The sequence below is a fragment of the Prevotella sp. P5-50 genome, assembly GCF_002251295.1.
Taxonomy (GTDB): domain Bacteria; phylum Bacteroidota; class Bacteroidia; order Bacteroidales; family Bacteroidaceae; genus Prevotella.
In genome coordinates this window covers 1-57,671 of record NZ_NPJA01000024.1, presented here as the reverse complement: position 1 = coordinate 57,671, position 57,671 = coordinate 1, and the positions used below count along the sequence as shown (strand labels likewise).

At 45.7% G+C, this 57,671-nt stretch carries 54 protein-coding genes, 3 tRNA genes and 1 riboswitch (1 of these 58 running past the window's edge); of the genes, 46 read left to right on the top strand and 11 right to left on the bottom strand.

Translation table 11 applies throughout. From position 1 onward, the window contains the following. The 8 genes in view from CIK88_RS06595 to CIK88_RS06560 are tightly spaced (at most 46 nt apart) and all read left to right on the top strand, a layout consistent with a single transcriptional unit that may run on beyond the window. Positions 1-111: the 3' end of a Gfo/Idh/MocA family protein gene (locus CIK88_RS06595; protein ID WP_094435334.1), read on the top strand. Its footprint begins 876 nt before the window's first position; 111 of the gene's 987 nt are visible here — the last part of the coding sequence; its start codon lies off the left edge, out of view; the stop codon is at positions 109-111. A gap of 7 nt (positions 112-118) precedes the next feature. After that, entirely contained in the window at positions 119-1,291 is a 1,173-nt protein-coding gene (locus CIK88_RS06590; protein ID WP_094390797.1) for a DUF4421 domain-containing protein, read from the top strand. Next, positions 1,291-2,136, top strand: a complete 846-nt coding sequence (locus CIK88_RS06585; protein WP_094390796.1) for an N-acetylmuramoyl-L-alanine amidase-like domain-containing protein — start codon at positions 1,291-1,293, stop codon at positions 2,134-2,136. The genes CIK88_RS06590 and CIK88_RS06585 overlap by 1 nt, the downstream gene beginning before the upstream one ends. A gap of 27 nt (positions 2,137-2,163) precedes the next feature. Next, the gene (locus CIK88_RS06580) at positions 2,164-2,556 is read left to right on the top strand and encodes a YkvA family protein (protein ID WP_173815648.1); all 393 of its coding nucleotides are present in this window, start codon (positions 2,164-2,166) and stop codon (positions 2,554-2,556) included. Further along, entirely contained in the window at positions 2,553-4,121 is a 1,569-nt protein-coding gene (locus CIK88_RS06575; protein ID WP_094435330.1) for an NAD(P)/FAD-dependent oxidoreductase, read from the top strand. The genes CIK88_RS06580 and CIK88_RS06575 overlap by 4 nt, the downstream gene beginning before the upstream one ends. 46 nt (positions 4,122-4,167) lie before the next feature. Then, complete coding sequence (pheT, locus tag CIK88_RS06570; RefSeq protein ID WP_094435328.1) at positions 4,168-6,618, top strand: phenylalanine--tRNA ligase subunit beta; 2,451 nt, start codon at positions 4,168-4,170, stop codon at positions 6,616-6,618. A 33-nt stretch (positions 6,619-6,651) separates the two neighbouring features. Next, complete coding sequence (locus CIK88_RS06565; RefSeq protein WP_094390792.1) at positions 6,652-7,389, top strand: YebC/PmpR family DNA-binding transcriptional regulator; 738 nt, start codon at positions 6,652-6,654, stop codon at positions 7,387-7,389. 13 nt (positions 7,390-7,402) lie between these two features. Beyond that, positions 7,403-7,675 (top strand): TIGR03905 family TSCPD domain-containing protein, encoded by a 273-nt coding sequence (locus CIK88_RS06560; RefSeq protein ID WP_094435326.1) that lies wholly within the window; start codon positions 7,403-7,405, stop codon positions 7,673-7,675. Between the two features lie 94 nt (positions 7,676-7,769). On the opposite strand, the gene CIK88_RS06555 is transcribed toward CIK88_RS06560, so the two are convergent. From CIK88_RS06555 to CIK88_RS12290, 4 genes are all read right to left on the bottom strand, one after another. Further along, positions 7,770-9,770, bottom strand: coding sequence for a glycoside hydrolase family 97 protein (locus tag CIK88_RS06555; RefSeq protein ID WP_094435324.1), 2,001 nt, complete (start codon positions 9,768-9,770; stop codon positions 7,770-7,772). Between the two features lie 307 nt (positions 9,771-10,077). Beyond that, on the bottom strand, positions 10,078-10,176 hold the full coding sequence (locus CIK88_RS12385) for a smalltalk protein (RefSeq protein ID WP_158214619.1): 99 nt from the start codon (positions 10,174-10,176) through the stop codon (positions 10,078-10,080). Then, positions 10,173-10,361, bottom strand: a complete 189-nt coding sequence (locus CIK88_RS06550; protein WP_094390789.1) for a hypothetical protein — start codon at positions 10,359-10,361, stop codon at positions 10,173-10,175. The genes CIK88_RS12385 and CIK88_RS06550 overlap by 4 nt, the downstream gene beginning before the upstream one ends. A gap of 57 nt (positions 10,362-10,418) precedes the next feature. Beyond that, entirely contained in the window at positions 10,419-11,000 is a 582-nt protein-coding gene (locus CIK88_RS12290; RefSeq protein ID WP_144269588.1) for a hypothetical protein, read from the bottom strand. A gap of 535 nt (positions 11,001-11,535) precedes the next feature. Here CIK88_RS12290 and CIK88_RS12380 point away from each other — a divergent pair. The 11 genes from CIK88_RS12380 to CIK88_RS06495 all read left to right on the top strand — a co-directional run bounded on the left by CIK88_RS12380 (position 11,536) and on the right by CIK88_RS06495 (position 20,962). Continuing rightward, the gene (locus tag CIK88_RS12380) at positions 11,536-11,679 is read left to right on the top strand and encodes a hypothetical protein (protein ID WP_158214653.1); all 144 of its coding nucleotides are present in this window, start codon (positions 11,536-11,538) and stop codon (positions 11,677-11,679) included. 21 nt (positions 11,680-11,700) lie between these two features. Continuing rightward, the gene (locus CIK88_RS06540) at positions 11,701-12,078 is read left to right on the top strand and encodes a hypothetical protein (RefSeq protein WP_094390787.1); all 378 of its coding nucleotides are present in this window, start codon (positions 11,701-11,703) and stop codon (positions 12,076-12,078) included. Positions 12,079-12,118: 40 nt separating this feature from the next. Next, on the top strand, positions 12,119-13,450 hold the full coding sequence (dcm, locus tag CIK88_RS06535; protein ID WP_094390786.1) for a DNA (cytosine-5-)-methyltransferase: 1,332 nt from the start codon (positions 12,119-12,121) through the stop codon (positions 13,448-13,450). Beyond that, positions 13,434-14,630 (top strand): type II restriction endonuclease, encoded by a 1,197-nt coding sequence (locus CIK88_RS06530; protein ID WP_094390785.1) that lies wholly within the window; start codon positions 13,434-13,436, stop codon positions 14,628-14,630. The genes dcm and CIK88_RS06530 overlap by 17 nt, the downstream gene beginning before the upstream one ends. A gap of 122 nt (positions 14,631-14,752) precedes the next feature. Continuing rightward, positions 14,753-15,742 (top strand): hypothetical protein, encoded by a 990-nt coding sequence (locus tag CIK88_RS06525; RefSeq protein WP_094390784.1) that lies wholly within the window; start codon positions 14,753-14,755, stop codon positions 15,740-15,742. Continuing rightward, positions 15,739-16,500 (top strand): hypothetical protein, encoded by a 762-nt coding sequence (locus CIK88_RS06520; protein WP_144007377.1) that lies wholly within the window; start codon positions 15,739-15,741, stop codon positions 16,498-16,500. Before CIK88_RS06525 ends, CIK88_RS06520 begins: the two co-directional genes overlap by 4 nt. Positions 16,501-16,505: 5 nt before the next feature. Then, on the top strand, positions 16,506-17,036 hold the full coding sequence (locus CIK88_RS06515; RefSeq protein WP_094390782.1) for a hypothetical protein: 531 nt from the start codon (positions 16,506-16,508) through the stop codon (positions 17,034-17,036). Between the two features lie 154 nt (positions 17,037-17,190). Next, positions 17,191-17,472 carry a DUF3127 domain-containing protein gene (locus tag CIK88_RS06510; protein ID WP_094390830.1) on the top strand — a complete coding sequence of 94 codons (282 nt, stop codon included), beginning with the start codon at positions 17,191-17,193 and terminating at the stop codon, positions 17,470-17,472. Between the two features lie 88 nt (positions 17,473-17,560). Next, the gene (locus CIK88_RS06505) at positions 17,561-17,998 is read left to right on the top strand and encodes a hypothetical protein (protein ID WP_094390781.1); all 438 of its coding nucleotides are present in this window, start codon (positions 17,561-17,563) and stop codon (positions 17,996-17,998) included. Beyond that, complete coding sequence (locus CIK88_RS12590) at positions 17,983-20,451, top strand: hypothetical protein (protein WP_254046860.1); 2,469 nt, start codon at positions 17,983-17,985, stop codon at positions 20,449-20,451. The genes CIK88_RS06505 and CIK88_RS12590 overlap by 16 nt, the downstream gene beginning before the upstream one ends. Positions 20,452-20,503: 52 nt before the next feature. Then, the gene (locus CIK88_RS06495; protein WP_094435322.1) at positions 20,504-20,962 is read left to right on the top strand and encodes a DUF5675 family protein; all 459 of its coding nucleotides are present in this window, start codon (positions 20,504-20,506) and stop codon (positions 20,960-20,962) included. 61 nt (positions 20,963-21,023) lie between these two features. Here the strand turns inward: CIK88_RS06495 and CIK88_RS06490 are convergent, their stop codons facing one another. From CIK88_RS06490 to CIK88_RS06475, 4 genes are all read right to left on the bottom strand, one after another. After that, complete coding sequence (locus tag CIK88_RS06490; RefSeq protein WP_144007616.1) at positions 21,024-21,419, bottom strand: hypothetical protein; 396 nt, start codon at positions 21,417-21,419, stop codon at positions 21,024-21,026. A gap of 43 nt (positions 21,420-21,462) precedes the next feature. Then, on the bottom strand, positions 21,463-22,080 hold the full coding sequence (locus tag CIK88_RS06485; RefSeq protein WP_094390778.1) for a formate/nitrite transporter family protein: 618 nt from the start codon (positions 22,078-22,080) through the stop codon (positions 21,463-21,465). A gap of 62 nt (positions 22,081-22,142) precedes the next feature. Beyond that, complete coding sequence (locus tag CIK88_RS06480; RefSeq protein ID WP_094435318.1) at positions 22,143-23,036, bottom strand: AraC family transcriptional regulator; 894 nt, start codon at positions 23,034-23,036, stop codon at positions 22,143-22,145. A 4-nt stretch (positions 23,037-23,040) separates the two neighbouring features. Continuing rightward, entirely contained in the window at positions 23,041-23,664 is a 624-nt protein-coding gene (locus tag CIK88_RS06475; protein ID WP_094435316.1) for a flavodoxin family protein, read from the bottom strand. Between the two features lie 189 nt (positions 23,665-23,853). Here CIK88_RS06475 and CIK88_RS06470 point away from each other — a divergent pair, with 189 nt between their 5' ends. The 7 genes from CIK88_RS06470 (at position 23,854) to CIK88_RS06440 (ending at position 33,155) form a co-directional block, all read left to right on the top strand. Further along, positions 23,854-24,915: a UDP-N-acetyl glucosamine 2-epimerase gene (locus tag CIK88_RS06470; RefSeq protein ID WP_094435314.1), complete on the top strand. Its 1,062-nt coding sequence runs from the start codon at positions 23,854-23,856 to the stop codon at positions 24,913-24,915. A gap of 15 nt (positions 24,916-24,930) precedes the next feature. Continuing rightward, the gene (gene cbiB / locus CIK88_RS06465; RefSeq protein ID WP_094435312.1) at positions 24,931-25,872 is read left to right on the top strand and encodes an adenosylcobinamide-phosphate synthase CbiB; all 942 of its coding nucleotides are present in this window, start codon (positions 24,931-24,933) and stop codon (positions 25,870-25,872) included. Positions 25,873-25,929: 57 nt separating this feature from the next. Continuing rightward, positions 25,930-27,450 (top strand): cobyric acid synthase, encoded by a 1,521-nt coding sequence (locus CIK88_RS06460; protein ID WP_094435310.1) that lies wholly within the window; start codon positions 25,930-25,932, stop codon positions 27,448-27,450. A 69-nt stretch (positions 27,451-27,519) separates the two neighbouring features. Next, positions 27,520-27,710, top strand: a riboswitch (cobalamin riboswitch). A gap of 42 nt (positions 27,711-27,752) precedes the next feature. Then, positions 27,753-29,771 (top strand): TonB-dependent receptor, encoded by a 2,019-nt coding sequence (locus CIK88_RS06455; RefSeq protein WP_094435369.1) that lies wholly within the window; start codon positions 27,753-27,755, stop codon positions 29,769-29,771. Positions 29,772-29,810: 39 nt separating this feature from the next. Further along, positions 29,811-31,001, top strand: coding sequence for a YncE family protein (locus tag CIK88_RS06450; protein WP_094435308.1), 1,191 nt, complete (start codon positions 29,811-29,813; stop codon positions 30,999-31,001). A 10-nt stretch (positions 31,002-31,011) separates the two neighbouring features. Further along, on the top strand, positions 31,012-32,148 hold the full coding sequence (locus CIK88_RS06445; protein WP_094435306.1) for an ABC transporter substrate-binding protein: 1,137 nt from the start codon (positions 31,012-31,014) through the stop codon (positions 32,146-32,148). Beyond that, positions 32,145-33,155, top strand: coding sequence for an iron ABC transporter permease (locus CIK88_RS06440; RefSeq protein ID WP_094390770.1), 1,011 nt, complete (start codon positions 32,145-32,147; stop codon positions 33,153-33,155). Before CIK88_RS06445 ends, CIK88_RS06440 begins: the two co-directional genes overlap by 4 nt. A 103-nt stretch (positions 33,156-33,258) precedes the next feature. Here the strand turns inward: CIK88_RS06440 and CIK88_RS06435 are convergent, their stop codons facing one another. Next, on the bottom strand, positions 33,259-34,698 hold the full coding sequence (locus CIK88_RS06435) for a tagaturonate reductase (protein ID WP_094435304.1): 1,440 nt from the start codon (positions 34,696-34,698) through the stop codon (positions 33,259-33,261). A 386-nt stretch (positions 34,699-35,084) separates the two neighbouring features. On the opposite strand from CIK88_RS06435, the gene feoB reads away from it, so the two are divergent. Both feoB and CIK88_RS06425 read left to right on the top strand, forming a co-directional pair. Then, the gene (feoB, locus tag CIK88_RS06430; RefSeq protein ID WP_094435302.1) at positions 35,085-37,466 is read left to right on the top strand and encodes a ferrous iron transport protein B; all 2,382 of its coding nucleotides are present in this window, start codon (positions 35,085-35,087) and stop codon (positions 37,464-37,466) included. 18 nt (positions 37,467-37,484) lie between these two features. Continuing rightward, on the top strand, positions 37,485-38,204 hold the full coding sequence (locus CIK88_RS06425; protein ID WP_094390767.1) for a DUF5715 family protein: 720 nt from the start codon (positions 37,485-37,487) through the stop codon (positions 38,202-38,204). A gap of 480 nt (positions 38,205-38,684) precedes the next feature. On the opposite strand, the gene CIK88_RS06420 is transcribed toward CIK88_RS06425, so the two are convergent. Further along, a tRNA-Arg gene (locus CIK88_RS06420) sits at positions 38,685-38,759 on the bottom strand. Between the two features lie 720 nt (positions 38,760-39,479). Between CIK88_RS06420 and CIK88_RS06415 the strand changes: the two genes are divergently transcribed. The 12 genes from CIK88_RS06415 to CIK88_RS06360 all read left to right on the top strand — a co-directional run bounded on the left by CIK88_RS06415 (position 39,480) and on the right by CIK88_RS06360 (position 50,394). Continuing rightward, a complete protein-coding gene (locus CIK88_RS06415) occupies positions 39,480-41,807 on the top strand; it encodes a TonB-dependent receptor (RefSeq protein WP_254046859.1) in 2,328 nt (775 codons plus the stop codon). Between the two features lie 176 nt (positions 41,808-41,983). Then, positions 41,984-43,540, top strand: a complete 1,557-nt coding sequence (locus tag CIK88_RS06410) for a sensor histidine kinase KdpD (protein ID WP_094390765.1) — start codon at positions 41,984-41,986, stop codon at positions 43,538-43,540. A 47-nt stretch (positions 43,541-43,587) separates the two neighbouring features. Continuing rightward, the gene (locus CIK88_RS06405) at positions 43,588-44,286 is read left to right on the top strand and encodes a response regulator transcription factor (protein ID WP_094435367.1); all 699 of its coding nucleotides are present in this window, start codon (positions 43,588-43,590) and stop codon (positions 44,284-44,286) included. Positions 44,287-44,387: 101 nt separating this feature from the next. Next, positions 44,388-44,990: a ribosome biogenesis GTP-binding protein YihA/YsxC gene (gene yihA, locus CIK88_RS06400; protein WP_094390764.1), complete on the top strand. Its 603-nt coding sequence runs from the start codon at positions 44,388-44,390 to the stop codon at positions 44,988-44,990. Between the two features lies 1 nt (position 44,991). Beyond that, on the top strand, positions 44,992-46,785 hold the full coding sequence (locus tag CIK88_RS06395) for an ABC-F family ATP-binding cassette domain-containing protein (RefSeq protein ID WP_094435298.1): 1,794 nt from the start codon (positions 44,992-44,994) through the stop codon (positions 46,783-46,785). Positions 46,786-46,812: 27 nt separating this feature from the next. Further along, positions 46,813-47,430 (top strand): recombination mediator RecR, encoded by a 618-nt coding sequence (gene recR / locus CIK88_RS06390; protein ID WP_173815116.1) that lies wholly within the window; start codon positions 46,813-46,815, stop codon positions 47,428-47,430. Positions 47,431-47,508: 78 nt separating this feature from the next. Further along, entirely contained in the window at positions 47,509-47,943 is a 435-nt protein-coding gene (locus tag CIK88_RS06385; RefSeq protein ID WP_094390762.1) for a hypothetical protein, read from the top strand. Beyond that, positions 47,940-48,848: a glycosyltransferase family 2 protein gene (locus CIK88_RS06380; protein WP_094390761.1), complete on the top strand. Its 909-nt coding sequence runs from the start codon at positions 47,940-47,942 to the stop codon at positions 48,846-48,848. The genes CIK88_RS06385 and CIK88_RS06380 overlap by 4 nt, the downstream gene beginning before the upstream one ends. Beyond that, positions 48,845-49,357 carry a GNAT family N-acetyltransferase gene (locus CIK88_RS06375; RefSeq protein ID WP_094390760.1) on the top strand — a complete coding sequence of 171 codons (513 nt, stop codon included), beginning with the start codon at positions 48,845-48,847 and terminating at the stop codon, positions 49,355-49,357. Before CIK88_RS06380 ends, CIK88_RS06375 begins: the two co-directional genes overlap by 4 nt. Positions 49,358-49,428: 71 nt before the next feature. Continuing rightward, a tRNA-Asp gene (locus CIK88_RS06370) sits at positions 49,429-49,505 on the top strand. A gap of 21 nt (positions 49,506-49,526) precedes the next feature. Further along, a tRNA-Asp gene (locus tag CIK88_RS06365) sits at positions 49,527-49,600 on the top strand. 104 nt (positions 49,601-49,704) lie between these two features. Further along, positions 49,705-50,394, top strand: a complete 690-nt coding sequence (locus tag CIK88_RS06360) for an SGNH/GDSL hydrolase family protein (RefSeq protein ID WP_094390759.1) — start codon at positions 49,705-49,707, stop codon at positions 50,392-50,394. Here CIK88_RS06360 and CIK88_RS12375 read toward each other — a convergent pair. Beyond that, positions 50,388-50,564 (bottom strand): hypothetical protein, encoded by a 177-nt coding sequence (locus tag CIK88_RS12375; RefSeq protein WP_158214652.1) that lies wholly within the window; start codon positions 50,562-50,564, stop codon positions 50,388-50,390. The two genes, CIK88_RS06360 and CIK88_RS12375, sit on opposite strands and share 7 nt — an antisense overlap. A 146-nt stretch (positions 50,565-50,710) precedes the next feature. Between CIK88_RS12375 and rpsF the strand changes: the two genes are divergently transcribed. From rpsF to CIK88_RS06330, 6 genes are all read left to right on the top strand, one after another. Next, positions 50,711-51,055 (top strand): 30S ribosomal protein S6, encoded by a 345-nt coding sequence (rpsF, locus tag CIK88_RS06355; RefSeq protein ID WP_094390758.1) that lies wholly within the window; start codon positions 50,711-50,713, stop codon positions 51,053-51,055. 3 nt (positions 51,056-51,058) lie between these two features. Beyond that, the gene (gene rpsR / locus CIK88_RS06350; RefSeq protein ID WP_094390757.1) at positions 51,059-51,325 is read left to right on the top strand and encodes a 30S ribosomal protein S18; all 267 of its coding nucleotides are present in this window, start codon (positions 51,059-51,061) and stop codon (positions 51,323-51,325) included. 20 nt (positions 51,326-51,345) lie between these two features. Beyond that, positions 51,346-51,879: a 50S ribosomal protein L9 gene (gene rplI, locus CIK88_RS06345; RefSeq protein ID WP_094390756.1), complete on the top strand. Its 534-nt coding sequence runs from the start codon at positions 51,346-51,348 to the stop codon at positions 51,877-51,879. A gap of 217 nt (positions 51,880-52,096) precedes the next feature. After that, a complete protein-coding gene (locus CIK88_RS06340) occupies positions 52,097-52,384 on the top strand; it encodes a hypothetical protein (protein ID WP_094390755.1) in 288 nt (95 codons plus the stop codon). Positions 52,385-52,962: 578 nt separating this feature from the next. After that, on the top strand, positions 52,963-53,241 hold the full coding sequence (locus CIK88_RS06335) for a hypothetical protein (protein ID WP_094391827.1): 279 nt from the start codon (positions 52,963-52,965) through the stop codon (positions 53,239-53,241). Positions 53,242-53,253: 12 nt separating this feature from the next. After that, entirely contained in the window at positions 53,254-57,279 is a 4,026-nt protein-coding gene (locus CIK88_RS06330) for a non-ribosomal peptide synthetase (protein ID WP_094435294.1), read from the top strand. The last annotated feature ends 392 nt before the right edge of the window (positions 57,280-57,671 follow it).

Here is a 57,671-nt window from a genome sequence, read left to right as displayed (position 1 = left end):
ATTATTAAGAATGTGATAGAACATTTGAGAGGTATTGGCGTTTGTGAGTGTACAAGTATATCGGCAACTCCAGTTAATTGGGTGCTCGATCGTATTCTTGGTAAGTTCTAAAAAAAAGATGATGACGGTGGAATACTTAAGAATGGTATTGATTGTTCTTGTGTTGGCATTGGCTACGACGATGAAAGGCCATGCTACTCAAGTTCTGCCGTCTGTTAACTATCCTGTAAAAGCGGAAACTGATACACAAAAAGTACCAACGGAAGTTTCTGTACCTCCCAAGCGCAAATTGAGTTGGTTGCGGCGTACTATACGCGGATTCAGTTATATTGATACAAATTATGTAGAACCGCAACATTATAACTGGGCAGTTATGCTACAAGCTACCCAAAGTTACGACATCTATCAATTACGTACGTCAGAGAAGAATGGGCAGTCTTTGACATTTTCTCCGAATCCGACCGTAAAAATCGGACCGTATTTTGGATGGAGGTGGGTATTTCTTGGTTATACTTTCGATGTAAAGCACTTTGGATTCAACCAAGAAAAAGCCAAACAAGGTTGGGATTTTAGTATCTATGCTGCTCAGGTCGGTCTTGACATTTTTTATCGTAAGACAGGAAGCGATTACAAAATAAGTAGGGTGAGACTATCTGACAAAAGCTCTGAGCAGCTGTTGAAAGGCCACTCATTTGATGGACTCAAGGTTGGAACTACAGGTTTCAATCTCTATTATATTTTCAACCACCAACGTTTCTCTTATCCTGCTGCTTTTGCACAAAGTACATGTCAGAAAATCAGTTGTGGTTCATGGATGGCTGGTATAGGATATTCGCACAATAGTCTTTCGTTTGACCATGAACGGTTACAAGATCTTATAGATAAAAACGAAGGAATGCATGGTGAACAACTCGATAGTGCACTAATGTTCAATAAAGTGAAATACTACAACTATAATGCTTCCGTGGGCTATGCTTATAATTGGGTTTTTGCACCTAATTTTCTGTTCTGCGCCAGTACATCGTTGGCTCTTGCCTATAAAAAAACGAAGGGAGAAATGAAAGAACCTGCAGCACATGGATTTGATATAAACAATGTTAATATTGATGGAATAGGACGATTCGGGCTTGTCTTCAATAATACCCGTTTTTTTGCAGGACTGAGTGCTATCGTCTATTGGAACAACTATAAGAAATCTCGTTTTTCCGCAAGTAATATATATGGTACAGTAAATGCCTATGTAGGTTATAATTTCGGTAAACGTGGAAGATATAAAAACAGAAAACAGTGATGAAAAAATATATTCTGATGCTCATTATGGGCATTTCGCTGCAAATTCACGCACAACGTTGTGTTTATCAAAAGGTGGATAGTGTAAAAATTGTGACTATGCTGCAAAAGGCGGTTGATAATCATAAGAACAAGACGCCGCTATTCTTTGCCCATCAATTGATAGGACGGCCTTATGTGGCTCATACACTTGAAGGTCAACCGACAGAACGACTTGTGGTTAATACCCGACAGCTTGACTGTACCACCCTTGTGGAAACGGTGACCGCACTTACCATCTGTGCAAAAAACAAGCAAACCTCGTTCGATGCTTATTGTAGCATGTTGGAAAAATTACGTTACCATCATCACAAAATCAATGGATATACGTCCAGATTGCATTATTTTACAGACTGGATACTGTCTAATGGAAAAGCCGGATGGGTTAAGGAAATTCAAAGCAACAATACCCCATTTACTGCGGTACAAAACGTCCGTGTAGGCTATATGAGTGCTCATCCGCTATCCTATGTGGCCTTGAAGAACAATCCTAAGGATGTCAAAGTGATAGCTGCACAAGAACGGAAACTTACAGGACAGACATTCAGTTATATTCCCAATAAACAGATTACAAATAGCAAGATTCTTCGACAGACGATACATGATGGCGATATTTTAGCTATTGTAACCAATAAGAAAGGGCTCGATATTTCACATGTCGGATTTGCAGAATGGAAGAGTGATGGATTGCATTTACTCAATGCGTCTATGATACATAAAAAAGTGGTGCTCGAACCTATGACACTTGCTCAGTATATGAAGAAGCATCCATCATTTCTTGGAATTCGCGTTATTAGAATAAAATAGTATAAAACAAATTTAAAACTGAAAAATATGGAATTACCTGATTTCATGACTTATGCCAACAAGTTCTCTCAGTCAGACTTCGTTGAAAAGATTTCACGCATCGCTAAACGTGCCGGTGCGAAGTTGGTCTATGCGGCCCTTATCCTGTACTATACGTTACAAAGCGACAAAGTAAGTACAGCCAATAAAGCGCTGATTATTGGAGCGCTGGGATATATGATTAGTCCCTTGGATGTTATTCCTGATGCAATTCCCATTGTGGGATTGACCGATGACCTTGCAGTATTGCTCTATGTACTGAAAAAAGTATGGGGCGATGTGGCACCTGAAATACAGGAAAAAGCAAAACAACGCTTAAGCAAATGGTTTGACGAGGACGAAATAGAAGAAGCAAACGATCTCTTCGGTAAGTCAGAATGATCCGAGAATACGACGTTAGAGTAATACCGCAAGTGGCTGCCTGCGAACAGAATCTTGTGGCGTTTTTGGCAGATGAGTACGGCTTTGACAGACGTACGGTGAAAAGTGTACGTGTCTTGCGGCGGAGTATTGACGCAAGACAACGTAGGGTGGTGGTAAACCTCAAGGTGCGATTATACATCAACGAACTGCCCACAGACGAGGCCTACGAACAGACAATTTATGGCGATGTGTCAGACAAACCTGCCGTTGTGGTAGTAGGCGAGGGGCCTGGCGGACTTTTTTCCGCTTTACGCCTTGTGGAGCTCGGACTTCGTCCTATCGTGTTGGAACGCGGTAAGGATGTTCGCGAAAGAAAGCGTGATCTTTCGTTGATAACCAAAAATCAACGTGTTGATGGCGAAAGCAACTATTGCTACGGAGAAGGTGGGGCAGGTGCCTATTCAGATGGAAAACTCTATACACGTAGCAAAAAAAGAGGAAACACTACCAAAATACTCAATGTGTTCTGTCAGCATGGTGCTTCAACCGCTATATTGGCAGACGCACATCCTCATATTGGTACCGATAAGTTGCCACGTGTGATAGAAAATATGCGCCACACCATTTTACAATGTGGAGGTGAAGTGCATTTTCAAACGAAGATGACACGACTCATGTTGAAAGACGATGTGGTGGTAGGTGTAGAGGCTGTCTATTTACCCACAGGAGAACAGCAAGTTTTCAAGGGCCCCGTGATTCTCGCAACAGGACATTCTGCACGTGATGTCTATCGTTATCTCGCAGATGCGCATATTGAGTTGGAAGCCAAAGGAATTGCTGTTGGTGTGCGCCTGGAGCATCCTTCTGCTCTGATAGACCAAATTCAGTATCATTCTAAACAGGGACGTGGACGTTATCTTCCTGCCGCAGAATATTCTTTTGTGACGCAGGTTGAAGGACGTGGTGTATATTCGTTTTGTATGTGTCCGGGAGGTTTCGTAATACCTGCCGCAACAGATCAGCAACAGATTGTTGTTAACGGAATGTCACCTAGCAACCGAGGTGGACAATGGAGTAATAGCGGTATGGTAGTAGAAATCAGACCAGAAGACGTGGAAGGAGATGATCCACTTTGCATGATGCGTTTCCAACAACAGATGGAGTATGACTGTTGGTTGCAAGGCAATAGGAAACAAACCGCTCCAGCACAACGTATGGCAGATTTCGTAAATGGTAGACTCAGTGCCGACCTACCGCGGTCATCGTATGCACCAGGGCTCATATCTTCACCGCTTCACTTTTGGTTGCCACCAGCTGTAAGCAATCGGTTAAAAGCAGGATTTTTACAGTTTGGAAAGTCATCACATGGCTTTTTAACCAACGAAGCATTGATGATAGGCGTTGAAACTCGTACCTCTTCGCCAGTACGTATTGTACGCGACCGTGACACTTTAATGCACGTTCGCATTAGAGGCCTTTTTCCTTGTGGTGAGGGCGCAGGCTATGCGGGAGGAATTGTTTCAGCAGGCGTCGATGGAGAACGTTGTGCCGAAATGTGTGCTAAATATTTGGGTGTTTGCTGATTTTTTAGTAATTTTGCGCGGAAATTGAAACAATAAATTCATTGCAATGAATATTTCTTATAAATGGTTAAAAGAATATGTTGACTTCGACCTGACGCCACAGGAAGTGTGTGACGCCTTGACATCTACTGGTCTCGAAGTTGACGCACTTGAAGAAGTTCAGAGTATTAAAGGTGGTCTTAAAGGTCTGTATGTTGGCAAAGTAGTCACCTGTGAAATGCATCCTAATTCAGATCATCTGCATGTGACAACTGTTGACCTCGGTCGTGAGTCACTATCGCAGATCGTATGTGGAGCGCCAAATGTTGCTGAAGGACAGAAAGTCATAGTGGCAGATTTGGGCTGTGTCCTGTATGATGGCGATAAGGAGTTTGTTATTAAGAAATCAAAACTGCGAGGTGTAGAATCTTGTGGTATGATTTGTGCAGAAGACGAGATAGGTGTTGGTAATTCACATGATGGAATTATCGTATTGCCTGAAGATGCAAAGGTCGGAATGACTGCCGCAGAATATTACCATTTGGAGAGCGATTGGCTCATCGAGGTTGATATTACTGCCAATCGTGCTGATGCACTTTCACATTGGGGAGTGGCTCGCGACCTTTATGCTTGGCTCAAGCAAAATGGTTATAAAACACAACTTCACAAGCCTTCAACGGCAGATTTTAAGGTAGATAACCACGACTTACCCATTGAAGTGGTTATTGAGAACCAGGAAGCTTGCAAGCGTTATGCATGTGTTAGTGTTACAGACTGTGAAGTGAAAGAATCCCCTGATTGGCTGAAAAATAAACTTTCTACCATCGGTCTGAGACCAATCAATAACATCGTTGATATTACCAACTATGTGATGATGGCACTGGGTCAACCTTTGCATTGCTTTGACGCAGATATGGTAACAGGACGAAAGATTGTAGTGAAAACCATGCCAGAGGGAACTCCATTCCAAACTCTTGATGGAGTAGATCATAAACTTTCAGAACGTGACCTCGCCATTTGTAATGCAGAATCACCTATGTGTATTGCAGGTGTATTCGGTGGAAAGGGTAGTGGTACGTATGAAAGCACTCGTAATGTGGTTCTTGAGAGTGCTTATTTCCATCCTACCTGGATAAGAAAGTCTGCACGTCGCCACGGTCTGTCAACCGATGCTTCATTTAGATTTGAGCGTGGTGTAGATCCGAATGGTACAGTAGAGGCTTTGAAATATGCAGCAATGCTTTGTAAGCAGTTGGCAGGTGGTAAGGTTTCTATGGAAATCTGTGATGTATATCCAAAACCTATTAAAGATGCAGTGGTTGACCTGAAGTTTGACTATGTAAACTCACTCATTGGAAAAAACATCGATGTGGTTACATTGAAGTCAATCTGTCTATCGCTCGAAATGGAAATCATTGAAGAAAACGAACTTGGCTTAACACTTAAAGTTCCAGCCTATCGTGTAGATGTACAACGTCCTTGTGATGTGGTTGAAGATATTTTACGCATCTATGGTTACAATAATGTGGAAATTCCAACACAGTTGAAGAGTTCACTCGTTATAAAAGGTGAGGAAGACCATAAACACAAAATGGCCAATCTCGTCAGCGAACAACTTGTTGGCATGGGCTTCAATGAAATTCTAAATAATTCGCTGACAAAAGCCGCTTATTATGGTGAACGTCAGGATACGTTGGTGAAAATCATGAATCCGCTTTCATCTGACTTGAACGTCATGCGACAATCATTGCTTTATGGAGGATTGGAAAGTATTGAACACAATGCCAATAGAAGAAATGGAAACTGCCGTTTCTTCGAATTTGGAAATGTTTATTATTTTGATCCGAATAAGACAAATGAAGAAAATCCAATGCAAGCCTATACAGAACAGTATCACCTCGGTATTTGGCTCACTGGTAAACGAATCACAGGATCTTGGGCGCATCCTGACGAAGATTTCTCATTTGCAGAACTGCGCGCTTACGTTGAAAACATCCTTACTCGAATCGGATTACAGTCTGGTATGGTTGTGCGCAAAAAATCAACAAATGAGATTTTTAGTGCTGGACTGACATACGAAAATCGTGGTGGTAAGGTTTTGTTGGAGATGGGCGTTCTGTCAAAGAAGGAACAGAAAGCTGCAGGTATTGACACACCTGTATATTATGCAGAACTGAATTGGACAGCTTTGATGAAAGCTGTACGCAAACAAAAGGTTCTTTACACCGAGATTGCAAAATATCCTATAGTAAGCCGTGATCTTGCATTGCTTATTGATCAACAGGTTGAATTTGCTCAGATTGAGGAGGTTGCCCGTCAGACAGAAAAGAAACTCTTGAAGAAAGTGGAACTCTTTGACGTCTATGAAGGAAAGAACCTTCCAGAAGGTAAGAAAAGCTATGCAGTAAATTTCATTCTCCAGGATACTGAGAAAACGATGGGAGATAAACAGATTGATGCTATCATGCAGAAGCTCATCAATAACCTTAAGCAGAAACTTGGTGCCGAACTTCGTTAATTCAAAGAAATAATAATAAAAAAATACAATAAAATGGGAAGAGCATTTGAATATCGTAAAGCTGCAAAGCTGAAAAGATGGGGCCACATGGCCAAAACATTCACAAAAATTGGTAAACAAATAGCAATTGCCGTTAAGGCTGGTGGACCAGACCCTGACATGAACCCTGCTTTGCGTGCCATTATTGCCAATGCAAAGCGCGAAAACATGCCGAAGGATAACATCGAGCGTGCTATCAAAAACGCCATGGGTAAAGATCAGAGTGATTATAAGGAAGTGACTTATGAAGGATATGGTCCTCATGGAATTGCCATCTTCGTAGATACACTGACCGACAATACCACCCGTACTGTGGGAGACGTACGCTCGGTATTCAACAAGTTCAACGGAAACTTGGGTACTCAAGGATCACTCTCTTTCCTTTTCGACCATAAGGCCGTGTTCACTTTCAAAAAGAAAGATGGATTGGATATGGATGAGATGATTCTTGACCTCATTGATTACGGAGTAGAAGATGAATTCGACGAAGATGAGGAAGAAAACAGCATCACCATCTATGGTGATCCGCAGTCTTTTGGCGCAATTCAGAAGCATTTGGAAGAAAACGGATTTGAAGTAACAGGCGCTGAGTTTACTCGTATTCCTAACGACCTCAAAGATGTTACTCCAGAAGAGCGTGAGACTATCGACAAAATGGTTGAAAAGCTTGAGGACTTCGATGACGTTCAGACAGTTTATACAAACATGAAGCCTGAAATCGTAGAAGAATAATAAGTAGGTCTCTATGGCAACAAAGCATATTTCTTACGAAACGCATGGTACGTGTTCTAGAATGATTGATGTAACTTGCGATGAAAATAATATTATTCAGCAGGTCTTTTTTCTTGGAGGTTGCAACGGCAATCTTCAAGGAATTAGCCAACTGGTGAAAGGACAGCATATTGATGATGTGATCCACAAAATTAATGGAATCCGTTGTGGAACCAAAAACACCAGTTGTCCTGACCAACTTTGTAGAGCTTTGGAAATACTTAAAGAAAAAGCGGTTGATGATTAATTCATCAACCGTTTTTACTTCGTATGCTCAGCATGAACATTGTTTAACCCCAAAAACGTTTTCACGTAGGCAATCGAAGCCTTAAACATAAAGTTTATTCGATGATGATACCGCCATTAGGCTGAATCACAACCTTTGCCTTACCATCCTTTCCAACCTTCAAGGTCTTCTTGACAGAAGTGAAGAACTTCTCGCCCTTCTTCTTGGGTTGGTCGGTGATATAAGTAACGGTCTTACCCGCAAACATCGGCAAATCCAAGGTCAGGACAAGAGGCTTGTCGGTTGCATTCAAACCACCCACAAACCATCTGCCAGCTGTAAGCGCTGCACCCGAACCATTCTCTACACTCGACTTGCGGGCCACTACCGCATACTTGGTTGGATAACCGGCAATATACTTGATATCCTCCCAAGCTGTAGGTACATTTTTGAGCCAATCCAACTCCCACTGTGGCACATCCTGCAAGTTGTTAGGATAGAGACAGATGCAGTTCACGCTGCTTTGGTTGGTAATGGCAGTAGCCATCTCAAACACATCGCTGGTATAACGCTGATGACGGCTCTTGTTGTCCTTGGAGAAATACTTGTTCATCATCACGCCACCCCAGTCGAAACTAGCTACGGCATTTCTTGCAAACGGATGCATCGTCATCTCGAAAGCCTCCTTCTTGGCATGATAATCCGTGAAAAATACATTCTCTGAAGCCAGGGCAGCCTCACTCGAAACATAGTTAGGATACATACGCTCCCAGCCACGAGGCATGGTGCAGCCATGGAAGATAACCTCCAAGCCATAATCGTTGGCATCGCTGAGGATATCCTCGTAAAGCTTCATCGTCTCCTGCTTGTCGCCACCGAAGAAATCCACCTTGATGCCTACTACACCAATCTTCTTCATCCAAGCCATCTCCTTCTTGCGGGCGATGGAATTGTTCATGATCTGACGAGGAGTCTGGGGTGCATCATTCTCGAAACCGTTGGAATTGTACCAGAGCATCAGCCTTACCTTCTTGCTCTGTGCATACTTACTCAACTCTTCGATGCGCTTTCTGCCTATCTGCTTGTCCCACCAGTTATCTACCAGAACAGCCTCGTAACCCTGGGCTGCAGCCACATCCACCATTTTCACCTGGTCATCATAGTTGATGGAACCATCCTGCCAGATGAGCCAGCTCCAGGTATAGCGTGATGGCTTGTAAGTCTGGGATGCCTCATACAAAGGCTCCACCACATCGTAAGGGATAGTGGTCTCTACGACAGGAGCCAGCGAAGAACCCACGGTGATGGTACGCCAAGGAGTCTCGCCCGGCAATGGGATACCGGCATATTCAGAACCAATGCCATTGTTCTCACCCTTCTGAGGAAAGGCGATGGTATAGCCCTTGCCCGGCTCGTAATCTGAAAGACGGCAGCCAGGATAAGCACTCGACACACCGGTTTCGCTGACCAATACCCATCCGTCACTGCCCACCTTGAAGAGACATGGGAAAGTATAGCCAACCCCGAACTGTGACTTCACGTTCATAGGAGCATCAGGAGTATATTCCTCCTCATAAGATGGCTTGGTGCGCTCCCAACCGGTCATCGGAGTAATCTGAGGACAGAGGAAGGTAGTGGTCTTCTCCGGGAAATTGAATCCGCTCACCTCATTATATATAATCACCGACTTAGGATTATCCTTCTCAGGACGGCTCATCTCATACCTGTAGGCGATGTCGTTGTTGCTTACATGAAGATGGAGGGTCATGGAATCCTTCTTACTGTTGAGGAAACCGATGGTAGCATCCACCACATCCTTCCTGATATCACTCTTCTTGATGCGGCTCATCTTGTAAGAAAGCGGCTTCACTTCACCACCATTCAGGATGCCCATGGTGAGATCCTTTGAGAAATCACCGTAATTGGCAACCAATCCGAGCGCCGAAGTTCCCAGCATCTGCTTGCCATTGTAATCTACCGTGTAGGAAGCCTTGCCTCCCTCACAAGCAACATTCACCACCAATTTACCGTCTGGCGACTTCACCGTATAATTGTTAGCCTGCATACCCAAAGCAGCAAGCAACAAAATACCAGCGATACTCATTTTTTGCTTCATATTATTTCCTTTTTAGGTTTGATTTATTTTTAAGGCTTGTTTTTATGCTTGCAAAGATAAGCAAAATCTTGAAGAAAGAGGTGGAAGAATCATTCAAAAAAAACAGGAGGACAAAAAAACAGGGTGACAGGTTCCCGTTTCACTCTTGACGCAGAAACATGAAACATGAAACATGAAACCTTAACCCTTAACCGTGAACCCTTAACCCTTAACCGAAAATAACCCTTAACCGAAAATAACCCTTAACCCTAAAAAAAACACCCACGAACCACACTGTGCGGTTCATGGGTTTGCCAGAGGGAGCAAGTCATCCGATGGTGAAACCAAGAGCCGAGAGAACGGCAGTGATGGTGGTCAAAGCAATGTTGATGATGACGCTCCACTTGTTTTTAGAATCTTGAGTCATGATAGTTTTCTGTTAATGATGTCACGATAGTCTTTAATGCCGAGAAAGGTGGCACATAGTATCAAGAGCTGGGCAACGAGGATGAGTACCGATCCCGAAATCTCACCTTGCGGAGGCATCATCATGCCAGCTGCAGCAAAGAGGATGGCACAGACGAAACTGGCCAATGAGAGTATTCGTTTCATACGCTAACTGTGTGGGGGTTAAAGCGTCCCGCGGACGTTCCGCAGGGACGCTGTGGTTCATCCTTCCAGGCCGCCACCGCTGGCGCTTCCACCGCTGGTGCTTCCACCGCTGGTGCTTCCACCGCTGGCGCTTCCACCGCTGGCGCTTCCACCGCTGGCGCTTCCACCGCTGGTGCTTCCACCGCTGGTGCTGCTGCCGTTAGCATCCTCAGTGCCCTTCAGGAGCGAGTCGATGTTGATGAACTCGGCCTTCTTCAGGAACTCGCGGCTGGAGATGTTCAGCTCCGTGGCCTGCTCGGGCAGGAAGCGGATGTGCAGGGCTTTGAGGTGCTTCCCGACGTTAAAGTCCTCCTTCTTCTGCGCACCGCCTGGTTGGTTCTCCAGCGTACAGTAGAACGTGCCGAGGCCGTCAATCTTCACCTTTTTCGACTCCAGCAGCATCTCAACGAGGCACGCGCGAAACCTCTCCAGCACGCCGTACACCACGTCGGGCGTGTAGATAGAGCCGTGCTCCGAGATGTGCTGCGCCAGCCGGCGCGTGTTCAGCGTTTCGAGGTTCTTCACCTTCGCGAAGTGCTTGCCGTAAGCAGCCGACTTCGTGTTCTTGTTCTCTTTCACTTCATAGATAATCTTTGCCATAGTTGTGTGTTTTCATGGTATTAGAATCCTTTGCGGCCAACTGCATCGGGTGGCCGCCTCCCGCTTTCGTGTCTCTCATGATTGACTCTGCAAGTGAAGTGCAAGGCGAACGCAGAGCTGAGCTCGCTCGATGCATCTCAAATGCATCGGCAAAGGTACTACATTTCTCGCCTCGTTCCAAATTTCAGCCCTCCAATTGGGGCGATTTTCAGCACCAATTCACGCCGTTTTTGACGAGCCGTAATTTTCGAGGCATAAATCCGCAATATACGGCCATCGTGTTTTACTTCTCGTCGATGGCGGGCAAGGTGCACCGATTTCTTACACCTTACAATCTTACAATTATAAATTTTCGTGTGCTTATAGTTATAGTAGTATATATATTATATAATATATATACTACTATCTCTTTTTCATTCTCATTTTCATCAATTGTAAGATTGTAAGACTGTAAGATGTAAGGCGTAAGACGGTCAGAGGCAAATTGCCAATAATTACTAAAGATGTCGGCAAAGTGTGATAAGTATCAGAAAAAATGTGTAACTTTGCAGACATATTGACTGAACATATGTACGGCATAGACATCAAAGAGGACGAACTGTTGGCGATGGGCGGCGGCATTGGACGCGCATGGCCTACAAAGGCACACTCGGCTATGAGCGGCAGGGCGACAATATAGAAACGAAAGAATTGATAAACGATGAATACAGAAGTGCTGCTTGATGAATGGTACGGAACAAGGAAAGAGCTGTTCGACTTGGAAGAATGGCTTGACATTGATGCGTTCGATGACGTTGACGATGACGGCAACGTTTTCCATGTAGCAGAGCATGATATATACAAGAAGCAATACGAAATCATCGTCAGCGCAATGGGAACGATGAATGCTGACTCCGTGTTCTATGATTGGAGCAACTTCAACTTTGAAATTGTATCTGATGACGGATTTACGCAGGTTCTGTCAAGTGTACCGCAAGCATACATGCGAAAAAGCATCCGCAAGGCGTACAACAATTTTCTTGAAAGATTCAAATTGGGTAGCTCCGAAATGAACAATTGGGAATGGAACGTATCGTAGTTAACAATACAGAAAAACTACAATCAAACGACAACCAACAATGGCAAAGAAGAAGCAAATACAAGATATAAGATTGGCCGACTTCCCTGAAGAAGAGGGTGAGCAGAACGGCATGAACGTACGGATATATGGCGAGACGAGCTATGAGAACCAGATGGCGGTGCTGAGCCACTATCTGCATAACGGAGGCATCGAGGGCAACGACATTGAGGCACGCGAACAGCGAGAGGAAGTCGTGGCCGCAATACTTGAATTCTTGGAGCGTAAGAAGAGCCAGCAACCAAACCTCGATTTTGAGCCGACGGAGGAATTGGCTTGGATGGCGGCAGAAAATCCCGCAGAATACAACCTGTTTGCAGATTTCTTTCAAGTACCATTTCCTGACCCAGAACAGCCGCGTTTTACGTTCATAGATTTGTTCGCTGGCATGGGAGGCTTCCGCTTGGCGATGCAAGCGCAGGGAGGCAAGTGCGTGTTTTCATCTGAGTGGAACAAGTACGCCCAAAAGACCTATCTTGCCAACTTTGGCGAGATGCCGTTTGGCGACATCACTAAAGAGGCAACAAAGAATTATATCCCTCAGCAATTCGATATTCTATGCGCGGGCTTCCCGTGTCAGCCATTCTCTATCGCTGGCGTATCGAAGAAAAAGAGTCTTGGACGCGAGACGGGCTTCAAAGATAAGACACAAGGAACTTTGTTCTTCGATGTGGCCGACATCATCAACCGCCATCGCCCCAAGGCTTTCTTTCTGGAGAACGTCAAGAACCTCACCTCGCATGACAAAGGAAAAACGTTCCGCGTAATCCGTGAGACGCTGGAGGAATTGAACTACTCCGTCCACTATCAGGTGATGGATGGTCAGACCTATGTACCACAGCATCGCGAGCGTATCATGATTGTCGGCTTCGACCGCAATCATTTCCACGGAGAGGAACAGTTCACGTTCCCTGAACAGCATGAGGCGACAAGGGCAATACAAGAGATACTTGACCCGAACATTGATCCGAAATACACTTTGAGCGATAAACTCTGGTTGTACCTCCAGACATACGCAGAGAAGCACAAGGCAAAGGGCAATGGCTTCGGTTTCGGCCTCGTAGACCTCAACGGAATCAGCCGCACGCTCAGCGCACGCTATTACAAGGACGGTTCGGAAATCCTTATTCCGCAAGGCGAGGGCGTGAATCCTCGCAAACTCTCCCCAAGGGAATGTGCCCGACTGATGGGCTATCCCGATAACTATAGGCTCGACCAAGTTTCCGATGTTCAGGCATACCGCCAGTGCGGAAACTCCGTCATCGTGCCGCTTATCACCGCAGTTTCAGAACAAATCATAAGAACTATCAACGAATATGAGCGAAATATCTAACGCAGCGATTCAGAGCGTGCGGCAGTCGCGAGCCGCCTGGTGTCGATTCATCACAGGCAATGACACTGGCACTACAGGGAGCCATCAGGCAGGTTTCTACATTCCCAAGTGCGCATCGGCTTTGCTTTTCGACGAGCCAGGACGCAAGGGCGAGAACAAGGAAAAGACTGTGCAGATAAAGTGGCAGGACGATTTCACGACTGAAAGCTGCATGAAGTATTATGGGCAGCGAACACGCAACGAATACCGCATCACACGCTTTGGTCGCAACTTCCCATTCTTGCAGGATGAAAACGTGGGCGACCTGCTCATCATCGCTAAGTTCACCGAAGAGGATTATGCTGGCTATGTGCTGAGTTCCGATGAGGACATTGACGAGTTCTTTGCCTATTTCAATCTTGCCCCAGACGAGACCAACCAACTCATAGACATCGATGGAAGCGTAAAACCCGACGAGAAGATAGCTCAACTTTTGCAGAGTTTCGTCGCACAGTTCAACAACTTTCCAGAAACCCGACAGATGGCACAAGGGGCCAGAGATTGTTACAACAATGCTTATGGCATCGCTGAAAACGCTCTTCGCAACAAACCTGACGAAGTGCTGCTGAATTGGGTGGACACAGAATACCGCCTCTTCAAGTGCATGGAAGAAAAGGTCTATGCCGACGTTATCAGCAAGCCATTCGGCAGTATCGAGGCTTTCGTGCAGACTGCCAACGAAGTACTGAACCGCCGGAAATCTCGTGCAGGAAAGTCGCTCGAACACCATTTAGCCGACATTTTTACACATAACGAGCTTGTGTTTGAGGAGCAAGCCATCACAGAAGACAACAAGAAACCTGACTTCCTGTTTCCCAACGGCGAGTGCTATCACAATATGCAATTCCCAGCTGACGATTTGATAGTGCTTGGCGCAAAGACCACCTGCAAAGACCGATGGCGGCAGGTATTGACCGAGGCCGACCGTGTGGATGTGAAATATCTCTTCACGCTCCAGCAAGGAATCTCCAAAAACCAACTGAAAGAGATGCATGACTCTCGCCTGACGCTCGTCGTTCCCCACAAGTACATTGCCAGTTTCCCGCAGGAATATCAGAGCGAAATCAGCGACCTCAAGAGATTCATCAGTCTTGTCAGACAAAAGCAGGAACACCTGCCCAAACACTATATATTGTTTTGACGGCATGCAGCAAAACATCCACTATACATATTCCGTCGAAATGGTTCACTGGCGGTTGCTCCAACCTGTTTGGCCCATTCAGAAAAGAAATGTTGAGGGTATGATTAAACAAATGTAAAAATATGTCTCGCTTCGCACAATATTACATCAAGTACAAGCATGATGCCGGCTGCTATGAATGGGAAGAACGGCAGAAGCATCTCGGATTGCTCTTCGAGCGTGATGAGGGCATCGAGTTCTTTCTGGGTGAAGGTACTGACCGCAAGGTGTATAAGCACCGTGTGTATCACCTCACCACAGCACATGACATCACGGTGATGCGCTTTGCCAACGATATCGACATACCCGTGGAGCGCGACTTTGAACCAGCGATGGCCAAGGACGAGCCATCATGCTTTGTCATCATCGACAATCGGGAGAATCTGCGCACCGTGGCCATCCAGAAACGAAAACGGGCATTCAGCAATACGCACAAGGTGGCCAAGATCATGAGCTTCTGCATCGACCAGCAGTTGTTCAAGGAGCATTGCTACGGCTTTGAGGTTGTGCCCGACTACTATCCGAAAGACCTGTTCGAGGTATGGGAGCGTCAGCAGGAGCACGCCCAGCAGATGCGCTTCGGAGTGCCAGAAATGGAGCGTGACGAGATTCTTAGGAAGGTGCAGGCTCTAAAGGACAAGAAGCGCGACTACTACGATGATACGCTGATGGGCTCGCTGCTGGAGGTGCTGTATGCCCAAAAGCAAGCGAAGTACAAGGGGCACTACACGGTGATGCCTGAGCAGAAGAAAGCTGCACTCTATGTCGACAAGAGCAGTGTTTTCATGCGCAACCTGCTGACATTTGCCGAGGCTGTGGACGAGCCTATAGAACTGGTGACAAACGATGGCGGCACATTCCGCTGCTTCATTGACAGTGATGATGAAAACACGGACAAGATTGTGAGTCATGAGTTTAACGAAGCGTATCTGGAGATGCTGTTCAATCAGACGCGCAAGGATGGCAGCAAGATAGAGCCTGAAGACCGCCTAAGGGCTGAAGAGCAGATTGTGGAGCTGATGAACTCGATGAAGCACGAGGCAACAGGCGAAGGGGAGGAACAGGCAGCATGATAGTGACACTCGACAGACAGCAACAGAGCCTAGCTCGGCGGCAACTACTCACGGATGTAGTGTACATCCTGAGCCATGAGGCTTTGCGCCAGATGAAACGTGACGGGGAAACTGGGTTGTCGGCAGTAGAGGTGTTCCTCGCCGCCCAGAATTTCTGTGAGTCATTGTTTGCCCTGCCTGATGCAGCAGAGGGACTGGATGAGGAGATTGACGATTTGGAGGATGAAGCGCAGGATGAGAATGATGCAGCCATCATATTGGCTGTGGCCACGGCTCAGCTACAGGCACGAGCAAAGCAAACTGTTGGCATCGACATCAGGGGAATCATCTTCCGCATCTTTGAGCGCCTTGACGGAAACGCCCTCCTTTGGCCTCTCGTTGAGCAGATGACCGCCAAGGAGGATGCCAGATGGATGGAGGGGAAGAAAACGGACTTGCTGAACTATGAGTTGAAGGAAATAGAACGAATGGGTGGCGGCTCAGAGAAAATCAGGCAGCTGTTTGCCGACTTCGTGAACTATTCCGACCAGATGGACAAGGATGCCATCAAGGGGCAACTGCTCTTTTTGGCTCGCTACAACATTGACCACGGCCATGCCTACGACAAGGAGCTGATAGCGCTGTTCGACAAACTGGGCATCAAGACCACCACACTTCTGGACGTAAAAGAGTATGTGGCTGTGAAGCACGTGGAGAGCGAAATACAGAACGTCGAGAGAGGCGGCATTGGCGTAAACAAGGAATATCAAAATAGGTAATAAGTATGGACATAGATGTGAAGGAACTGATAAAGGCTGCTGTCGAAGGCTTCGACCTGAGCAATTTCAAAGGCGATGTTGTAGGCGTGAAAGTTGTTGAGAACGAGATTGGCAACGTGGAGCAGGGCGGCATCGGCATTCAGATAAACAACGGCGCGAAAACTGCTCCACAGACACAGTCGGACAAGAATATAAAGGCTGCCGTTGAGGAATTGCTGAAAGCCAAGGAGGGGGATGGCCTCGTGTTTTCAAATAAAAAGCAATGGTGGGCAGTGTATAAAGTGCTGAAGGAATTCTGCAATTATCCTGCACAGATGACCTCCTTTGTTACCAAGATGACCGAACTTGAGCTTGGCAGTGTAGATGATAAACGTCGGCTAACCTATGACTCATTGAGTGCGGCATCAAAGGAGGTTCCGCTCATAGCAACCTGTTCACCGTCGGTTTGGGTTACGCAGAAAGACAAGAGCGATAACTATAGGCAACAGTATGTGGTGGCGGAGTTCCTGATGCTGAAACTCGGCATTAAGAGCTGAGGGCAGTTCCAATAACAATTCCAAAATTCCAATAACAATTCCCGACTCGGATTTTTTCTGAGTCGGGATTTTTTATGTCTGTATCTTTGCAATGTCAATCCGACGAAGATGTCTCATGGTGAGGCTTCGGGCAGCGGATGGCAGCAAAAGACAAATGGAAACAAAAATTATGAGAGTGGTGAAGTGCGGTGAGCAGTTCACGGTGAAGAGCGAGAAGTCCGAAAACGGACAGATGGCCAAGCGCAACCTGGTGCTTCAGGAGGTGGGCGGCAAGTACGAGAACCAGTATGTTGTGGCGGCTTTGGGAAATCTGGCTGTGTGCCAGTTCTATGAGAACGACATCGTGATAGCCACGATGCGATTCACAACACGGGAGTATAACGGACAGATGTTTCAAGACATCGTGGTGACGGACTTAATCAAAGTCAACAGATAAACATTATTAACCTGAGTTGAAGTGAGGAGGATGTTCCCGGGTAAATGCGCAAAGAATCTGACCTTCTTCTCGCAAACAACTCACAACAATGACACAGAAGAATTTTAAGCAGAACATTTTGCAGAACGTCCAGATGGACACACAGACAAGTTTTATGGCCAACGGCGACATCAATATCTATCCATGCTCGTGGGAGGACTCGAAGGCTCCCGTGACGGCTGACGGCAAAGGCCTTGTCCGATACCGTGGCGGCATTGAGGTGGACGAGGATGGTCGCACGAGAGTGAAGCGATTCCGAGACGGCATGAACGGGCCGAAGTACGAGACGCTGTTTCAGACGGCTCATGCCGACGTGAAGCGGACACGAGAGATGAACCACGGACAGCGAGGATGTTTGAAGGTGGAGTTCAGATTTCCACGCCGTTATGGGCTGGCACTGATGAAGAGCCTCTTCTATCAGGAGAGCGAGGAGGTGATGGCTTACCTTAACAGCAGAAAGGAGGTGACGGTATGGGACAACGACTAAACAACGCTAACGATAACCTTAGCGACAACCTTAACGATAACACGATGAAGGTGATAGCAGCAAATGCACAGCCGCGACTGAAAGGGCGCGGCTATGCAGAGACACAAACCTCGGAGCAGCTTGACAAGCTGCTCTCCGAGGGATGGCTGAAGGAGATGGTGGAGGCTATTCGTCAGGGTGACGAGAAGAAGAAAGACCAGTTGCCTTATATCTGTCCGCACTACACTCAGTTCAAGGATAACCATCGGGCGCAGAGCGCGATTATTCCAGAGGCTTTTACGTTTATGACTTGCGTTGATGTGGATGATGCTACGAAGGTGCGTGAGGCTTTCGAGAAAGCTCTTGCTGTGAACAAGGATGAGGATAGCGAGTGGCAGGACATGGTGCTGCGCATCGAGTATTCGGCTCGGAAGAAAGGGCATATCTACATCCGCATTCCAAAGGGCATGACGATTGAGGAGGCGCAACGTGGCTTCTGCGAAGAACTGGGTATGCCTGAACTGTATGACCCCAGTTGCATTACACCCGAAAGGTTCATCTATGTGACGGGTATCGACGAAGAGGTGTATCGCTCTGAGCATTGGCTGGAGGCTCTTTCTAAGGAAGAGTTAGAGGAGCGCAGGGAGGCGTATCTGCAAAGAGGGCTGGATGTTGACGGACGAAAGTTAGTTGGTACGCAGTCGGCCTCGGTTGCGGCTGCCACAGATACCAACTCCAAGGCCGCATCCGAGACGTCCCTAAAGGGATCACCTTGCGGAAGTGATGCGCACCCAGCCGATGCTGGTACGCTGTTCGTGTTTGATGCTTGCATGAAAGAGGCGGAACTGACACCCGATGTGCTCGTGGAGGGCAGTAATAAGCGACACCTAGCTCTGAAAAGCATCCTGTCTGTTGGGGCTACGCAGTTACTGACGAAGGAAGAATTGCTGGGTGTGCTGCAAGTGCGCATGGCCGACTTTGTGAACGAGAACGACTGTCGGCAGTTGGTTGAGGACTTCTACACGAAGTATTATGACCCGAATCAGAAGTTGAGTGCTTTTCAGCGCAAGACCTTGGCGAAGAGGCTAAAGATGGCAAAGGATGCAGGAAGCGCATTGCAGAGTACACAACCGGCTTCGGTTGCAGCAAGTGCACAGGTTGCAGGCGAGCCGCCTGCGTACCCCACAACACCGCCCAAGATGCCCACGAAGTTGCCGAAGGTCGTTGCCTTATTGTTGAGCAAGACCCCCGATGTCTATAAACCCGCAGTGGCTCACGCTATCTTCCCTGCATTGGGCGCACACCTCTGGAAAGTCCGTTTCCCTTACATAGACAATGTGAAGCACGAGGCCACGTTCATGAACGTGCTGATGGCCGGAACGGGTGCTGGTAAGGACTGTGTCTCGCAGCCTATCAACCACATCATGAAGGACATTCGCGCTCGCGATGCCGAGAACCTGAAGCGTGAAGCCGAATGGAAGAAAGAGGTGAACTCGAAAGGAGCGAACAAGGACAAGCGGCAGCGTCCTGAAGGTCTGGTGATTCAGGAGGTTGACCCCGATATGACCAACCCTGCCTTTGTGATGCGCATGGCCGAAGCCGACGATCATTTCCTCTACACGAAGATGAACGAGATTGACCAGTTTGATGCCCTGCGCGGCAGTGGTCGCGGACAGCAGCAGTTCCAGATAATGTGCTTGGCTTTCGACCCAGACAACCGATATGGACAGACGCGAGTAGGCACGCAGTCGGTGACGGAGAAAGTCACGATTCGCTTCAACTGGAACGCGGCCACGACCATCCAGAAAGGGCAGAAGTATTTCAGCCGAGTGCTGACCGATGGCCCAATCAGCCGCATCAACTTCTGCACTATCCCTGAGCGTGAGATTGGAGCCGACATGCCCGTGTATGGCACATACGATGCTGCCTTTGATGAAGAGTTGAGACCATTCATCGACCGCTTGACAAGAGCCGCTGGCACGATTGACTGCCCACAGGCATTCAAGCTGGCCAAGAAGATGAGCGAGGAGAATGCCGAGTTCGCCCGCCTCTCGCAGTCACGAGTGTATGAGAACCTGTCTTTCCGCGCCAACGTGATAGCCTACTTGAAGGCTTGCGTGCTCTACATCATGAACGACTACAAGTGGGCGAAGGAAATCGAGGAGTTCGTGCGCTGGAGCTTGAAGTACGATATGTGGTGCAAGATGGAGTTCTTTGGCGCAGCCATTCAGCAGGCTAACGAGGAGGGTGAGCGAGTGGTGCGCCCAGGTGCCCGCAACCTGCTGGAGCTGCTGCCAGACGAGTTCACCCAGCACGATGCAGAAATCATACGGCAGTCGCAGGGCATGCCGATCGATGGCACTGCCAACATGCTCTACCAATGGGTCTATCGCAAGTACGTCTTACGCCTTACACCTTACAATTATCGTAAACTCAAATTTCTAAGCGACGAGAGCAAAGCCAAGCTTGCCTGAGTTTTGCCGAGGAGCGACAGAAATTCAACAAAGTTAAATTCTTGTCTGACAAATGGAACTAATATTGACACGTATAGCAAAGCGCAAGACCTACACGATAGGTAGGCTCTGCATCCGCAAGCAGGTAGCGGACGAATACCTGACAGGCACAGCCGACGAGTACTTTTGTGATACCTTAGAGCCGACATGGCGCGACTACAAGAACGGCGCATACAAAATCAAGGGCAAGAGTGCCATCCCTGAAGGGCGGTATGCCGTGGTTATCTCGTTCTCACCCAAGTTCAAGCAATGGCTGCCCATTCTGCTGGGCGACGAGACATTCAAGAAGCAGTGGAGCGGCATCCGCATCCACGCTGGCAACACAGCCAAGGACACCGAGGGCTGCATCCTCGTGGGCATGAACCGCGAGGTGGGCAAGGTGCTGGATAGCCGCAAGTGGCTCTACAAGTTGAAAAAGCGAATTGTGGAGGCCAAGGACAGGGGCGAAGCCGTGTGGCTTACCATCAGATAGCCCTCTGCCGTCATCAAGACAATCCCCAAAGCCGCCGATGGCCTTGGGGATTGTTTGGGCGTTATTTTTGATAGTCTTTTGCCTTATATACCACGTCAAGAAGTTTCTGTCCTTGATGCTTTCGTGAATAATACACGTAGCGAAAGCTGTAGCCAGCCTCTTTATAAATTTTTAGCGATGTGGCATTTCTTAAGTCCATCAGCATTTGCTGTTTTAGTTCAGACTTGTTCACTATTGCAGAGTCATCCAGTACACCACCTAAGGTGTAAGCATAACACAATGTGTGGGATTGTTTGTCGAATGTCAGACTGTCTATTGTTACATCTTTGGCAATAAGTGCAGGACAGTTTTTCTCTGTATATGCTTGGGCTTCGCGCTGGCAACGTTGCTCTAAGGTCTCTTGACAAGCTGAAAACATTGCAATAGCAATTATCGTGTATATACCGATGTGTTTCATTCTATTTATCTTATTATTTTCTATTCACTTGTTGATTTGATAGTTATTTTACCCTTACTTGCTCCGGTGTCATCCATCGATAGAGATTGCAACCGATAAAGTTGCCAATAACCTCAGAGACATAAATCAACGCAACGATAGGTTGACAAACCACATCCCAAGGTGCGGCAAGAAAATAAAATGCATCGGCAATACTATGGGTGAATCCACAGAGAATGAAAACTGGCACACCGAGTAAGAGTGCTAACATTTTACCCTGTCGTGCAAATTGAACAGCAGTCGTCATAATAAAACCACATCCGATGGCCAACAAGCCGCATGCAAATGGACCTTTGGTAATACGCCCTGTCAATATATCTCCTGCTTTGTCTATACAATCAGGATGAGCATATCTGATGGCAAGGGCAGTTAACAGACAACCAATAATGTTTCCGATGAGTACTATAACGAGCATCGACCAGTCGCCATGTCGGCGTATAAAACCTGCAGTTCCTGTGTATAATTTCAATCCATAATACACTACGGTTGTTAAGCCAAAAGCGAAGAGTACTGCACCAGCTATTCCTCCTACTTTGAGATTGACTGTTCCACCAATTGCAATGCAGATACCAGCCAAAATAGCCAACGGAAAATGTGTGTTGAATGTTTCTTTTAGGTTCATATTTATATTATTTAATTTGAATTCAATGATCTATGACATGTACTGTGACTCTCTTGTTTCTTTTAACGTTCCATCTCTCTGAATTCTGAAGGTAGATAACCAGTATGGCGCTTGAAGTGTTTTACAAAATATGAAGGATCGTCATACCCTAACATGTAAGCAATTTCTTTAATCATCAAATCAGAATAAAGAACAAGACGTTTGGCCTCCAATATGATGCGGTTATTAATGAAAATCAATGGAGATTTTCCAGAACACTCGTTGACGCTATTGCTGAGTGAACGGACGGACACATTTAAACGATTAGCATATTCTTGAACAGTATGCAGTTGTTTGTATTCCTGTTCAAGTAACTGTCTGAAACGGATAAAAAGTAGGTGGGAAGGTTTACGATAATCAACAGTTTGTTCTGCCTCATGTTTGCCGTATCGTTCTATTTTTGCAAGAAAGATGGTTAGTAGTGATTTTAAGATGTCTATATTACCCAATTCACCATTTCTCTCCGCTTCTAACTCCATTTCGTGTATTAACGGTTGAAGTAACTTTGATGTTGGCTCGTCTATAATATAATATGGTGTTCCTTCGTAGGTATGAAACGCGTTGTATTCAAGGAATAAACGACTGATATTGGTGGAAGAATTTGAGACTTTTATCAAATCAGTACACATTTTTATAGCAACACCCCGATAGTTGTCTTTACAATCGAAATGGTGAATCTGTCCAGGAGACAGAAAAAATATGGTGCCTGGAACAACCTTGTAATCAACGAAGTCCACCGTGTGTATTCCTTCACCATCCTGAAACCATAGAATTTCATAGAATGAGTGGACATGTGCCATACAGTCGTCAATGTCACTTGTGGCAAAGAGTTCGGGCATGTGCTCTACTCGAAATCCATTTCCACCAGGTGCATTACAGACGGTTTGGTAAATATGACTCAGATTTATTTCTGACATAGTATTATCTAATAAAATTCATGGGTGTCCATGCTTCGCGTTCTGGAAGGTCTGAAGAATCATTGTTGTTTAGTTTTTTCAACATCCATGCCATGTTGTTGGCCAATGTACGCATGGTTTGCATACCTTCAATATCTTGTGCGGCTTCGCCCTCGACTCTTCCATAAGCCAGATTCCAATATTGGGAAGTCACAATCGGCATGTTCATCATTTGGAAAGGCATGAGTAATGTTTGATATACTGCAGAAGCACCGCCACGACGACAAACTGCTACGGCAGCTGCTGGCTTTCCAATGAAGTATGCCCCTCCTGCATAAAGCATACGCTGTTGAAGGCAAAGTAACTGACCTGATGGTTGACCGTAATAGACGGGAGAGCCTATGATGACTCCATCGCAATGAGAGATGCTTTCGATGACGGAGTTTGTTATGTCATCAGAAAACACACATTGTCCGTTGCCGTTCTCTTTGCATTTATTGCAGGCGATGCAACCGCGAACAGGTTTCTTACCAATCCATAGGATGGTACTTTCTATTCCGTGGATACTAAGTTGTTTTGATATCTCCGTTAAGGCAGTATAAGTATTACCTTCCTTTCGTGGACTTCCATTAATGAGTAGAACTTTCATAACAATTTGTTGAAGAGTCTTGTTGTAAATCGTACACTAAGTTTATTTTGAAGGCAAATTTACTAATTTCTACTGAATTGAGCAACGTCTTTTGATTCAAAGTGCGAATAACATAGAAGAAAAAGTGAAAAACTCTTTGTAATTAGTGCAAAATATAGTAAATTCGCAGTCGAAATAGAAAAAAAACTTATGCAGAACGTATGTGTTTTTACAGGAGCAAGACCGAACTTTGTAAAGGTCGCTCCAATTGTGAGGGCCATCATTAAGACAGAAGGTATTGCCTATCAGTTGGTATATGCAGGACGTCAAGATGATCCTACCCTTGAAGCATCATTGTTTGATGATCTTCAGATGCCAAAACCAGATATTTATCTCGGTGTTGATTGTGAAAATCTTAATGAACTGACAGGAAGAGTGATGGCTGAGTTTGAAAATTATCTTAATCATCATTCTACAGATATTGTTATCGTCGTTGATGACCTTGCTTCTACCATGGCAGCTGCCATAGTAACAAAGAAACGAGGTGTAAAATTGGCTCATCTTGTTGCTGGTACTCGTTCCTTTGATATCAATATGCCGAAGGAAATCAATCGCTTGGTCATTGATGGATTGAGTGATTTGTTGTTTACGGCAGGTGTTAGTAATAATAGTATTGTTACTCGTGAAGGTGCTGATATGCAAAAAATTTACATGGTTGGCAATATCCTGATGGACTCATTGCGTGCTAATCATGACAGATGGACGAGACCTCAATGTCTTGAAAATGTGTCAGACGGTCAGTATATTGTCTTGACTCTTAATCGCAAAGTACTCTTGGCAGATACAGATAAACTCCAACACCTCCTTGCTACTATAATCGATGTGTGCACTGGATGTGAAATTATTGCGCCATTACGTGGAGTAGCAAGAGAAGCTGTGGATAAAATGTCGCTACCTATAACCCTTGTTCCAACATTGTCATATTTGGAATTTGGTTACCTTGCTGCACATGCTAAAGGTGTGATAACGGATTCTGGTAATGTGGCAGAAGAAGCCACATTCAATCATGTACCATGTATCACTCTTAATAGTTATACAGAACATATTGAAACGGTGAAAGTAGGTACTAATGTGTTAGTAGGTGAGGATTGCCAAAAATTGCATGATGCCTTGAAATTACTGATGGCTGGCAATTGGAAACATGGTGATTTGCCTGACCGTTGGGATGGACGTTCGGCAGAGCGTATTGTACAGACGCTTCTTGACTTGTAATACTAAGAATAGCAAATGCTTTCAATCTTGGCCATTTCCATTTTGCCAATTCTTGTAGCTTGGCTGTTGGATAAGATATTAGGTGACCCGATGTGGTTACCGCATCCTGTTGTGCTGTTTGGTAAAATCATACATAAGTGCGAAACAATATTAAACAAAGGCCATTGGAAACGGACAAAGGGAGCGATAATGGCTGTTGTGCTTATTATAATGACTTTTGTCTTGACCGATTACCTTTTGAAAATAGCGTTGGATGTGTCTGTTTATCTATGGATGACCGTGACAACCATACTTGTGTTTTACTGTTTGGCAGGAACAACACTGATTCGTGAAGTTAGACAAGTTTTCTACGCTCTTGATATTTCATTACACAAAGGACGTGAGCGTGTAGCTCGCATAGTAGGGCGAGACACAGCCAATCTTACAGCTCAGGAGGTACGTTCGGCAGCATTAGAAACCATGTCAGAAAACCTAAGCGATGGTGTCGTGGCGCCACTCTTTTGGTTGGTACTACTGGGCGTGCCGGGAATGATGGCATATAAAATGGTCAATACTCTCGATTCTATGATAGGTTACCATAATGAACGCTATCTTCGTTTTGGAACTTGGGCAGCACGCATTGATGATGTAGCCAACTACATACCAGCTCGATTGACAGCATTGATGATGATATTGACTTCAAGTTTTTATCGTTGGTGGAGCAGGTTACGTTTTGTAGCAAAATATGGCAGAATGCATGCAAGTCCTAATAGCGGCTATCCAGAAGCTGCATTAGCATCTATTCTTGATTGTCGTTTTGGTGGATCTCATGATTATTTTGGTCAACGTTTTTATAAACCATATATCGGAGACTGTGATCGCCAACTAAGTACGAAAGATATGATCATTGCCATTGGTGTTAACCAAAGAGTCGAGATTGTTATGATGGTAATTGTATGTGCATCGATTTTGTTTTGAGTACAGAAAAAAATGATATTTCTTTGTTTTTGAGATGTAAACTATAATATTTATCAAATGGCTATAAGTTCACAATCGAATCATAGGAAAAAACTTAATCCACTAATGTTTGTGGGAACAGGAAGTGATGTTGGAAAGAGTGTTGTAGCAGCTGCGTTTTGTAGAATATTTCGGCAAGACGGATATCGCCCAGCTCCATTTAAAGCACAAAACATGTCGCTCAACTCGTATGCCACTCCCGATGGATTAGAATTAGGACGCGCTCAGGCTGTACAAGCTGAAGCGGCAGGAATCCCTTGTGAGGCCGATATGAATCCCATCTTGCTGAAACCGCAGTCTGACCATACATCGCAAGTAGTCTTGTTGGGACGTCCTGACAGCAATCAGTCTGCTGGAAGCTATTTTCGAAAGGAAGGACGAGATCGCTTTCGTAATGTTGCTCATGAAGCATTTAATCGTTTGGCATCCCGTTTCAATCCTATTGTGATGGAAGGGGCAGGAAGTGTTTCTGAAATCAATTTGCGCGAGGTAGATATTGTCAATATGCCTATGGCTCTTTATGCCCATGCAAATGTAATTCTTGTTGCAGATATTGACCGCGGTGGCGTTTTTGCTAGTATTTATGGCAGTATTATGTTGATGACACCTGAAGAACGAAGTCACATTAAAGGTATTATTATCAATAAATTCCGTGGAGACATCAGTCTCTTCGAATCAGGCGCGAAAATGATAGAGCAACTATGTGGAATACCAGTTCTCGGTATCCTGCCTTATTTTCGTGATATTCATATTGAAGAAGAGGATAGTGTCTCGCTGCAGGTTAAGTCGAGACAGGCTGTAAAAGGCAAGGTAAATGTTGCAGTAGTATTGTTGCGCCACATGAGCAATTTTACAGACTTTGATGCATTAGAACAAGATTCACGACTGCATCTTTATTATACCAACAATCCTGCTGATCTTGAAGATGCAAATATCATCATCGTTCCTGGATCCAAATCTACGATAGATGATCTTTGTCTGTTACGTCAGAATGGAATGGCAAAAGCTGTTGTAGAAGCACGAAAACGTGGCGTTACGGTGCTAGGCATATGTGGCGGCTATCAGATCTTGGGAAAGGAAGTACGAGACCCGAATCATGTCGAGGGTGAAATCGAGCGATTGCCAGGGTTGGGACTTTTGCCTGTCGTGACAGTTATTGGTGGTGAAAAAACTACTCGACAAGTTACATTCCAATGTCCTACGCTGGTAAAAGATGAAAATGTCAAGCTTCGCGGTTATGAAATTCACATGGGAACGACAACACTTGATGACAATGCTCAGTCGATGAATCTATTTAATAACCAAACAACTGATGGATGTTTCGTTGATGATCGCTGCATGGGCACCTACATTCATGGAATACTTGATAATGCACCTATTGTTGATGTTTTATTGTCACCATATCTGAAAGATGCTCAACAGCAGTCTGTCTTTGACTATGAAACCTATAAAAACCAACAATATGATTTGTTGGCAGATCATGTTAGACAACATGTTGACATGGAACGCATTTATCACATTCTTACTACGTCTGATTAGCTTTAACTGACAGATAAAGCAGATGTCGCATTTGTGGCAAAAGAAAGAAAAACATAATTCTTCTTTGTTTTTCGCTTACAAATTCGTAATTTTGCAAACGCATTGAGAATAGAAGGGAATGAGGTGAAAATCCTCGACTGTCCGGCAGCTGTAAACAACCCTATATCGACGTGAACAACAAAGTCACTGGTTTGTTACCGGGAAGGCGTTCGCGATCAGGTTGACAAGTCAGAATACCAATTCCAAGCAAAAACAAAATTTTTCATCGTACTCTTGGGCTAGGCGATGAGATGTTTATAAATATGAAGAAATTCAATTTGTCGATAATTGCAATGCTTGTCTCTGTAAGCGCAATGGCGCAGACAGACACCATAACAAGCCGTGTTCATCAATTGAAAGAAGTGACTGTGACTAAGAGTCAGCGCAAGCGAATGCTCACAAGTACAGCACCTTTGCAAATGATGGACCGAAAAGACATGCTTACTATGGGAGTAACAGATATGGCAGACGCACTTCATCGAATGTCGGGCGTTACGCTACGCGACTATGGCGGTGCAGGAGGCATGAAGACCGTGGCTGTGCGTGGTTTTGGAGCAAAGCATACCGGTGTAAGTTATGACGGTGTTATGCTTAGTGATTGCCAGAGCGGCGAAATAGACCTTTCTCGTTATTCGCTTGATAATGTCGCCAAGTTATCGTTGGTAATTGGTGATAATGATGATATTTTCATTCCTGCACGTCAGGCGGCATCATCAGCAGTTCTCAACATACAGACATTGCCTTTACCTTCTGATGAAAGAAAACCGCATTTAACTTCTCAGTTGAAGATGGGGTCATTCGGATATGTTAGTCCCTATTTGCGATATGAACAGAGTTTTTCTAAGGCCTTTGCCGTGTCTGCTGTAGCTGAATATATTTATGCCGAGAATGATTATCCTTATGAGATTAAAAATGTAAAGACTGTGACGAAAGATCGTCGTACTAACAGTCTCATGAGTAGCGGACATGGCGAGTTAAACTTTTCATGGCAACCTCATGCAACAAATCGATTGACAGGTAAGATTTACTATTATGACAATTCACGTCAGTTGCCTGGTATCGTCCATTATTATACTAACGTAAGTGGGGAGACTCTTCATGACCGCAACTTCTTTGTACAGGCGGGGTACCAAAAACGTTGGGGAGATACGTGGGCGTTGAAAACCATTGCCAAAGTAAATTGGTACGAATCTATCTATCGCGACAAACTAATGCCTGGCGCTGTTAACGATGCAAGTTATTGGCAACGGGAATATTATGCTTCTGCTGCCCTGCTGTTTGTCCCAACGAAACATTGGGCAATGGATTATTCTGCAGATTATTCTTTTAACAATCTGAATGGCAGTTCATGGCGCGCCATTATTGGACATCCGTTTCGCCATAGTATTCTTCAGTCCGTTACTGTAAAATATCAAACTGGTCGTTTGGTCATGACGGGAAAACTGTTGCATTCGCTTTTTATCAACCGGCAGAAGAACGTCGAACAGACAGATCGTACCGATGTGCAAATAAATTCTGCACGAAATATGCGTCGTCTCTCACCATCGCTGTCGTTGTCATACAAACTGCTTGAAGATGAGGAACTCTTTCTGCGTGCCAGTTACAAAAATATTTTTCGTTCTCCCACCTTTAATGAGAGTTACTACTATCATTATGGCAGTACCGAATTGAATCCCGAATTAACTGACCAGTGGAATATAGGTGTGACATACTCACCTCATCTCTCACGTTACACTACTGCAACGCTTATGTTTGACAGTTATATCAATAAGGTGAAAGACATGATAGTAGCAGTACCATATAATATGTTTGTTTGGACGTGTATCAATGTCGGTAACGTGCGCAGTATAGGCATCGACGCAACAATGCAGGTTGAACACCAGTTCAATAAAGCTCATGGGTTGATGCTCTCTGGAAGTTATAGTTTGCAAAAGGTGCAAAACCGAACTAATCCTGAGTCGCCCAACTACAATAAGCAGATTGCCTATATGCCTCAACATACAGCAAGTGGTTCTGTTGCTTATGAGAATCCTTGGATAAACTTAATACTGCATGCGACAGGTATGAGTAGCCGTTGGCCTAACAACGAGCATTATCCTTCAACAATGGTAGAAGGCTATGTTGATTTTGGCTTGACAGCATATAAACAAATCCATTTTGGAAACCATCATGTAGAAATTCGTGGAGATATTAAAAATCTCTTTAATAAACAATACTGTATCGTGGCTCATTATCCGATGCCCGGCAGAAGTTGGATGATATCAATCAATTACAAATTATAATTAAATTATTTATTCAAAATGAAAAAACATTTATTAAGTATGGCAGTACTGCTCATGGGAGCAGCTATGTTTACCGCGTGTGATGACAACGACAATGAACAGCATGAATACATTGTTCCTGTAACAAAAGGTGCATTCCTTGTATGTAGTGGAAACATGAGCAGCAACATCGATGGTAGCGTTTCATACCTCGATTATACCTCTAATCAGGTTGCCAACAAGCAGTTCCAAGCACAGAATGGTCGTTCCTTAGGTGGTACTCCTAATGATGCTTTGGTTTATGGTAGTAAGATGTATATTGCCGTAACTGGTGAGAATACTCTTGAAGTGGTTGATGCCAAGACATTGAAGTCTCTCAGACAGATCAAGACCAATGTGACTTTTGGTGAGGGTTGTCTCAAACCTCGTCACCTTACAGCTTCAGGCGACAAGGTGTATATTTCATTCTACGGCAAGTCTGAATCTTCGTATGATGAGAATTGGAACGCTACAACTAAAGGTAATGGATATGTAGTTGCAATTGACACCACAACATTCACTCGACAAGGTATCTATGAGGCTGGTTCTTTCCCAGAGGGCATCAGCGTGGCAGATAAAAAACTGTATGTCTGCAATTCTGATTATGCAGCATGTACCAAACCTTCTATTTCTATTATCGACCTGACTACAGGTTCTGGAAGTCTGATTAAGAATGATAATATTGTCAATCCACAGAAGATTGTCTTGACTGCTGCTGGCGATATGTATGTACTTGATTTTGGAAACTATGGCGATAAGAAGTCTGGTGTATATAAGATTTCTGCCAAAAATAACGAGGTGACACGTCTGATGGATGCCAACGACATGGATTGCATTGGTAGCAATATCTTTGGTTATTATACTGAGTTCGATGCTTCTTACAAACCAGTCAAGACTACTTATCAGGTCTATAATCTTTTAAGCCAGGGAACATCTACTTTCTACACAGATACTAATAACGAGATTATCCCTGCATGTATTGGTGTTGATCCGGTTGTCGGTACCGTGTTCATTGCTTCTAACGTGAAGAATGCTGATACTGGCAAAACTGATTATAAGGCAAATAGCAAGATCTTCATGTTCAACGTTGAATATTCACAACATGGCGTTTTTGTATCCGCTTCAAAGAATGCTAATGTGTGGGGCGCTACTGCAGGTGTAGGTCCTTGCGCTTTTGCTTTCAACGTTACCACTAATGTGATCAAATATTAAATAGACAGAGATGCGTCAGTTCATCCTGTTTGGAATGATGACCGTGTTGCTGTCATCCTGCGGAGGCCGAATGGCCGAAGTGCAGGATGGTGGCGACACGCTTCATTTAAAATATTCCTCTTTGTTGACTATTGTGCGTCATGAGGGATATACGATGGCTCAAATCCGTAATCCTTGGAAATCAGGGAAGACTCTTCATACCTATGTATTGGTTCCGAAAGACGAACAGTTACCAGATCAAGCATTACTGCCTGCACAGGCTACCATTATCCGTACACCCGTAGAGCATTCTGCTGTATTTACCACAGTTCATTGTTCTTTACTCGGTATGCTTGGAGCACAGGACAAGATAGTGGCTGTTGCTGATTTGAAATATATCAAACTGCCATTTGTCCAACAAGGGGTAAAAGCTGGTAAAATAGCAGATTGCGGTAGTGGAATGCAACCCATGGTAGAGAAGATTATGGATGTGAAGCCCGATATAATCATGCTTTCTCCTTTTGAAAACAGCGGTGGCTATGGAAAGGTTGAGGAAATCAATATTCCTATTGTAGAATGTGCAGAGTATATGGAAAACTCTCCGTTGGCACGTGCAGAATGGATGCGATTCTATGGATTGCTTCTTGGACGTGAACAGGAGGCAGACAGCCTTTTCGCTTGTGTAGATAGCTGTTACCACATGCTTCAACAACAAGCTTCAAAGGCTCGTCATGGAGGACATCGCCGTACTGTGCTTTTCGACAAGATGACAGGTTCTGTATGGCATGTTCCCGGTGGACGCAGCACCATTGGGCAGATGGTTAAAGATGCGGGTGGTGACTACCCTTGGGAGAACGATACCCATGGAGGAAGTCTGGCTCTGCCCTTTGAGAATGTTTTAGAACGAGCTGGCGAAGCTGACGTCTGGCTGTTCCGTTATAGTAGTGACCATACCTATACGAAGGCAGATCTATTAGGGGAGCGCGACGGTTATAAGATGCTGAAAGCATTTCGTCAGAATGAAGTTTATGGATGTAATGTAGAGAAGACATCTTTTTATGAAGAAACTCCATTTCGTCCTGACCTATTGCTTTCTGACATCATCCAGATACTTCATCCGAATTTGATCCAATCAAAACACTTACGCTATTTCGAAAATACAAAATGAACAAAGGCTACATTTCATGCATCATGCTTGGCATCATGGTGCTCTTGTTTTTTGTGGTGAGCCTATTGATTGGTTCTGTCTCGATTCCTGTGAGCGAAACATTTCGCATTCTGATTGGAGAAGAGTCCGTCAAGCCCAGTTGGCAGTATATCGTGATTGAATCGCGCCTCCCTCAGGCTGTTACTGCCATGCTTTGTGGTGCTTCTTTAGCTGTTTGCGGACTTATCTTGCAAACGGCGTTTCGTAATCCGTTGGCAGGTCCCAGCATTTTTGGTGTTAATAGTGGTGCAGGCCTTGGTGTAGCCTTGGTGATGTTGTTTTTCGGTGGAAGCGTTTCGGCTGGAACTGTCAGCATTGGCGGTTTCATGGCTGTTCTTCTTGCTGCATTTGCAGGAGCTATGGGTGTCATGGCGTTGATCTTTTTCTTTTCTACATTGGTGCGAAGTCATGTGATGTTGCTGATTGTTGGCATAATGATAGGATATATGGCTGGTTCTGCCATTTCCTTGCTCAATTTTTTTGCAACAGATGAAGGGGTGAAATCGTATATGGTATGGGGAATGGGATCTTTTGGAGGTGTTTCGCTGAAAATGCTTCCTACTTTTAGTGTGATAACTTTGATAACCTTGGCTGTTTCTTTAGCTCTTGTCAAGCCTCTCAATGCCTTGGTCTTGGGAGATCGCTATGCTGAAAACCTTGGCGTAAACATTATACGTGTACGCAACTGGCTGTTGCTGGTTACAGGTGTCCTTACTGCTGTAATCACGGCTTTTTGCGGTCCCGTGGCATTTATCGGTTTGGCAGTACCGCATATTGCGAGATTGGTGTTGGGAACAGACAATCATCGGGTCCTTCTTCCTGCTACAATTCTGACAGGAAGTGCTGTGGCTTTGCTTTGCAATATATTGACGGTATTACCTGGTGAGGGTGGGATAATACCTCTTAATGCCATTACGCCCTTGATAGGAGCACCTGTTGTCATCTACGTTATTCTTTCAAGGCGATAAGCGTGCTATAAAAATTTTCCGAATAAGAAAGGGCTACACCCAAACAGGTGTAGCCTTTTAGTTATGAAAACATATCTTTTTTCCTTTGAGAATTCCTTATGTCTTAAAGAATAGTTTTAACAGCCTCGAGCATACCCTTGTCTTGAATCAGGTCAAGGAAGAGTTTAACCATTCCGTTGAGATTGCTGATCTTGTTGAGGTCTTCTCCCCAGATGAACTCGGCACCGAGTACTCCGTCTGCAACCTTCTGGGTGTCACCAGTTGCCCACAGATCCTTGAGCAAATCCATAATCTTCTGGTCGTCGTTAGGAACGATTTCTGCACCGTCAGCACGCTTGCCACCTTTGTAGTAGGTGATGATGGCAGCCAAACCGAATACCAATCCCTTAGGCAGTTCGCCCTTGCGCTCGAGATAGGTCTTTACTCCGGGCAGATCGCGTGCACAGAATTTGGGGAATGAGTTGAGCATGATGCTGGTCACCTGATGGTCAACGTATGGATTGTCGAAACGCTCCAAAACATCGCTTGCAAACTTCTCAAGCTCTTCAATAGGCAAATCGAGTGTTTGCATCAGTTCGTCAAACTGCACTTTGTGGATGTATTTACCGATGACCTCATGGTTGCAAGCATCGCGTACAATATTAACGCCGCTGAGGTATGCCACAGGAGAGAGTACGGTGTGTGGGCCGTTGAGCAATGTCACCTTGCGCTTGTGGTAAGGTTCCTCCGAAGGAACGAAGAGCACATGGAGACCAGCTTTGTCTGCGGGGAACTCATTAGCTACTTCCTTAGGAGCTTCAATCACCCAGAGGTGGAATGTCTCTGCCTGTACAACAAGGTTGTCGCGGTAAGAAATCTTTTCCTGAATCTCAGCAATTTCCTTGCGTGGGAATCCTGGAACGATACGATCCACGAGAGTGGCATAAACGCCACAAGCTTCTTCAAACCATTTCTTGAAAGCATCACCCAACTGCCACAGTTCGATGTATTTATAGATGCAATCCTTCAGTACGTGTCCGTTGAGGAAAATCAATTCACAAGGGAAGATGATAAGTCCTTTAGTGGGATCTCCGTTGAAAGTCTGATAACGGCGATAAAGCAACTGTACGAGTTTGCCAGGATATGAAGATGCAGGTTTATCATCCAACTTGCAAGCAGGGTCAAAAGCAATACCGGCTTCTGTGGTGTTGCTAATGACGAAACGCATCTCAGGCTGGTCTGCCAATGCCATGAATGCATCGTTCTGTGAATAAGGATTCAAAGCGCGACTGATCACATCGATTCGCTCAAGCGTATTGACGGGCTTTCCGTTTTCACGACCCTGAAGATTAACGTGGTAAAGACCGTCTTGTCCGTTAAGCCAGTCTGCCATACCTCTTTCTATAGGCTGTACAACAACTACGCTACCATTGAAATCGGTTTTCTGGTCCATGTTCCAGATAATCCAATCAACAAAAGCACGAAGGAAGTTTCCTTCACCAAACTGAATCACCTTTTCAGGCATCACACTCTTAGGTGCGAAATGTTTGTTTAACGGTTTCATTTCTTAATATTTTATAGATTGTTTTTAAATGTAGGGCAAAGTTACGAACTAATTGCGAAACTGCAAAAAAAAGATTAATTTATGTCCCATTTTTCTGCGTAAAGGTTTGCGGAGAAAAAAGTGCTTGTTTCTCATTCATAAGTTGAAAAGAATAGGAGTTGATGACTCGTTCTCGGCTTCGGGATGTCTTCGGGATGACTTCGAGGTTTTTCCTTTCGTGGACTATCCCCACGACATGTATTTATGAGTTTGGTATCTATTCCCTTGTAAAAACTTTAGAATCCATTTCATTTAGGAATACCTATTTTTGATGATTTATAGTATGGTTTTTGCCTTATTTGCAGATAATTTACTAATTTTGCACTCGTATTTTTAAAGTATAGCAAATGAAACTATCCGATCTGAAAACGGGGCAACATGCCACGATAGTGACGGTACAAGGCCATGGCAGCTTCCGAAAACGCATCGTAGAGATGGGATTTGTCAGAGGAAAAGATGTAGAGGTTTTGCTTAATGCACCATTGCAGGACCCTGTCAAATATAAGGTAATGGGCTATGAAATCAGTCTGCGTAGGCAAGAGGCTGAGATGATTGTGGTGGATACTGACCCATCCCATCAGCAACCCGTTGTGAATCATGGAACCATGACAGATACAGTTCAAGACACTTGCGACCAATCTTTGCCAGCACATGTTGGCAATACCATCAATGTGGCTCTGATAGGTAATCCGAACTGTGGTAAGACGTCGCTTTTCAATTTCGCCAGTGGTGCTCACGGGCATGTGGGTAATTACAGTGGTGTGACGGTTGATGCCAGCGAGGCTCGTGCGACGTGCGACGGGTTTGTCTTTAATCTTACGGATCTTCCCGGCACCTATTCGCTCTCCTGTTACAGTCCGGAGGAACTCTACGTGCGTGAGCATCTGATGAAACGTCATCCCGATGTTGTCATCAACGTGATAGACTCTTCCAATCTCGAGCGTAATCTTTATCTGACAACTCAACTTGTTGACATGAACGTCAGAATGGTTTGCGCACTCAATATGTATGATGAGTTTGAACGCCGAGGAGACACGTTAGACACTCAAACGCTGTCAACGCTTTTTGGTGTGCCTTTTGTTTGTACGTCATTCAAATCGGGTCGGGGAGTCCAGGAGCTGTTTCGTGAGGTCATCAGCGTATTTGAAGACTGCAACGCGTCTGTTCGCCATATTCACATCAACCATGGTCACGAGATAGAGTCCGGTATTGCCCATATCCAACAGTACCTGAAGTGCAACGTGGTGGTTCGCACGCTTTTTTCAACTCGCTATATGGCCATCAAACTTCTTGAGCATGATGACCGGGCAGAGGCTTATGTGGCGAAGATGGAGAATGCCAAAGAGATTATGGCAGCGCGTGACGCAGCAGAACTTCGTGTGAAAGAGGAGAAAAAGACTGACTCTGAAACTGCCATTATGGATGCGAAGTATGGCTTTATTCATGGCGCTCTGACAGAAGCGGGCTTTCGGCAAGGCACCAAGGAAGATACTTACCGCATGACGCATTTTATAGATGATGTGCTTTCCAATAAATATCTGGGCTTTCCCATCTTCTTTTTGATTCTCTATGTGATGTTCCAGACCACTTTCTCGTTGGGCCAGTATCCGATGGACTGGATAGAGTCTGCCGTTTCATGGTTGGGCGAACAGGCTTCTGCGCTGATGCCCGAAGGTCCCTTGCGTTCCATGCTTGTTGATGGCGTGATTGGTGGAGTAGGAGCAGTTATTGTTTTCTTGCCTCAGATATTGATTCTCTATTTTTTCATCTCGCTGATGGAAGATAGCGGCTATATGGCACGTGCAGCTTTTATTATGGATAAGTTGATGCATAAGATGGGGCTGCATGGTAAATCGTTCATCCCTCTTATCATGGGATTTGGTTGTAATGTTCCTGCCATCATGGCTACGCGCACCATAGAGAGTCGGCGCTCTCGTCTTATCACGATGCTTATCTTGCCTTTCATGTCGTGCTCGGCGCGCCTACCTATTTATATTATGATCATAGGAACGTTTTTTGCTGCCCAATACCGTTCATGGGTGATGATCATGCTGTATGTCATTGGTGTGATTGTGGCAATCATAGTCAGCAAGGTGTTCTCGTCATTTGTTGTCAAGGGCGAAGATACTCCTTTTGTGATGGAATTGCCTCCTTACCGCTGGCCAACTCCCAAAGCCATTGGCAGACATACGTGGGAGAAAGGTAAAGAGTATCTCAAGAAGATGGGTGGTATCATTCTCGTGGCTTCCATCGTCGTCTGGGCGTTAGGTTATTTCCCCCACGATGAATCATTATCACCTGTCCAACAAAAGGAGCAATCCTATATTGGCAGTATAGGTAAGGCCGTAGAACCGGTTTTCGAGCTGCAAGGTTTCAACTGGAAACTCGATGTCAGCCTCATTGCCGGTGTGGGTGCAAAGGAAATCGTGGCTTCTACAATAGGTGTTATTTACAGTGGCGACGACTCGTTTGGCGATGATGACTCGTTCAGCGACGATACTGCCAAATATAGCCGCTTGCGCTATCAGATGCTTGCCGATGGCATCACACCGCTTGCTGCCTTCAGCTATCTGCTGTTTGTATTATTGTATTTCCCCTGTATAGCTACGGTCATTGCCATACGCAACGAAACAGGATCGTGGTCTTGGGCTGCTTTCTCTGCCTTCTACACCACGGCAATAGCATGGATTGTCAGCATGTTAGTCTATCAAATTGGGAGTTTGTTTTAGAAACGGTAACTCATAAAAATGAAAATATCAAAAAGAAAATATGTCACCGTCTTCTATGCCGTTGTAGTGGCATTGGCCGTGATTAAAGAGCCTTTGTTGGGCTGTTGTGATTCTACTGAAACCAACGAGGCTGTCGTGACAGATACTGTTCAGAATGTTCCGGCTGTCGTGGCGGAGATAGGAGAAAAACCTCACAAGATTGGTTATGTGCCTCCTTACAAGACGACCTTTCCCGATAGCCAGCAAGTGCAACTTGCCGCTGCTGAGCGCCTGGGTGTTCGTCCTGTTGCCAATCGTGCTGATGCGGAAGCACGTAAAAAGGAGTTGGTTTATATTGCCTCAAGTCCTTATTATCATGTAGATCATCTCCGGAGTTCCCTGCCTTATCTTGTGCCTCGTGCGGCAGTATTGCTGCAAGACATAGGTCAGGCTTTCTATGATAGTCTTTATGTCAAGGGAATACCCATCAATCAACTGATTGTAACCAGCGTATTGCGTAGTGAGGAAGATGTTGATAAATTGCGTCGCCGTAATGGCAATGCCACCGAGCGCAGCTGCCATCTTTTCGGCACTACGTTCGATGTTTGTTACAACCGTTATCATCCCGTGATGCGTCCTGTTCGCAACGATACTTTGAAATGGGTCTTAACACAAGTGCTTCGCGATATACGTGAACAAGACCGGTGTTACATCAAATACGAAGTGAAACAGGGTTGTTTTCACATGACAGTCCGTTAATACAGATCATAAAAAGAAGACAATGATATTGCTATTGGCACAAAAACATCTGTTATACATATATAAAAACAATATTCCTTAAATTAGCAGAGAAAGTCTTTCCGTATATTCTTTCTCAAATCCGCAACCAATAGGGTTTAGTGTGATTTTGCTTGTAAAACGACAAAAATTCTTTTATTGTACATATTCCTTGCATAATAGAAACTTTTTAAACACAAAATCCCCTTACCCCATAAAGCGACTTGAGGTAATACGCCGGTTTAACCAGAAAAGCATGGCCTTTAACCAAAGTCTGTCTTGAACAGGTTGGCATAAGCATTGTTGTCTGAGTAAATGTTCAATACGTGCCTACGTGGCGTCTTAATGATTCTAATTTTAGTTTGATTTTATTGACAGCTTAGAAGGTGTACTGTATTTGTATGTTTTTTACTACCTATTAAATACAAAAAAGAGAACCATTGCTGATTCTCTTTTTTGAAGTGATTCCGTAGGGATTCGAACCCTAGACCCACGCCTTAGAAGGGCGTTGCTCTAATCCAACTGAGCTACGGAACCAACTTTTCGGCTGCAAAGGTACAAAGAAGTAAGTGAAAAACCAAAGAAAAATGATAATTTCTTCTTGTTTTCTGAGTGAAAGCGATTCTGACTCCGATTATCGAGCCGAATTTACTAATAAAACCGCTTGTAATAGGGGGGAAAGGAAACCAAATGACAGGTGGAAAGTTATATGATGATGGCGGAATGTGTGGAAAAAAACACAGAAATTTCCGATGACTTTCGTAATTTATAAAAATTCGTCAAAAAAATAAAAACGTTGTTCTGAATAAATGTTGTAATTTTGCAACGGAAATCCTGAACGGGAGATGTGAAGTCTATATAATTACATCAAACGAAATAAACTTAAAACAATAACTTATTAAGAATATTGTATAGGTTGGAAACTAAAAATACGGTCCAGTTTGAAGTTATTGAGCGTAAAGTTACGTTTTTTTCTTGAATTATGTGCTGTTTTTGAGGAAAATCTTAGCTGTCACTTGGCCGAAGAAACGAAGTTCTTTGTCGTTGGCATCCAAACTGCTTGATAGCATAGAAATCTGAGTGGAAACGCCTCTGCCCGACACTGTAGAAAGTGAATGCAGAAGCGGAAAATGCAATTTTCCATATAAATGTGGATAGGACAGGCAGAGAAAATAACGTAACTTTGCAGCCGTTATGAGAAACAAATCGTTATTTATTATTTTATTGCTATGGCCTGCAGTAAGCAAGGCTGAGTCTTTGAATATACCATCCGACTCTTCGCGCGTTTATGACCTTGACGAAGTCGTTGTGGTTTCGCAGCCCAAAGATACCTATCGGTTGCGCCAGCGGCCTTTGGCTTCAACGGTAATAGGTCGCGACCAACTTGTTGACCATGGAATGGGAGATATTCGAGACGTCTCTGCTTTTGTTCCTTCGCTTGCCATGCCTGCGTATGGTTCACGTTTTACATCCTCTATTTACGTGCGTGGCATCGGCTCCCGCGTCAACAGTCCGTCAATGGGTGTGTATGTTGACAACATCCCTCTGTCCAACAAAACAGCGTTCAACACCCATCTTTACCAGACCGACCGCGTTGACGTGTTGCGTGGTCCCCAGGGTACGCTCTATGGAATGAATGCAGAAGGCGGACTGGTAAGAATCTACTCTAAATCACCTTTTAGCCATCAGGGTACGGCATTGAAACTGGGATTGGGAACCGCCTTCTATCGTAATGTGGAAGTGGCACACTCCCAACAGTTAAGCTCCAAAGCAGCTTTCTCGTTGGCAGGGTTCTATCAAGGCACAAACGGATTCTATCGTAACACGCAGACCGACCGTTCTGCCGATAAGATGGATGAGGCTGGCGGTCGTTTCCGCCTGATGCTTCGTCCGTCAGCGCATTGGAACATTGATTTCATTAGTGACTACCAGTATGTTCGCCAGAACGCCAACCCTTATGGCGTGCTCCATCTGGACAACAACCGCGTAGATGATCCTAGTCAGAACGAGCAAAGTTGCTATCAGCGCAATCTGTTGACCAACGGACTCCATATCCAATACTCAGGAGCAGGATTCATCATGCAAAGCACCACTTCCTGGCAGTTCTTGCGCGACCGTCTGCTGATGGATGCCGACTATTCGCCTTCCGACTTCTTCAAGGTCGATCAGCGTCAGTTGAGCAATTCGCTCAGTCAGGAGTTTACCATAAAGAGCGCCAATAAGAGCCGTTGGCACTGGACTAATGGTATGTTTCTTGCCCATGAATGGTTGAAGACCACAGCCCCCAACACCTTCGGACAGGCATTCAGTCAGCAGATGGGCAGTAGAATCGGCAACATGATTTACGGACAGATCTTCCGTTCGCTGGCTGACCGCATGGGCGAAACGGCTGCTGCCGCCATGATTGAGCGATTAGGAGGTGTCCGTGTAAACATGGGATTGTGGGTGCCGAGTTCTTTCCATACTCCACAGTCCAATATCGGCATTTTCCATGAGTCGAATATTGAAATAGCCGAACACCTCACCGCTACCGTCGGTTTGCGATACGATTACAGCCGCAACAGTATTTCCTATGATACGAGCGGACAGGCCAACATGGACTTCAGTATCATGGGTTCGGCAGCGAAAGTCAAGATGGTTTCTCCATTTGTCAATCAGGAACATTCCTCGTTTCAACAGCTGTTGCCTAAGTTCGGACTGCTCTATCGATGGTCTAACGGAAGTAATATATATACCACTGTGACAAAAGGTTATCGTAGTGGAGGATTTAATATCCAACTCTTTAGCGACATTATTCAGACCGATGTGCAGAACAATCTGCGCGTTGCTTTGCAACAAGCCATGGAGGCACGCAAGGATATTGAGGTCAATATCAGCCATACTGATGAGGAATATGCCACGTTGCTCGAAGGCATCCGCTTCAAACCAGAGGAGAGTTGGAACTACGAGGCAGGTGCCCACCTCAATCTCTTTGGTAACACCGTTCAGGCTGATTTAGCTGCATACTACATGCAGATTCGCAACCAACAACTCTCTGTGTTTAGCAGCGATTATGGCTATGGACGAAAAATGGTCAATGCAGGACGCAGTTACAGTTGTGGACTCGAACTGGCAGTACGCGGTCAGGCGCTGTCCGACCATTTGTCTTGGGCTGCCACTTATGCCTATACCCATGCCGCGTTCAAAGATTACACCACCAATGATAATGCGACAGGCGAAGCTGTTGACTATTGCGGCAAACGCGTGCCTTTTGTTCCCGAACATTCCTTCTCATTGCTTGCAGACTATCGTGTTGACCTTCATCACGACAATTTTAAGGCCATCATCTTCGGAGCCGACCTCAACGGACTCGGCAGCATCTATTGGGATGAAATGAATACTTACCAACAGCAAGTCTATGCGCTGCTGGGGGCTCATATCGGCGTGCAACTGGAATGCTGTCATGTCAATCTTTGGGCTCGCAATCTCACCAATACCCATTACAATACCTTCGCATTCCAAAGCAAAGCGACGGGAGAATCGCTGTATTTTGCACAGCGCGGTAACCCCTTCCAACTCGGAATCGATTTCGGTTGGAACTTTTAATCTCAATCGGTCCTTAGGGAAAAAGGTGATTAAACACACCGATGACCTAAGGACTGATTGTGCTTAGTTGCAAATGTGATACTAAAAATCGGTATTTATGTTAATATTGTTAAAATTAACGAAGATAATTAACGAATAAGTACCCCCATGTTTGTAATATCGCTAACTTTGCAGACATGAAGAAATCCACAATCTGGGCAATAGCCATTATCATGGGACTCTCGTTCCTGGTGCTGCTCTTCCTTCAGTTCTCTTATGCAGAAGAGATGATCAAGATGAAGAAGGAGCAGTTTGACGAGAGTGTGAACCGAAGTCTCTACCAAGCCTCGCGCAACTTAGAGATGAACGAGACGCTGAGGTATTTGGAAAAGGATGTCAACGAGACCGAGCGCCGGGCATTCCGACAGGATTCGGTGATGGTCGATGGACTGGACGGAACCATCAAGCACTCACATCAGTTCTCGGTAGCTACCGACGACGGAACAGTCTATTCTTCCTTCCAGATGAAATCGTTTGAGATGAAACCCGCTAGCGTACCCAAAGGCATGATCATCCGCAAAGACAAGAGTTCCATCTCCGAAGCTGCCAAATCCATGCAGGAGATTGTGCGCAAGCGCTATGTTTATCAGAAAGCACTGTTGGACGAGGTGGTCTATAATATCCTTTATACCGCCAGCGACAAATCCCTCAAGGAACGTGTGAATTTCAAGATGCTCGACCAGGACATCCGTGCCGAGCTCCTCAACAACGGAGTGAATATTCCCTATCATTTCACCGTCTCTACCACCGACGGCCGTGAGGTCTATCGCTGTCCTGACTATACTGACGAGGGAGAAGAGTACAACTATTCGCAGTTGCTCTTCCGCAACGACCCGCAGTCGAAGATGGGCCTGGTGAGAATCCACTTCCCTGAGATGAACAGCTACATCTTTTCATCGGTGCGCTTCATGATCCCGTCCATCATCTTTACCATCGTATTGCTCATCACCTTTATCTTTACCGTGGTGGTGATCTTCCGACAGAAACGCTATACTGAAATCAAAAACGATTTCATCAACAATATGACCCATGAGTTGAAGACACCTATTGCTTCCATCTCACTGGCTGCGCAGATGATGAACGACAATACCGTGACCAAGACAGAAGCCATGACCAAACATCTCGGTGGGGTGATTGCCGATGAGTCGAAACGCTTGCGTTTTTTGGTAGAAAAAGTATTGCAGATGTCGATGTTCGACAAGAAGAGCATCGTGTTCAAGAAGAAAGAACTCGACCTCAACGAGATGGTTGAGAATATCGCCTCTACCTTCTCATTGCGAGTGGAACATACAGGAGGAAAGATATTTACCGAGATAGAAGCGGTGGATTCAGCCATCTATGTGGATGAACTGCATTTCCAGAATGCCATTACCAACCTGATGGATAATGCCGTGAAATACCGCAAACCCGAAGAGCCGATCAATATCTTCATCCGCACATGGAACGATAACGACCGTCTGTACCTCTCCATACGCGACAACGGACAGGGCATCAAGCGCGAGAATATCAAAAAAGTTTTTGAGAAGTTCTACCGCGTGCATACGGGCAACAAACACGATGTGAAAGGCTTCGGTTTGGGACTGGCGTATGTCAAGAAGGTCATCGACCTGCATCAAGGCGAAATCAAATGTGAGAGCGAACTGGGCAAGGGTACTAAGTTTACCATCTCCCTCCCCGTGCTCCACGAACAATAAACAAGAATAAACAAAAATAGAATAATAACATCTAAACATTCATGATTATGGACGACAAACTGAAAATTCTTCTTTGCGAAGACGATGAAAACCTCGGAATGCTTTTGCGTGAGTATCTGGCAGCTAAAGGTTACCAGGCAGAACTCTGCCCCGATGGAGAGGTAGGCTACAAAGCTTTCCTTAAGACCAAATTCGATATTTGTGTACTCGATGTCATGATGCCGAAGAAAGACGGTTTTACTTTGGCACAGGAAATCCGTAGTGCCAACGCAGAGATCCCCATCATCTTCCTTACTGCAAAGACCCTCAAAGAGGACATCCTGCAAGGTTTCAAAATCGGTGCAGACGATTATATTACCAAGCCTTTCTCCATGGAGGAACTCGTTTCACGTATCGAGGCCATCCTGCGCCGTGTACGTGGCAAGAAAAACAAGGAGAGTTCGGTCTATCACATCGGTAAGTTTGTGTTCGACACCCAGAAGCAGACCTTGACCATCGGCGACAAGGTGTCTAAGCTGACTACGAAGGAGAACGATCTTCTGGGCTTGCTTTGCAGCCATGCCAACGAGATTCTGCAGCGTGATTTCGCATTGAAGACCATCTGGATTGACGACAACTATTTCAATGCACGCTCTATGGACGTTTATATCACCAAGTTGCGTAAACACTTGAAAGACGATCCGCAGATAGAAATCATCAACATTCACGGCAAGGGTTATAAGTTGATTTCTCCAGAAGAAGACTAAACCGCTGTTACCTTTGTGAACCCAGTATAGACTGGCGGGTTGCCTTACGAAGTGTAATCCGCTGGTTTCAGTAATATAACATACCGACAATATTTTATTGCATGGATATAAAAAGTGCTGAATTTAGTTTGAGCGCACCAATGGTAAGCATGTGTCCCAACGACACAAAACCAGAATATGCCTTCATCGGCAGGTCCAATGTGGGCAAGTCGAGCCTGATCAATATGCTGACCAACCGACGCAAGTTGGCAAAGACTTCAGCAACACCTGGCAAGACCTTGCTTATCAACCATTTCATCATCAACAAAGAGTGGTATCTCGTCGATCTGCCGGGCTACGGCTATGCGAAGCGCTCCAAGAAAGAAGTGGCAAAACTCGATCAGATGATCAGAGGATATATTCTGCAACGGGAGCAGATGGTCAATGTTTTTGTATTGGTGGATTCGCGACACGAACCGCAGGCGATAGACCTGGAGTTTATTGATTGGCTCGGACAGTCAGGAGTGCCTTTCGCCATCGTGTTTACCAAAACCGATAAGTTGAGCGGAGGCAAGGCCAGTCAGAATATTGCCAATTATAAGAAGAAGTTGCAGGAAACATGGGAGGAACTCCCGCCGATGTTCCTGACATCCTCCGAAAGTCGGCAGGGTAGGGACGAACTCCTGGATTATATTGATAGTATCAATCAACAACTGAAGGGATAGTATGGCGAAGGACACTCCGTATGTTGATGTGCAAAACCTCTCCAAATCGTTTGGAGCACTTCAGCTGTTCGACAACATCAGTTTCTCCATAGCCGAAGGACAACGCGTGGGACTCGTTGCCAAGAACGGTACGGGAAAATCCACACTTCTCGCTGTCCTTGCGGGCAAAGAGGGATGCGACAGCGGCGACATCGTCTTCCGTCGCGACCTGAGGGTTGGATTCCTGGAACAGTCTCCACGGTTCGACCCTGACGAGAGTGTGCTCGATGCCTGCTTCAACCACCAGGGCGATCCCGATAAGGTGTTGAAAGCCAAACAGGTGTTGACGCAGTTGAAGATTCGCGACCTCAACCAACCCATGCGGCAGTTGAGTGGCGGACAGCAGAAACGTGTCGCACTCGCCAACGTGCTGCTCACCGAACCTGATCTGCTGATTCTCGACGAACCCACCAACCATCTCGACCTGGAGATGATAGAATGGCTCGAAGGCTACCTCTCGCGAGGCAACCGCACCTTGCTCATGGTCACCCACGACCGATTCTTCCTGGACCGCGTCTGTTCGGTCATCCTCGAACTCGACGACCGTACGGTCTATACCTATCGTGGCAACTACGCCTATTACCTCGAAAAGCGACAGGAGCGTATTGATGCGAGACGCGCAGAAATTGCCCGTGCCAACAATCTCTATCGCACCGAACTGGAATGGATGCGCAGAATGCCACAGGCGCGAGGCCATAAGGCACGCTACCGCGAAGAGGCTTTCTATGAGTTGGAGAAGGTGGCTAAGCAGCGCATGGAAGAGCGCCAGCTCCGCCTCAAGGCGAGCAATGTATATATCGGCAGTAAGATCTTTGAGTGTCAGTACATCTCCAAGCGCTTTGACGATGTGGTCATCCTCAAGGATTTCTACTATAACTTCTCACGCTTCGAGAAGATGGGTATTGTGGGCAACAACGGCACGGGAAAATCCACCTTCATCAAAATGCTACTGTCTCAGGTGCAACCTGACGAAGGACGTATCGTCATCGGCGAAACGGTGCGCTTTGGCTATTTCTCGCAGGAAGGCTTGCAGTTTGACGAACAGATGAAGGTCATCGATGTCATCACTGCCATTGCCGATTATGTTGACCTGGGTAGCGGAAAGCGCCTGACAGCGTCCCAGCTCTTGCAGTATTTCCTGTTTACACCCGAACAGCAGCACAACTACGTGTATAAGTTGAGCGGTGGCGAGCGACGCAAACTCTACCTCTGTACCGTGCTGATGAAGAATCCCAACTTCCTGGTACTCGACGAGCCCACCAACGATCTCGATATTGTGACCATGCAGATCCTCGAAGAGTATCTACAGGATTTCCCCGGTTGCGTGATTGTCGTCAGCCACGACCGCTATTTCATGGATAAGGTGGTCGATCATCTCCTGGTTTTCAAGGGACAGGGCGAGGTGAAAGACTTCCCCGGCAACTACAGCCAGTACCGCCAGTGGCTCGCCATGGAAGAAGCGGCAACGGTCAAGGATAACAAGGAACCGAGGGGAAAGACTGCCAAATCCTACCGGCATGATGACCGGCGGCGAATGACTTACAAAGAGCGGTTGGAGTTTGAGAAACTCGAAAAGGAAATCGCACAACTCGAAGAGGAACAGCACCTGATAGAAGATGCCCTATGCAGCGGTACGCTGTCTGTCGATGAACTCACCGAGAAGAGCAAGCGCCTGCCAGTGCTTCAAAGCGAACTCGATGAGAAGTCGATGCGGTGGCTTGAACTTTCAGAGATAAAAGACGAATCGAGGAAATAAACGAATCGGGAAAATAATACCAAAGAAATGATCAGTCAGCAATATCCGTCGCAGTTGCTCGAAAGAGCCGTGCAGGAGTTTTCCAAACTCCCTGGCGTGGGCCGTAAGACAGCACTTCGCCTCGTGCTTCATCTGTTGCGACAAGAAGATCAGGACGTACAGGCTTTTGTGGAGGCCGTCAGTCGCCTGAAGCACGATGTCTGCTATTGCAAAACCTGTCACAACATCTCAGATGCTGAGCGATGCCCCATCTGTGCAGACCCAAGGCGCGACGCCACTACGGTCTGTGTCGTGGAGAACATCCAGGATGTCATGGCGGTGGAAAACACTCAGCAGTATCAGGGATTGTATCATGTGTTGGGCGGAGTCATCTCACCCATGGACGGCATTGGACCCTCCGACCTTGAAATCGATTCGTTGGTCAAGCGGGTGGAAGAAGGGGGAGTCAGGGAGGTAATTCTCGCACTCAGCCCGACCATGGAAGGTGACACCACCAATTTCTATATCTTCCGCAAACTCGCTCCCTATGATGTCAGCATCTCTATCATCGCACGGGGTGTGTCTGTAGGCAACGAACTGGAGTATACCGATGAGGTGACCCTCGGAAGGTCTATCGTCAACCGCACGCCGTTTGAGGGCAAATGACCGCTACAAATTATTTATATCTATAAGAAACGGTAATAATCTATATAGCATATAGCAAACGAATAAACAACAAACGAAATGGCTAAGACAATATCCTATCTGCAACACTGGCTGATGATGACCTTCTGGACCATCCTGACACTTACCCTGCTAATCACCGTACTGCTGCGCACCACCGATTGCTGCGCAACTCTGCAGGAGATCTCCAATCCTGTCGTGGAATATGTAGTCGATATGGTAGCAGTATGCCTCACTATCGCATTCGTACCCCTTGCCTTACGACTCATGTATTGCCAGTCCGTACGCCGCAAGTTGCCCGAGAAGTATGCCCGTTGGGCATGGACACGCCAGTTGCTGCTCCAGTCGGTATTTGCCATCGATGCGGTATGTTACGGACTCTTCGATAAGGCATCCTATTTCTATCTCGCCATCATCTCACTGTTGGCAATGGTATTCGTCTATCCCTCGCAAAAACGCTGTGAGGCAGAGACAAGCAAAAGCGAAACGGAATGAAAAAACTCTCTGTCGTCATCGTAAGCTATAATGCACGCCAGTATCTCGGACCCTGTATCCGTAGCGTAGAACAGGCGATGAAAGGTATTGACGGAGAAATCATCGTCGTCGATAACCAGTCGTCCGACGGCACCGTCGAAGACCTCAAGGCCCATTTCCCGCAGGTGCAGGTGGTGGAGAGTGGGGGAAATATAGGTTTCGCAAAAGCCAACAACATCGGCATACGGTTGAGCCACAGTCCCTATGTGCTGCTCCTCAATCCCGATACCGTGGTGGGCGCCAATACACTCCGTCAGACCGTCGATTTCATGGAACAGCATCCGCAGGTGGGAGCAGCAGGAGTCCAGATGCTCAATGCTGACGGAACACGCGCACCGGAATCACGGCGAGGACGCCCCACAGCCCTTGTCGCTCTGTATAAGATGTGTGGACTGGCACGCCTCTTTCCCAACAGCCACCGCTTCGCACGCTATTACATGAGTTGGCTGTCATGGACAGAACCGGCGGAGATCGATGTGATCAGCGGAGCCTTCGCCATGTTGCGCCGGAAGGCACTCGACCAGGTGGGACTGCTCGACGAAGATTTCTTCATGTACGGCGAAGATATCGACCTCTCCTGTCGCCTCCTCGATGCAGGGTGGCACAACTGCTATCTGCCCTGTAAGATCGTACACTATAAGGGAGGATGCAGCGACAAGACCACCGTCAGTTACGTCCGTGTGTTCTATAAAGCCATGATCATCTATTATCGGAAACATCATGCACAGACCAATTTCTGCATCAGAAAACTCGTGGAACTCGCCATCTGGATTCGTGCATTGTTGGCCATGATAGGCATCCTGCCCTCACGACTGGTCAGAACACGCGTCAAAACCATTATCACCCCTCAAGACTTACTCACATGAAACAATTACCCGTTATCACCCTCCGTGCCATGGAACCCGAAGACCTTGAAGTGCTCTATACCATCGAGAACGATCGTTCCCTGTGGGACATGGGAACCTCCAATGTGCCGTATTCCCGCTATTCACTCCGCGACTACATCGTTCATGCCAGTAATGATATCTATGTCGATCGGCAGGTGCGGCTGGTCATAGAAAACAGCGAACACCAGGTAGTGGGACTTGCCGACCTTGCCAATTTCGACCCACAGCACCTCCGTGCCGAACTCGGACTGGTGGTACTTCGCCAATACCAGCGCCGGGGATATGCCGAAGCTGCCGTGGTACAGGTCCTCGATTATGCCCGTCATATCCTGCATCTCCATCAGCTCTATGTCATCATCGACCAGCGCAACGAAGCCGCCTTGCAAATCTTCCGTAAATACTGTTTTATAGCAGGCAGGACCCTCAAAGATTGGCTATTTGACGGGGAAAAATACCATGATGCCAGCTTTTTTCAAAGAATTTTATAACTTTTCTTTAAAAAGGTTTGGTGATTTCAAAAATTCTCACTACCTTTGCACCCGCTAAACAAGAAAAGACTGGTGCGTTAGTTCAGTTGGTTAGAATGCCTGCCTGTCACGCAGGAGGTCACGAGTTCGAGTCTCGTACGCACCGCCACTCTTTTCAACGCATAGCAAAGGTGCGTTAGTTCAGTTGGTTAGAATGCCTGCCTGTCACGCAGGAGGTCACGAGTTCGAGTCTCGTACGCACCGCTGAAACAAAGCTCATTGAAGAATATTCAGTGAGCTTTTTTATTTGTCGGCTGCCGAAACGGGCAGTAACGCTATTGTAGATGCTGACATAAACAACAATAATAATGAAAACAAAACAACTGATAATACTCGTTGGCGCGATGCTCTGTTGCGCAGCGTCGCTGATGGCACAGGCAAAACCGTCCGTTGCCATCCTTGGAGATTCCTACAGCACCTTCAAAGGCTATGTGCAACCCGATACCAATGCCGTTTGGTACCCACAGTCTGATGTAAAAAACAACGATGTGCAAGATATCACCCAGCTCTGGTGGTATCAGTTCATCTGCGACAACGGTTTCCGCCTCAGTCAGAACAATTCGTTTTCAGGAGCAACCATCTGTCATACAGGTTATGATGAGGCAGACTATAGCGACCGGTCGTATGTCACCCGCCTAAACAACCTATTGCCCGCAGACCTCATCTTCGTTTTCGGAGGCACGAACGACAGTTGGGCGAAATCGCCTATCGGCAACTACCAGTACGGCGGTTGGAGCAACCGGGATCTCTATCAGTTCCGCCCCGCCATGGCATATCTTCTTGACGGCATCCAGAAACGCTATCCCGGCACCACGGTCTATGTCATCATCAACGATGGCTTGACCGACGAGATCACCACGTCGATGAAGACCGTCTGCGACCATTATCAGGTGAAATACATCCAATTGGAATGCATCGACAAACAATGGGGACACCCCTCACAGAAAGGCATGAAACAGATTGCTGCGCAGGTGGCAAAAGCGGTGTGCCGTCAATAGCGTCCGCCATGCTTGATGCCACCCACATAAAGGACGATGCCCCCCACAATCAGCAGTAGTCCTGTGGTCAGCAAACCATTGGTGGTATGGTGCAGGAAATATGCCGTGGCAAGAGTTATCACGCCAGATAGAATCAGCAAAATTCCTATTGAGGCAAATTTTTTATTCATAGAAAAGGCATTTCCTTGTTGTAATTCGTTAAAAATTAGTGCAAAGATACAAAATAATTGCCGATAAATGACGGAATTAACAAAAAAATCAGTACCTTTGCACCCGCAATTTTGCAAAAGTAACACAATTTTTTATTTTAAACAGTATGAATCAATACGAAACCGTTTTCATTTTGACTCCCGTTTTGTCTGATGAGCAGACAAAGGAAACGGTCGCTAAATTCACCAAACTCCTTGCCGACAACGGCGCAGAGGTTGTGAACGAAGAGGCCTGGGGTATGAAGAAGATGGCTTACGCCATTCAGAAGAAATCTACAGGTTTCTACTACCTGGTAGAGTTCAAGGCTGAGCCCAATGTGATCAAGAAGCTCGAAACAGCTTTCCGTCGTGACGAGAAAGTTATCCGTTTCCAGACTGTTAAACTTGAAAAGCACGCTATCGAATATGCTGAGAAGCGTCGCAACAAAACCGGTAAAAAAGAGGAGGCTTAAGTTATGGCAGAACAATCAGAAATCCGTTATTTGACAGCTCCTTCTATCGACACTAAGAAGAAGAAGTATTGCCGTTTCAAGAAGAGCGGCATCAAGTACATCGACTACAAAGATCCCGAGTTCCTGAAGAAGTTCCTGAACGAGCAAGGCAAAATCCTGCCCCGTCGTATCACTGGTACCTCACTGAAGTATCAGCGCCGCGTGGCTCAGGCTGTTAAGCGTGCTCGCCAGATTGCACTGCTTCCTTACGTAACTGATATGATGAAATAAATAAGGAGGAGGACGACAATATGGAAATTATACTGAAAGAAGATATTATCGGTCTGGGTTATAAGAACGATATCGTAAATGTAAAGTCTGGCTACGGCCGCAACTATCTGATTCCTCAGGGTAAGGGCGTTATCGCTTCTCCCTCTGCTAAGAAGATTCTCGCTGAGAACCTCAAGCAGCAGGCTCACAAGCTCGCAGCTATCAAGGCTGAGGCAGAGAAGAAAGCTGAAGCTCTCAATGGTGTTGAGTTGACTATCACTGCTAAGGTGAGTGCTACCGGACAGCTCTATGGTTCTGTCAATGCTAACATCGTTGCTGATGAACTCAAGAAGCAGGGTCACGACATCGATCGCAAGATCATCACCATGCGCGATGCTAAGATGGTTGGTGATTACGTTGCTACCATCCACTTCCACAAGGAGGTTGAGGTTGTGATTCCTGTAAAGGTTGTTTCTGAGGCAGCTCCCGTTGAGGAGGTAAAGGCTGAAGAGGCTACTCCCGCTGTTGAAGAAGCTCCCGCTGTTGAGGAGACCTCAGCTGCTACAGAAGAGTAATATTCTGTAAATCAATACATAAGTTATTAACATAAGAGGGTGCGCATACGTATGTGCGCCCTTTTTTCAGCTAACAGCCCAGCATCTCGGTGCGCAATTCGGGGAGGGGAAGTTGGAAACTACACCGTCGCCAGTCTGCGCCTCTATTGTGATTTCTAATCCGCCACAATTGTTATCTCACAAAAAAATGCTAATCTTTCCATAAAATACCGATGCTATGCAAGAGATTCTCATGACCCCCGATGTGTGTATGAAATTCCTGGTCTGGTCGTACTACTACCACGACCTCCTGCCAGAGCAGCACATGAGTTACAAGACCTGTGGTCGGTTCTCCGAGGAAGATGCCCTCCGCCTTGACGAACTGAAAGACATGCTTTTCAAGTGTTTTGAAGTGCAGTCAGTCCTCAACGCCTGCCAGCAGTTCCGTTTGGCGAAACTGCGTCAAGAACCCTGTCCCTTCACCCAACAAGACCTCGACCGTATGTTTGCCACCGAAGTAGAATAGCACGGCACACGGATTTTTTTCTGATTTCCATTTTCAGAAGGTGACTAACAACCGCAATTATCGCCATAGCAATCATCATTCTCGCAGCAACAGTCATCATAATCTAAAAAACAAATAAATTTATCGTTTATCAGCGTAATTGTCGTACCTTTGCTAAGGTGGTAGTCCTCCGTGCGCAGTTAAGTCATTGTTATATGAAAGTTTGTTTATCCAATGGCTTTCGCCTCTACCACCATAAATTAAATATAAAACTTCTTTATTATATTTCAGTATTATATTCATACACTATTAAGAATTTGACCGCCTTTCGATTTCTACCCCCAATTTTCATACAGCCATTCCTTACAATTGTTATGCGGATGATTGTGTAAATGAATCATAAATCCAAGTAGCAAATTGCGCATGAAAAGTTAAATCTTACACTCAGAAATGGAGTTTTTCCGATTTTCCTTCGTTTATCTCGAAAAAAGGAAATAACTTAGCCATAAAATTTAATTGATTAATTATGGGAAGTAAAGACTTAAACAGATTGAAGCTGGTCTTAGTCGAGAAGAAGTGAACGGCGAAATGGTTGGCGCATGAACCTGCGTGCAAATGTCCAGGTTCTCTCAAAACAGTATTCACCTATCTCGCTGCCAACAGTGTTCATAGGAGAGAATAATGTGATGAATCCTGAATATCAAATCGACGGAAGGGTGATTGTCAATTCGGGCATCGACTGTCAGTACTCGAAGATTAAGGCATCGGTAGATTTCTACAACATGTTGAACAAAGACTATTACCAAGGCGGGAGTTTCATATTGCCAATACCACAGCAGAAGTTTAACTTCCTTGCCAAGGTTTCTTATGTCTTTTAATGAGATTACACAATGACACGAATAAGGATAAGATTAAATGTTATTCAAGAAAAATTCTGGATGGACGATTTGTTGAAATCGCCGTCCACAGAATATAACGACCCTAACCATACCTTTATCATCAAGGGAAATCTGTCGTTGCCTGTCCTGAAGGAGGCATACAGGAAGATAATGGTTGAATATCCGCCGTTTTCTTCCATCGTCGAGGTCGATAACGGCAATCCCTATTTCGTTCCACAGGAGAATTTTGAACTGCCGTTCAAGCTCCTCACCATTGACAAAGACACTGATGCTGAACACGTTGAAAAGATGCTGTCTGACCTTGTCAATGTGCCCTTCGACCTTGGTCGTGAGCTGCCTTGCCGTTTCTGCTGCATAAGGAAGGGAGAACTCCACTATCTGCTCCATTCGTTCCATCATTTGGTTATGGACGGTATGTCGATAAGGACATTCTTCGACCGCCTGACAACCATCTACAATCAGCTGATGGACAACAGGTATGTCGCTGAAAACCAAATTGAACAACTCTTGCAGTTCAACAAGGTGCTCGACAGTCAGTTCAAGACAAACAATGCCGCCGACACCGCATATTGGAAGCAATATATCAAAGATGTGCCGGTGAAGGTGATACTGCCTCAGACAGTGTATGACAACACCAAGACCACAGATGCGCCCAACACCTGGCGTTTCCGCCTTGGAGAGGAGATGGACTCTAAGGTCAGCGGGCTATGCAAGCAATGCAACACCACCCATTTTCGAGTCTATTCCGCCGTTTGGACTCTTACACTGTCTAAGGTGCTTAACACCAGTGCCATAGCCTTGGACCACGCCTTGAACATGCGTCCCAAGGGTTGTCCGCTTTTAGGCGTGTTTGTAAATAATTTCCCCATCAAATACCCTTTCAGCGAATTTTCCGACAAGTCTTTCACCGACCTTCTGGAATACTCCAACTCCAATCGTATGGCAGAGCAACAGCATATTTTTGCCATCTATGGCGACTATCTGCCAAAGACCCACAACGCCATAAGGGACTCTTTTAATTTCAGCATTAACTATCCTCTGAAACTGGATGAGTTAACCGTTGATTTCAAAGATTGCGAGGTGTTGGATTGGCGACACGTCAACACCAACGTGTCTGCCGAACTGCTTCTTGTCATCGACGCCGACAAACAACTGACTTGTGACTTGCGCTATAAGCAAACCATATCATTGGAATATGTGAAGATGCTGGGCCACACCTTCGGATACATCCTCCGACAGGTGACGGACAATCCCAAAGTCTTGTTGTCGCAGATAAGGCTCATCGACCCTCAAAGACAGCAAGAACTCATAGAGATTGAGCAGGCAAACCTACAACTTGCCTCCAACCACGATCCCTTCACCTGTATGTTCAAAAAACAGGCGATGGAACATGCCAACCACATTGCAGTGGTGCATCAGGAACAAGAAATCACTTATTCTGAACTTGACAAACGGAGCGATGTCCTTGCCCGCAAACTGCATGCCATGGGCATTGCACGGTCCAATATCGGCATTGCATTGCCCAAGACCATCGATATGATTGTGGCAATACTCGCCACACTGAAATCAGGCAACACCTATGTGCCCATCGACATCCACCATCCGAAGGACCGCATCGCATTTATCGTCAACGACGCTTCCCTACGGCTTGTGTTCACCCATAGGGAAACACGTGATATGTTCGGCACTCTACCGTGTCTTGACCCAAGTGCAGCTGACATCATTGCCGACGACGAATCTGTGGCTTTGCCCCAGGTTCTTCCAGACGATGTCGCCTACATCATCTACACCTCCGGGACAACGGGCAAGCCGAAGGGCGTTCCAATTAGGCACTCAATGCTTAGCCAAACTATTGTCAACAACATTGCCTTGCAGAAGATGACCGAAGAGTCGAGGGTAATGCAGTTTGCCAACATTGTTTTCGACGCCTCCGTGGTGGAAATCTTTCCATCTCTTGCCATCGGAGCTACACTCTATCTGCCCTTGGAGGAAGAGAGAAGGGACACGAGCCTGCTGCTTGGTTTCCTCACTCGTCACAAGATTTCGCTCATAAACATTCCGCCAGTGCTTCTTGTCACCTTGCCCCATACGGATTTGCCAGCCTTGAAGACTATAGTGGTAGGAGGCGATTTGACGAATAATAATGTAATAGAATTTTGGAGCAAGGACAGGTTGTTTATCAATGCCTATGGACCTACGGAAAACTGTGTCGATGTAACATACAACATCGTTACGCCTCGATCTGCCGTCAACGATATTGGCACCAGCATGCCAGGTGTAGCTTCCTATGTGCTCGACAGCCATCAGAACATGGTGCCCGACTATGCCGTGGGAGAGCTATACATCGGTGGAGTAAAGTTGTCTGACGGATACATCAACAGGCCCGACCTTAACCAAACCAAGTTCATATCCAATCCCTTTGCATCCGACGACGACAGGAAAAACCACCGTAATCTCGTACTCTACAAGAGCGGCGACCTTGTGATGCGTGACCGCAACGGGCATCTGTTGTTCCTCGGACGCACCGACCATCAGGTGAAGCTGAACGGCTTCCGAATAGAGTTGGGCGAGGTGGAGACGATAATCTCGGAATTTGGCAATGGCATCAAGAATGTCTTGGCAATGATAAGGGAAAACAACGGAAACAAAATGCTTGTGGCTTATCTCCTCGTTCCTGACGCGGAAAAATTCCCTGTTGATGACCTTAAAGCCCATGTCCTCAACCGTCTCCCTTCTTATATGGTTCCGTCGGCTATTGTGCCGCTTACGGCATTTCCATACAACACGAGCGGTAAAATCGACAGGCAAAAACTCCCTATGCCAGTTTCCGAGACAGACCTTGCCAACTACAATGCGCCAACCACTTTGACGGAAAGACGTCTTGTAAAGATTTGGGGCGACCTGCTAAACAAGGATTTTATAGACAGTAACGACAGTTTCCTCTCTTTGGGTGGCGATTCGATAATGGTCATTCAACTCGTATATGGAATTCACAAGCATTTCGGTATCTCCGTCAACGCGTCCAACATCTACGAGAATCCCACTCTCGAAGGCATGGCACGGCTTATCGACACAATGCTTGACAACACCGACGACAACGCTTGCCTTAAACTCCTTTCCATAGCCAGGGAGGTGATGGGCACAGAAGGAATTGATGCCGATACCGACCTCTTTGAGGCGGGAATGAACAAGGCTCTATTGGATGATTTTGTTCATATGTCGGCATCCAAAGCCTATGTCTTCTTCACCACTTTCGACGTTTTGAAGTTCAAGAGTGTGAAGAACTTAACAGACAACATCGACAGGAACCTATACTCTTGGGGCGAGGGTACCGACGAGAGAAAGCCGGTGATTATTTATTTCAACGGTTTTGTGGAGTCATACCCTTATAACATGCCTGTCATTTCCAGTTTCGAGAAGAACTTCTCGGTCTTTAACATCGAGTCGATATACAATTTCTTCATTGGCGGCAAGGATGTCTCCCTCCAAGTTTTGTTTGAAACATACGAAGACCTTATGATGGTGGCATTGAGAGACAAGCAAGTCCTTTTCTTGACCGGTTATTGCATCGGAGCCGAAATAGCCATCGCATTTGCCAAGTTTATGAGTCAGCGTCATCCCGGCATTAATCTCAGTGTGGTGAACATCGAAGCCGTATATGACCGCAAGAACTATTATTTCCTGAACCTTGATACCACTCAGAAGTCTAACGACCGTCGCCTTGAAATCTTCGACAAGGTATATGCCGATATGCCCGAATTAAACTACGATGGCACCGTAGTGAACATTATGGTCAACAAGCCCATCCTGCATGAGAACCAAGCCAATGACGAGGGAAAGACCAGAGAAGAAAACGAAAAGATGAGAAAATCGTGGAAGGGGAACATAGACAATTGGAACTCCCATTATCCCGCTTCTCCCTGCCATCTTCTCGACTGCAACCATATGGAAGTACGAGACCGGAAAGACATTCTCGACAGAATACAGGACATTGTATTAAATAGTTTCTCGTTTTGATAATCATAGTCGCAAAAGTTTTAATACTGATGTCTTCAGTACGATACTGCCGCCACTTTTAATACCTTAAACGAGGTAAGGAGGGGATTTGTAGGGCGTAAATAGGATGACGGAAACAGGATAATGATAGTAGGTATTTTGAACATTTTGTAAGGAATTAATATACCGAGATATTAGTAAAAAACTACGGGAAAATGAGTGTATTAATGCGATTATGAGGATTTTATAATTATTTGGTATTGTAAGGAAAATGTTTTCGACGTAACTTTCCTCTATAAAACCTAATTTCATTTCCCTGCACAAGCAACAAAACCCACAAGAACGCATAATTGTGGTGCATAGTTATCCGTCACAGTTCCTCTTCCGACCTGTGATAATCAGATACTTTCCTC

Excerpts from the sequence above, each read along its gene's own strand:
- CIK88_RS06580 (WP_173815648.1), top strand. The coding sequence starts at position 2,164 with ATGGAATTACCTGATTTCATGACTTATGCCAACAAGTTCTCTCAGTCA.
- CIK88_RS06565 (WP_094390792.1), top strand. The coding sequence starts at position 6,652 with ATGGGAAGAGCATTTGAATATCGTAAAGCTGCAAAGCTGAAAAGATGG.
- dcm (WP_094390786.1), top strand. The coding sequence starts at position 12,119 with ATGGCAAAGAAGAAGCAAATACAAGATATAAGATTGGCCGACTTCCCT.
- CIK88_RS06405 (WP_094435367.1), top strand. The coding sequence starts at position 43,588 with ATGGACGACAAACTGAAAATTCTTCTTTGCGAAGACGATGAAAACCTC.
- CIK88_RS06475 (WP_094435316.1), bottom strand. The coding sequence starts at position 23,664 with ATGAAAGTTCTACTCATTAATGGAAGTCCACGAAAGGAAGGTAATACT.
- CIK88_RS12590 (WP_254046860.1), top strand. The coding sequence starts at position 17,983 with ATGGGACAACGACTAAACAACGCTAACGATAACCTTAGCGACAACCTT.
- CIK88_RS06340 (WP_094390755.1), top strand. The coding sequence starts at position 52,097 with ATGCAAGAGATTCTCATGACCCCCGATGTGTGTATGAAATTCCTGGTC.
- pheT (WP_094435328.1), top strand. The coding sequence starts at position 4,168 with ATGAATATTTCTTATAAATGGTTAAAAGAATATGTTGACTTCGACCTG.
- CIK88_RS06445 (WP_094435306.1), top strand. The coding sequence starts at position 31,012 with ATGCGTCAGTTCATCCTGTTTGGAATGATGACCGTGTTGCTGTCATCC.
- CIK88_RS06575 (WP_094435330.1), top strand. The coding sequence starts at position 2,553 with ATGATCCGAGAATACGACGTTAGAGTAATACCGCAAGTGGCTGCCTGC.
- rpsR (WP_094390757.1), top strand. The coding sequence starts at position 51,059 with ATGGCAGAACAATCAGAAATCCGTTATTTGACAGCTCCTTCTATCGAC.
- CIK88_RS06385 (WP_094390762.1), top strand. The coding sequence starts at position 47,509 with ATGGCTAAGACAATATCCTATCTGCAACACTGGCTGATGATGACCTTC.
- CIK88_RS06485 (WP_094390778.1), bottom strand. The coding sequence starts at position 22,080 with ATGAACCTAAAAGAAACATTCAACACACATTTTCCGTTGGCTATTTTG.
- CIK88_RS06590 (WP_094390797.1), top strand. The coding sequence starts at position 119 with ATGATGACGGTGGAATACTTAAGAATGGTATTGATTGTTCTTGTGTTG.
- CIK88_RS06555 (WP_094435324.1), bottom strand. The coding sequence starts at position 9,770 with ATGAAGCAAAAAATGAGTATCGCTGGTATTTTGTTGCTTGCTGCTTTG.
- CIK88_RS06450 (WP_094435308.1), top strand. The coding sequence starts at position 29,811 with ATGGCAGTACTGCTCATGGGAGCAGCTATGTTTACCGCGTGTGATGAC.
- rpsF (WP_094390758.1), top strand. The coding sequence starts at position 50,711 with ATGAATCAATACGAAACCGTTTTCATTTTGACTCCCGTTTTGTCTGAT.
- CIK88_RS06480 (WP_094435318.1), bottom strand. The coding sequence starts at position 23,036 with ATGTCAGAAATAAATCTGAGTCATATTTACCAAACCGTCTGTAATGCA.
- CIK88_RS06460 (WP_094435310.1), top strand. The coding sequence starts at position 25,930 with ATGGCTATAAGTTCACAATCGAATCATAGGAAAAAACTTAATCCACTA.
- CIK88_RS06335 (WP_094391827.1), top strand. The coding sequence starts at position 52,963 with ATGAACCTGCGTGCAAATGTCCAGGTTCTCTCAAAACAGTATTCACCT.
- CIK88_RS06440 (WP_094390770.1), top strand. The coding sequence starts at position 32,145 with ATGAACAAAGGCTACATTTCATGCATCATGCTTGGCATCATGGTGCTC.
- CIK88_RS06515 (WP_094390782.1), top strand. The coding sequence starts at position 16,506 with ATGGACATAGATGTGAAGGAACTGATAAAGGCTGCTGTCGAAGGCTTC.
- CIK88_RS06585 (WP_094390796.1), top strand. The coding sequence starts at position 1,291 with ATGAAAAAATATATTCTGATGCTCATTATGGGCATTTCGCTGCAAATT.
- CIK88_RS06330 (WP_094435294.1), top strand. The coding sequence starts at position 53,254 with ATGACACGAATAAGGATAAGATTAAATGTTATTCAAGAAAAATTCTGG.
- CIK88_RS06560 (WP_094435326.1), top strand. The coding sequence starts at position 7,403 with ATGGCAACAAAGCATATTTCTTACGAAACGCATGGTACGTGTTCTAGA.
- CIK88_RS06395 (WP_094435298.1), top strand. The coding sequence starts at position 44,992 with ATGGCGAAGGACACTCCGTATGTTGATGTGCAAAACCTCTCCAAATCG.
- cbiB (WP_094435312.1), top strand. The coding sequence starts at position 24,931 with ATGCTTTCAATCTTGGCCATTTCCATTTTGCCAATTCTTGTAGCTTGG.
- yihA (WP_094390764.1), top strand. The coding sequence starts at position 44,388 with ATGGATATAAAAAGTGCTGAATTTAGTTTGAGCGCACCAATGGTAAGC.
- CIK88_RS12385 (WP_158214619.1), bottom strand. The coding sequence starts at position 10,176 with ATGACTCAAGATTCTAAAAACAAGTGGAGCGTCATCATCAACATTGCT.
- CIK88_RS06505 (WP_094390781.1), top strand. The coding sequence starts at position 17,561 with ATGACACAGAAGAATTTTAAGCAGAACATTTTGCAGAACGTCCAGATG.
- CIK88_RS06425 (WP_094390767.1), top strand. The coding sequence starts at position 37,485 with ATGAAAATATCAAAAAGAAAATATGTCACCGTCTTCTATGCCGTTGTA.
- CIK88_RS06540 (WP_094390787.1), top strand. The coding sequence starts at position 11,701 with ATGAATACAGAAGTGCTGCTTGATGAATGGTACGGAACAAGGAAAGAG.
- CIK88_RS06520 (WP_144007377.1), top strand. The coding sequence starts at position 15,739 with ATGATAGTGACACTCGACAGACAGCAACAGAGCCTAGCTCGGCGGCAA.
- CIK88_RS06525 (WP_094390784.1), top strand. The coding sequence starts at position 14,753 with ATGTCTCGCTTCGCACAATATTACATCAAGTACAAGCATGATGCCGGC.
- feoB (WP_094435302.1), top strand. The coding sequence starts at position 35,085 with ATGAAACTATCCGATCTGAAAACGGGGCAACATGCCACGATAGTGACG.
- CIK88_RS06410 (WP_094390765.1), top strand. The coding sequence starts at position 41,984 with ATGAAGAAATCCACAATCTGGGCAATAGCCATTATCATGGGACTCTCG.
- CIK88_RS06435 (WP_094435304.1), bottom strand. The coding sequence starts at position 34,698 with ATGAAACCGTTAAACAAACATTTCGCACCTAAGAGTGTGATGCCTGAA.
- CIK88_RS06380 (WP_094390761.1), top strand. The coding sequence starts at position 47,940 with ATGAAAAAACTCTCTGTCGTCATCGTAAGCTATAATGCACGCCAGTAT.
- CIK88_RS06490 (WP_144007616.1), bottom strand. The coding sequence starts at position 21,419 with ATGAAACACATCGGTATATACACGATAATTGCTATTGCAATGTTTTCA.
- CIK88_RS12375 (WP_158214652.1), bottom strand. The coding sequence starts at position 50,564 with ATGAATAAAAAATTTGCCTCAATAGGAATTTTGCTGATTCTATCTGGC.
- CIK88_RS06510 (WP_094390830.1), top strand. The coding sequence starts at position 17,191 with ATGGAAACAAAAATTATGAGAGTGGTGAAGTGCGGTGAGCAGTTCACG.
- recR (WP_173815116.1), top strand. The coding sequence starts at position 46,813 with ATGATCAGTCAGCAATATCCGTCGCAGTTGCTCGAAAGAGCCGTGCAG.
- CIK88_RS06455 (WP_094435369.1), top strand. The coding sequence starts at position 27,753 with ATGAAGAAATTCAATTTGTCGATAATTGCAATGCTTGTCTCTGTAAGC.
- CIK88_RS12290 (WP_144269588.1), bottom strand. The coding sequence starts at position 11,000 with ATGGCAAAGATTATCTATGAAGTGAAAGAGAACAAGAACACGAAGTCG.
- CIK88_RS12380 (WP_158214653.1), top strand. The coding sequence starts at position 11,536 with ATGTGTAACTTTGCAGACATATTGACTGAACATATGTACGGCATAGAC.
- CIK88_RS06470 (WP_094435314.1), top strand. The coding sequence starts at position 23,854 with ATGCAGAACGTATGTGTTTTTACAGGAGCAAGACCGAACTTTGTAAAG.
- CIK88_RS06375 (WP_094390760.1), top strand. The coding sequence starts at position 48,845 with ATGAAACAATTACCCGTTATCACCCTCCGTGCCATGGAACCCGAAGAC.
- rplI (WP_094390756.1), top strand. The coding sequence starts at position 51,346 with ATGGAAATTATACTGAAAGAAGATATTATCGGTCTGGGTTATAAGAAC.
- CIK88_RS06495 (WP_094435322.1), top strand. The coding sequence starts at position 20,504 with ATGGAACTAATATTGACACGTATAGCAAAGCGCAAGACCTACACGATA.
- CIK88_RS06360 (WP_094390759.1), top strand. The coding sequence starts at position 49,705 with ATGAAAACAAAACAACTGATAATACTCGTTGGCGCGATGCTCTGTTGC.
- CIK88_RS06550 (WP_094390789.1), bottom strand. The coding sequence starts at position 10,361 with ATGAAACGAATACTCTCATTGGCCAGTTTCGTCTGTGCCATCCTCTTT.
- CIK88_RS06530 (WP_094390785.1), top strand. The coding sequence starts at position 13,434 with ATGAGCGAAATATCTAACGCAGCGATTCAGAGCGTGCGGCAGTCGCGA.